This window comes from Ideonella azotifigens (genome assembly GCF_021043325.1).
Classification (GTDB): Bacteria; Pseudomonadota; Gammaproteobacteria; order Burkholderiales; family Burkholderiaceae_C; genus Ideonella; species Ideonella azotifigens.
This window is the reverse complement of the sequence record NZ_JAJNKD010000012.1, coordinates 111,632-168,028: the sequence shown is the minus strand read 5'-3', so window position 1 is coordinate 168,028 and position 56,397 is coordinate 111,632. Positions and strand designations below refer to the sequence as shown.

The following is a 56,397-nucleotide window of genomic DNA, read 5'->3' as shown; positions in this document are numbered from 1 at the left end:
GCTTCTACCGCACCGCACCCGGCCAGCGTCATCGGCACCGTGTTTCCCCGTCGCTGAAGCGTCCTATTCCGTCATCTGCACAGATCGCCGGCGGGGCGGTCCTCCTAGCATGAACTCACGCAAACGACGGGTCTGCCAGCGCAAAGCCAGCCACCCGCCGTCTGCCGGCCCATCCACCACAGGACCCGCGAGGTCCGCACGCTCAGGAGTCGACATGGCATTTCCCACCTCCGTCAACGACCAGATCACCGATTCGGTCACCCAGGCCAACACCAAGGTGCTGGGCGATGCGCCCGCCATCGCGATGGGCAACCTGTTCCAGGCCACCGCGCAGGCGCTGGCCAACGCCGCGCACAACGCGACCAACGCCCAGCAGCAGAGCTACGTGACGGCCCAGTCGGCCACCACGATGGGCGTGGCCACGCTGTATTCGATCGACACCGCCACCACCGGCGTCGCCACCAAAAGCATCCTGAGCACCGGCACCGGCGTCAAGGGCCTGGGTTCTTAACTTCTGAGGAATCGACATGGCCTTCCCTACCGCCGTCAACGACCAGATCACCGACTCCATCACCCAGGCCAACACCAAGGTCCTGGGTGACGCACCGGCGATCGCCATGGGCAACCTCTACCAGGCCACCGCGCAGGCGCTGGCCAACGCGGCGCACAACGCCACCAGCGCGCAGCAGCAGAGCTACGTGACGGCGCAGGCGGCCACCACCATGGGCGTGGCCACGCTGTACGCGATCGACACCGCCAGCACCGCCGTTGCCACCGAAACCATCCTGGGCAGCTGAGCCGCGCCACCAACCGTTAACGACAAGGAGCTGAGCACATGGCATTTCCCACCGCTGTCAACAGCCAGATCACCGACTCCGTGACGCAGGCCAATGTCCAGGTGCTCGGAACCTCGCCAGCCATCGCGATGGGCAACCTGTACCAGGCCACCGCCCAGGCGCTGGCCAACGCGGCGCACAACGCCACGATGGCCCAGCAGCAGATGTACGTCACCGCGCAGGCCGCGACCACGATGGGCGTCACGCTGCTGTATTCGCTGGACACCGGCGCCACCGGCGCAGCCACCAAGAAGATCCTCGGCTGAGCCGGGCGACGCGCGGGCTGCGCTGAGGCGCCCCGTGTTCCCTCGCTGTTTCCAACCGTTCAATCCCTCAACTGCAAGGAGCATTCACCATGGCATTTCCAACTGCCGTCAACAGCCAGATCACCGACTCCGTCTCGCAGGTCAACACCAAGGTGCTGGGCGACTCGCCCGCCATCGCGATGGGCAACCTGTTCGTGGCCACCAGCCAGGCGCTGTCCAACGCGGCGCACAACGCCACCAACAACCAGCAGCAGTCCTACGTGACCATGCAGGCCTCGACCACCCAAGGCGTGGCCACGCTGCTGGCGGTGGACACCGCGTCCACCGGTGTCGCCACGACCGAGATCCTCGGCCTGAAGTAAGGCCGGCAGCCCGGCCAGGTTCGCGCCCGGCCGGGCCCTGCAGCGGAGCCGCTGATTGGCACGCCCGTCGGCCGTCGTCAGCCTGAGTGGCGACATCGCTGCCGGCTCGCTGGCCGCCATCGGCCAGGCCCCGGCGCTGGCCATGGGCATGACCTATGTCGCGATGGCCGACAGCATCGGCCTGGCAATGGAAAACGCCGTGGCCAACCAGCAGCGCGGCCAGGTGCTGGCCGATGCCGCACTGGCCCAGGTCCTCGCATTGATCATCTACAAGGGAGCCGGTTCATGACCGACGACAGCAGCGTGAACAGCCAGATCGTCGACGCCGTCAGCAGCGTCGTCACGCTGGCCACTGGCCAGTCGCCCTCGCAGGCCCACGGCATGCTCGATGCCGTGCTGCTGGAAACGCTGGGCATGGCGATGTACAACGCCGTCAACCGCCAGCAGAGCGCCAGCATGATCGGCTCGGCAGCCGTCACCGCGGCCTGCGCCAAGATGCTCTCGGCGCCCTTCCCCAGCCCGCCACCGGTGCCCGCGCCGCCGCCCGGGCCACCACCGGTGGTCCTGCCACTGCCCAGCCCGCCACCCGAGCCGCCACCGCCTGCGGTGGTGATGGCCGCCGCGCTGGCCGAGGGCCAGACCGCGATCCAGGTGCTGCAGGCCCAGGCCACCAGCTCCTCGCAAGACGCCAGCACCGCGCAGGCCGACCTGCAGCAACTCGCCCAGGCCGCCGCTGCGCCAGTGCCGGCGCCTGCGCCCGCACCGTCGCCTGCCCCCGCGCCGTCGCCTGCACCGGCCCCCGCGCCGGCGCCACCCGCACCTGCGCCCGAACCCGCCCCGGCCCCGCCCCCAAGCGGCAGCTGAAGCCCGCTGAAGCGCCCCCGCCCACACAGGAGCAGCAATGGATCCGACAAAGGTCAACGCCCAGGTTATCGACGTCATCAACCAGGTCCAGCTGGCCACGATGAGCCCGCAGGTCGTGCTGACCAGCGGCGCCGGCAAGGCCTATCAGTCGGTGGCCCAGTCCACCGCCATCGCGGTGCAGGACGCGGCCGACGCGCTGCGCAACATCTCGACCATCGCGACCACCGCCGTCGGCGTGGCCATGGCCCAGTTGCTGGCCACCGGCGACACGAAGTACCAGACGGCCATCAGCGAAGCCCAGAAGCTGATGCAGAACGCCACCACCGACTTCAGCAACGTCGGCACGGCCGCGGCCAACGTGCTCAAGGGCTTCCCGGCGGGCTGAGCCAGCCGCAGGCACGCACAACGCAACAGGAGCCATCGCCATGTCCGTCTCCGTCGCCGGCCGGCCGGTCCAGCAGCCAGGCTCCTTGTCCGACCTGGGCCGCCTCGCACTGGCCTTTGTCGACGGTGGCCTGGAGTGGTTCGCCTGGGCCATGGCCAGCACCGCCGTGCGCTATGACTTCCCCGACGAAACCACCTTGCTGGCCCAGGTCCAGCTGGGCCTGCACGGCTCGCCGCTGGCGCTGCTGCCGGTGCTCACGCTGCTGGCCAGCCCGGTCAAGCTGATGTCGCTGGGCCTGGCCGACCTGCGCGTGCTGGCCAAGGCCGAAGGCGGCGACGATAACGCGCTGCTCGCCACTCAGATGCGCCGCGTCTGCACCGAACACCAGTTGCTGAACCAGGCCGAACTCACAGCGCCGCAGGCCTGGCTGGGCAAGCTGGGCGTGGCCAGCGCACCTGTCTTCCAGGCCATGGACTTCCTCGACCGCGTGGCCCTGGTGCGGCTGATGAACGACCCATTGCTGGCCGCAGGTGACAACGCCATCACCACCGAGGCCGCCGCATTCGCCGTACAGCAGGCCCGCACGCCGCTCGAATTTGCCGACTACCTCGGCTTCTACCAGGCGCTCGCCGCACAACCCGGCGCCCCGCAAAGCCCCGAGCTGCGGGCCACGCAAGCCGAGGATGCCAAGAACACGCTGCTGCCGCTGTTCTTCGGCGCGCTGGACTGCCCTCAGGTCAACGGCCTGCCCTCGCCAGCCGAAGTCGGCCAGGCGGTCGGTGCGTGGTTATCCAGCGGCAAGCAGGTCGGCTTCTCGCGCCTGTCCGAGGGCTTGATGCAGATCGTGCGCCACACCAGGTTCCAGGGCCAAACCGGCGACGCCGCCCGCCGCCTGGTGGACGCTTACCTCGCCTCCGCCCAATCCCTGCTGGCCGCCGCCCGCCCCCACCAGGCCCGCATGGGCCAGGACGGCCACACCTGCCTGTACCGCCTGGCCTCGGGCGAACAGCAGGCCGAGTTGCTGCTCAGCGGCAACGGTGTGATCTCGCTGCGCGAATTCGGCCTGCGCAGCCCGCCGGCCGCTCCCCGGCCACCACTGGCCCCCCTCGAACCGGAGAACCCGTGATGAACGACGACCCAACCCCCAGCCCCGCGCGCTCCCCGCTGGAAATGGCGATGCGCGCGGCCGAAGACGCGGTGCGCAACACGCAGCAGCAAGTGGACGCGGCCATCGCGGCGACGCATGCGGCGTTGCGCACGGCCCTGCAAGCCTCGGCGGATGCCAGAAGCATGGAAGAAGCCGCCGCACAGAAAGCCGTCGCCGAGGTAGATGCAGCCCTGCGCGCCAGCGAGGCGGGTGTATCCCAGGCCGTGCAGCACGCCATGCAAATTGTCAGCAAGCCCTGACCAGATCCGGCATTCGGGGGTAACCCTGCCAGGCACCGAAGGCGAGCGGAGAAGCCAAATGAAAATACTCAGGCAAAAAGACGGAAAAATCACCTTTTTCCTGGACGGTCCCGACTCGGGGGAAGAGGTGAATTTCGTGCGTGGGGCAGAACAAATGCCGAACAACACGTATGGCTTCGAAATCGAATTCTGCTCCCACGACAACCCAGTGTTCGCGTTCACTCACGTGAAAGTGATGAGTTTGGTGATCAATGGATTTGGCAAATGGTTGATCGAATCCGACTCCGGCAACGTGCTTGAACTCGTCACCGAGCCGCTGGTCTTTGCCGACCCGGCAGATGCCCATGCATTCAAAATCGATCTCGGCAAGCTGCTGTCAGAATCGGTTGACATCCAGCAGGAAGACATCAAATACATCACACTTGGAAGCTGGCGTGAGGACATCAGGAGCAAGCTTGAATTGCTCTCCAATGCCTACGCGACAGAAAATAAACTGCTGCCATCAAGCGACGCAAGCAGTGAGCTGAAATACAAGATGAGCCCGTGGGAGAAGGTGGTGCCGCAGATATCACCCGAAAATGTCGATGACGGCATCAACATTGCTGCCGCGAAAGCCCGCCTGGCACGCAATGCCAACGACAAATGGGACCCTTTTGTCTGCGACACCATTCTGTGCAGAAGCGAAAAGGACTGGGGCCGCGGCTATTCCTCTCAAGCCAATGTGCCGATGACACTGGCCGGCTACTTCCTCTACTCGATCAGCAAGACTCGCCAGGCCCGCGACCGGCACAATGCGCTTTTCACCCAGCCCATTCCGCCCGATGTCTCGGACGCGAAGATTCAAAGAGACTTCGACACCTGGTTCTGGCGCCGACTGATATGGGAGGTGTTCACCTGGATGGGCGACGCCATTTCCGGCGTCGGCGCCACCGATGTGGATAAATCGGAGTGGACCCTCGATAAGGCACGCAACATGGGTTTGCTGTATGTGATGGTGAGCAAGACCTTGACCGGCGCGCTGGGCGCCCTCAGCGAGCCCTATCAACTCAAGCTTCAATACCAAGCCTTCGAAAAACAGTCCACCCAGGTGCTTTCATTCGACAACCCCGAGCAGGAAACATCGGAACTGCCGGGCAGCGACACGAGTTGGCTGGAATATCACAGCTCCATGAAGGACTTGACCGGGCTCTGGTTCAAGGCGGCACTGGTATCGGTGATCAAGGACACGTTCGGCGACCCGCCGTCAAATGAATTCACCAGCACAGTGGCGTCCCACGTCAGGCAGCTGCCAGCCATCTGGGGATACTTCTTCAAGATTGCCGTCCAACGGGAGGACGAGTTTTATTCGAATGTTGCCCAAAAGCGGACCAACATTTTCAGCGACCTGAACAGGAATTGGTCACCCTTGATCGAAAGAATCAGAAGCGTCTGCGAGGCCCTCGCCAGCTTCCTGGAAAACTGGGGCAACGATTCGCTGACGCTCGAACAGCAAGCCTGGCTCACATTGCCGCCTCGCAAGGACCGGAAGTTTCTGCACTACGAATCGGCGCCGCCGTGGGAGGGGCGCTACGACACCATGTACCCACCGTTCAAGCGCTTCAAAGTGCCCACCTACCTCGTGGAGCACAGGTTCAACTGATTTCCCAGAAAGCACCATCATGCCCAGCCTGCGTCTAGCGACCTGGAATTCAAGCGGTGAAGCGGCCGGCCGCGGCGCCCAGTTGGCGGCCGCGGTCAACATGACCAATGGCACGGCGCCGCCAGTCGAACTGGTGGCCATCCAGGAAGCCCAGGTCGCGCTGGCGCCGGCCGGCACGATACGGGCGCGGCTGACAGGCGGTGCCCCGCCGTTTGCCACCTTTGCCGTGCCGCTGGACCACGTGCGTGAACTGGGGCCTGGCCAGCCTTTCGCCGTGGGCATCAACCGCGCCTACCTGGTGGCCTGGGACACTGCCGGCCCCGGCGCGCTGGCGCCGGCTGCGGCGGCTGCCCGCATCTCGCTGGCACCGGTGGCGATGCCGGCGCCCAACGGGGTGGAGACCTACATCACCGGGCTGCCGATCGGCCTGGGCCCGATGAACAACCTGCGCCAGGCGGCCCGCAACATCCGCGCGCCGGTGCGCAAGCAGTTCACGTTGACAGCCGGCATGCCGCCCGTGGCGCATACCGTTTATTTCTACACCTGGCATGCCGAGTTGCAGGCCAACTGGCTCGCCGCGAGCTGGGCCACCATCGGGCTCGGCGCCAATCCATTCGCCGGACCCGGCATGTACCCGGCTTTCGAGTTCTTCCAGAACTCGGACCAGTTCCAGGCCGACCTGGCTGCCACGGGCGCCAACGACGTGATCATCATTGCCGGCGACTTCAACATCACCGGCGCGGACCTGAACAACAACCCGGCCCTGTTCCCGAATTTCGTCGGTGCCTCTCACAACCTGAGCCATGTGCTGGCCTACAGCCCGAGCATGGCCCTGGGGTTGGCCCAGACCTGGAACGTGGTCACGCCCTACCCGCCACATTGCATCATCACTGTGGAAGTGCAGTGGTGAGATGGGAGCTCCAGATGAACATCACCGACCTCAGTGGCAACGCGCCCTGCACCGCCCTCGCGCCGTTTGCGCAGGCCACTTACAGCTTGCTCAACCTGCCGAACGGACCCGGCAGCATCCTGTGGACGCTGACGGGTGATCTTTCGTCCCTGCTCATCACCGGTACGAACAACACCGCGCAGCTGACACTGATCTCCCAGCAGCGATCACAGCAGCCCGGCGCCACCATGCTGACCGCCACCTTCACGCCCCAAGGCCAGGGCACGCCTGCGGTGGCCAGCATTGCCCTCACCGTGTTCGAACTCGTGCTGGCGCTGGCGCCTCCGGTGGCCGACGACACAAGCGGCAGCACGGGCTCCGAGAGCAGTTGCATCGGCGTCGGCGAAACCCGGGTGCTGAGCGCCTGCACACTGCCGGCCGGCGTCGTGCCAGCGCAGGCCGGCGACTGGCAATGGTCGGTCGGCGCCGACCTGCAGATCATGGGCGACGCCAGCGGCCCGGTGGTCAGCTTGGTTGCCAACAGCGCGAGCAACAACGCCGAGGTGACGGTGGCACTGGCTTTCGCCGGCGGCAACTGGCGGGCCAGCCGGCAGCTGATCCCCCTGGCCGTCCAGATCATGGGAGCGCAAGGCGGCTTGCCGATCAGCAGCATTCCGGTCGGGCAAACGGCAGGCTTCGCTGCAGCGGTCCAGCCCTCGGCGGATGACGCCCAGGTTTTCTGGACCGGGGGCGCCAACGTCTCGCTTGCAGCCCAGGACACCACGGTCACGGCACAAGGGGTGCAGCCCAGCGCGGTCGAAGGGGCCGATGGCCTTGCCGTGACCGTGCTGACAGGTGGCGCGCAAGCTCACGCGCTGATCCCGCTGACCGTGTATGCCACCGCCATCACCGGTGCTGGCGGCGCACCCGCGCCCACGCAGCTGCAGGCCAATGGCCGCCAGCGCTATGCCGTGAGCACGTCCCCGCCGCTGTCGGACATCAGCGTCAGCTGGTCGGTTCAAGGCCCCGCCGCGCTGACCGGCTCGACCACGCAGCGCGACGTTGAGCTGATCACCACCGGACCAAGCGAAAGCGCGGGCGACGTGGTGCTCAGCGTCTCGGTGCTGCCACCCGGCATGCCGCACGACCAGCCCACCGCCGTGCTGCGCATCACGTCCGGCACGCCGAGGCGCTGAAACGGTCCAGCCCGCAAGTTGATCCTCCCCGGGGCCCCTGGCCCTCCCGGCCTGCCCAGCGGCGCCAGGCCGGGCCTGTGTTCGCGCCGCGTTGCCATCGAAAGGTTTCCCCATGTCCAACTCTCTGAGCAACGTCTCCATCAAGGTCGCCGGCCTCGGCACGCTGATCGTCTACGGCGCCGAAGGCAGCGTCGACGGGCCGGTCCTGAAATGCGGTGGCGGCCAGACCGTGGATGGGCAGGATCCCCCGGAGCAGCAAGGCGTCTACGACATCAGTTCCAGCCAGCGGTCCTTCACCAATGTCACCTGCATCGACGCCTCCGCGCAGACGTGGACCTTCCAGCTGAGCAACGCCATCGCAGCGGAATAGCGCCACCGGTCACGCCGCGCCCAGATGCGCCCGCCGATGTTCGCGGGCGCTCTGGCCAATGGCGCGGCGGAAGCAGCGCTCGAAGTGGCTGAGGTCGGCAAAGCCAGCGCGCAGCGCCACCTCGGTGATGCGCAGCTGCGGCTCCAGCAGCAGCAACTGCTGCGCCACATGGATGCGGATGCTCAGCAGGAAGGACTTGAAGCTCAGGCCTAGCGTGCTGCGAAACAGGTAGCTCAGGTGCGAGGCGCTGACATGGGCCTGCTCGGCCAGCTCGCCCAGTGCAATCGGCTCGGCATGGTGCTCGGCGAGGAAGACCAGCGCGCGTCGCAGGCCGGCATGCACCGTGTCCAGCACCCGGGTCTGGCGCTCCAGCACCACCTGCACCCACTGCGCCGCCGTGCGCGGCGCGGCAGTGGGCCGTGAACTGGCAGTGGCAGGCGACGGCCGCAAGGCAGCTGCGGCCGGCTGGCCGCCAGCCTGCGCCGGCTGCGCTGCGGTCGGTTCCACCGGTTCCACCGGCACCGCCAAGCGGTGGCCGCCCGTCAACCAGGGCGCATGCTGCAGCACCTCGGCATGGCCAATGGCCGGACTGTCCGTCATCACCGCGAGGCGGGCAATGGTGCGCTCCAGTTCGGAGACGTTTTCCGGCCAGTCGTAGCCGCGGCAGGCCTGCAGCAGCTCGGCGCTGCAACGCTGGGGCGCGGAGAAGCCATGGCGCTCCAGCGTGGCGCTGATCAGCGCCTCCATGTCGTCCTCGCGCACGCGCAGCGGCGGCAGCTCGGCGCCGAGGAAGTCCAGCTCGGCCAGCAAGGCCCTGGAGAACCCGGCTTCAGCGCCCAGCCGCGACAGGTCCGCGGTGGCCGAGGCAATGATGCGTGCGCCGTTGGCCTCGGTAGCCTCGCCAAGATGGGTCGGGCAAAGGTGTTGCAGGTGGCGGTGCAGCTGGGTCTGCAGCCGCGGGCTCAGCTCGTCAATGCCGTTCAGGAACAGCGTGCCGCCCTGGGCGCTGGCCAGCCACTGGGCCGGCTCGCCTGCAGGGTCTGCGCAATGTACCTCGACCACCGGACCGGCACTGCGCCGGCTGCCCACATGGATGGCCGCGGCCGCCCAGGCCTTCTCGGTGCCGAACTCGCCGTGCAGCAGCACCGGCAGGTCACTGCCCGCCGCGCGTTCGATGAAGCATTCCAGCGCGTGCAGCGGCTGGCTGATGCCCACCAGCAGGCTGGCCCGGCGCAGCTGCCGGCGCGACCAGGCCTGAACCCGGTAGCGGTGCGCCAGGTAGGCACACCGCTTGGCAAAATGCGCCACCCCATCGGCATGCTGCGCGCCACCCTCGGCCTGCGCATGCCAGCCCAGCGTGAGCTCGCCGATCGGCATGCCGGCGTAGTGGGCGGTGAACGCGGTCTGCACGCCGGTCGCCGGCTGCGGATGACCTTCCAGCGGCAGCCAGCCCTGCTCCCAGGCCGCGTCGTGCCAGCGGGTGCCAATGCCACCCGCCGGTTCGCCGTGAAAGCTCAGCCGGCCCACACCGCTGACTTCCAGGCTGCCATGCTGCACCGGCAGCTGCGCCATCAAGGCGCAGGCCAGGCCGCTCAATACCGCGGGCAAGTCGCGATGCGGGCGATAGGCGCCACGGACCAGCGCGTCGACCTGCGCCGTCGAAACCATCGCTTGACCCGCCGTCGCTTGCACCGCCCGTTCTGATCCAGGCACCGTCGACCCAACGTGATGTTTTTGAGCTCTTCGAGAGATGCTCAGCCTCTCGGTCCGAAGAGCAAGGATCACAAGGGCTGGCCATAAAGGGCAGGCGCCTTGCAGCGCAACTTCCTGGACCCAGCATAGGTGACAGCGCGCACGGCCGGACCTGTCAGGCCTGACAGGCAGTCCCCTCAGCCTGGAGGACGTTTCCCCCCTCCGATTGACGATGGCTCAGCACATGAGCTGATGCGCCAAACAATGACAGCTGCTCAGCCCTGCAGCTGCAGCACCGACGGGGCATGTGCATGCCGTGCCGGCATCACCGGCAGGCTGCGCAGGCCGCGGTACAGCGCATCGGGAATCCAGTCGGGCTGCGCGGCCAGCAACTGCGGCGGCTCGGGCCAGCGCTGCAACATCTGCTGCAACACCACCTCGGCTTCCATCTGCGTGAGCGCCGCGCCAATGCAGACGTGCGGGCCGGTGCCAAACGCCAGCGACGCGCCCTGCTGGCGCGCCAGGTCCAACTGCTCGGCCTCGCTGAAACGGGCTTCGTCGCGATTCGCGCAGCCGATCATCGCCAGCACGAGCTCGCCGCGGCGGATGGTCTGGCCATGCCACTGCACATCGGCCACCGCGCGGCGGCCGGTGTATTGCACCGGGGTTTCCAGCCGCAGCACCTCGCGCACCGCGCGTGGAATCAGGTCAGGCTGCTCACGCAGCATGCGCCAGCGCAGCGGGTCGCAGGCCAGCGTCTGCACCAGGCTGCCAATCAGGTGGCGTGTGGTCTCGTGGCCGGCGAACAGCAGCATCACGCATTGCGCCAGCAGTTCGGCATCGCTGGTGATGCGGCCCTCGGCCTGGCCTTGCAGCAGGCGGTCCAGCAGGTCGGCCACCGGCCGGTCCGGTGTCTGCTGGCGTGCGCTCAGCACGACTTCGAAGCCGCGCGCCAGCCGCAGCATCGCGCGCTGGGCGCGGCGGGCCTGCAGTTCGCTGGGCTGGGCCGCGCCGATGAAGGCAGCCAGGTCGTCGGACGAGGCCACGCTGAAGAGTTCCGGGTCTTCGTCGGACAGGCCCAGCAGCAGCGCCATCACCCGTGCCGGTAGCGGCCGGGCCAGCAGCGCGATCAGGTCGGAGGACTGGCCCACAGCGGCTGCCGCATCGGCCTGGTCCAGCGCCTGTGCGACAAAGGCTTCGATCTCGCTGCGCAGCCCGCGCATGGCCGCCGGCGTGAAGCCCGGTTGCATCAGCTGGCGCAGGCGGCCGTGGTCGGGCGCGTCCACGAACAGCATGGCGCGCGCGAACAGCCGCTGGAACTCGCTCAGTTCGCCTCGCTCGCTGGCCTGCTGCGTGACCCAGCCGCCGGTGCGGCGGGCCGAGAAGCGGGCCGTGTCGCGCAGCAGCGCTTCGCAATCGGCATAGCGGGTGACCAACCAGGCGCCGTCGAACCAGGCTTCGCTCCACAGCAGCGGGCCGGCCTCGCGCCAGTGGCGGTACTGGTCATACGGCAGGGGCGGTGCGCTCAGGTCCTGGCGCCAAACGGCTTGCGGTCTCGTCAACATGACCTCGACGGTACACGATCCTCGGGAATACCCCGATCAACCCAATGCCGCGATCACGTCGGCCGGCGCCTGCACCAGCTCGATCAGCACGCCTTCGCCCGAGAGCGGGAACTCGTCATTGGCCTTGGGATGGATGAAGCAGATGTCGTGGCCGGCCGCGCCGGGGCGGATGCCGCCAGGCGCAAAGCGCACGCCATTGGCCGTCATCCACTCGACGGCCTTGGGCAGGTCGTCCACCCACAGGCCCACGTGGTTCAGCGGCGTGGTGTGCACGGCAGGCTTCTTGTCCGGGTCCAGCGGCTGCATCAGGTCCACTTCCACGGCCGTCGGCCCGCTGCCCAGCGTGCAGATGTCCTCGTCCACGTTCTCGCGCTCGGAAACAAACGTGCTCTTGACCTGCAGGCCCAGCATGTCGACCCACAGCGACTTGAGCCGCTGCTTGTCCGGCCCGCCAATGGCGATCTGCTGGATGCCCAGGATGCGGAAAGGTTTCGGGCTGCTCATGAGGTTTGCTCCATCGGAAACGAATACGGGGGTGGCGTGGCGGCGGCCAGGTCCAGGCGACCCAACAGCCATCCGGACTTCATGCCACTGAGCGTGGCCATGGACTGGCCCTTGATCCACGGCAGGCGGCCGGCGGTGCCGAAAAACGCATCTCGAAAGCCCGGGCCCAGGCGCTGATCGGACTGGAACAGCGGCGTGAGCCAGCGGCTGACGCTTTGGTAGAAGCGCAGGTGAGCGCGTCGTCGCCGGCTGTACTCGGCCAGCGAAACAGGTACACCATGGTCCGAAAGGCACTGCGACAGCACCCAGGCGTCGATCAAGGCCATGTTGGCGCCCTGGCCCAGCTGCGGGCTCATGCCGTGCGCGCAGTCGCCCAGCGCCACCACGCGGCCCTGGTGCCAGTGCTGCATGCGCACGTCGGCGTAGCGGGCCACGCGCAGCTGCGCGGGATCGGTCAAACCGGCCAGCAGCGGCGCGACCTCGGGCAGCAAGGACTGCATCTCGGCCCTCAGCGCCGACAGCGCCGCTGCATCCGGCTGCGCCTGCCAGCGCTTCAGCGCGTCGTCGCGCAGGCTCCAGAACAGGTTGACGCCGCCAGGCGCGTCCGGCACGCCATGCGGGCGGCCTACAGGCATCAGCCCCAGCATCTGCCGCGCGCCGCGAAAGCGCTGGCGCAGCAGCCGCAACGGCGCGCCTTCGGGCTGCGGCAGCACGCACCACACGGCGCCCCACGGGAACAGCGTTTCGCGCTGCGGCACCGTGAGCTGGCGGCGCAACTGCGAAAACGTGCCGTTGGCCAGCACCAACAGGTCGAAGCGGCCGAGTTCTCGCTCGCGCTGGCGCAGCGTCACACCCGCATCGTCCTGCGCGAACCCATCCACCGCCACGCCGCAGTGCCAATCGGCGCCGCTGGCCCGCAGCGCCTGCCAGAGCAAGCCCATCAAGGCGCCGCGCTGCGCGCCCAGGCCGTGCACCTCTGGACCCAGGCAGCGGTAGTCCATGTCCAGCACGCTGCGGCCAGTGGCGGTGTCGCCCACCAGCTGGTGGACCACGGCGCCGAGCGCAACCATTTCGTCCCGCAAGCCGAGCTGACCCAGCACCTGCAGACCGGTGGGTTGCAGCAGCACGCCTGCACCAATCGGCGCCGGCTCCGCCACTGCCTCGAAGACCTGCACCGCATGGCCGGCGCGGCGCAGCAACACCGCCGCCGCGCAACCGGCCACGCCAGCGCCGACGACCGCGACCTTCAGTTGGCCCGAGGACTTCAGCACTGCCTCACTCGAAGGCCAGGATGGACTGGTCCACCGCCAGGCTGTCGCCCTTCTTGGCGAGCACGTCCTTGACGATGCCGTCCTGCGTGGCAACCAGGATGTTCTCCATCTTCATCGCCTCGATCACCGCCAGCTTCTCGCCGGCCAGCACCTTCTGGCCGATGGCCACCGAGACCTCGGCCAGCAGGCCGGGCATGGGCGAGAGCAGGAACTTGGACAGGTCAGGCGGCGCCTTGTAGGGCATCAGCTTGAGCAGCTCGGCGGCACGCGGCAACAGCGCCAGCGCGTCAATGGCGGTGCCGTTGTGCGAGACACGCAGCGCCAGCGGCTGGCGCGCCGGGCTGCGCTCGATCTGTGCGCTGAAGGGCTTGCCGTCCACCGTGCCGACCATCAGCACGTCGCCGAGCTTGGTGTGGCTCTGGATCTGGAAGGTTTTGCCACCGACGGTCACGGCCAGCGTGCCCTTGGCCGCATCGAACTCGCCCAGCGCCACCGGGTGGTGCACATGTTGGCCTTGCTCGCCGAGCTGCACGATGACCAGCTCGTCAGCATGTGCCACGTCATGGCCCTGCAACTGGCCGGTGATGCCGGCTGCGCGCTCGCGGGCCTTGCGGCGCACGAAGGCCGCCAGCGCCACCAGGAACAGGGGCTCGTCGTGCGGCACGTCCTCGGCGCGGAAACCGTGGGCGTAGTGCTCGGCGATGAAGCCGGTGTTGAAGTCGCCGCTGACGAATTTCGGGTGCGCCAGCAGCGCGGCCTGGAACGGGATGTTGCTGGAGATGCCGCGGATCACGAACGCGTTCAGCGCCTCGCGCATCTTGGCAATCGCGTCATTGCGGTCCCGCCCGTGCACGATCAGCTTGGCGATCATCGAGTCATAGAACATCGGGATCTCGCCGCCTTCGTAGACGCCGGTGTCCACCCGAACACCGCCCCAGGTGTTCGTCGACAGGTTCTCGCCACCGAAGCCGCCCTCGTAGGCAGGGCCCTGCAGCGTCTGCACCGACTGTTCGAGTGCGGTGGCCGGCGGCTGGTACTTCACCAGCCGACCTGTGGACGGCAGGAAGTTGCGGAACGGATCTTCGGCATTGATGCGGCACTCGATGGCCCAGCCCTCGCGCTTGAGGTCCGCCTGCGTGAAGCCCAGCGGTTCGCCGGCCGCCACGCGGATCATCTGCTCCACCAGGTCCAGCCCGGTGATGCACTCGGTCACCGGGTGTTCCACCTGCAGCCGGGTGTTCATCTCCAGGAAGTAGAAGCTCTGGTCCTTGCCGACCACGAACTCCACCGTGCCGGCGCTCTGGTACTTCACCGCCTTGGCCAGTTGCACCGCCTGCGCACCCATGGCCTGGCGCGTCTCCTCACTGATGAAGGGCGACGGCGCCTCTTCGATCACCTTCTGATGCCGGCGCTGGATGGAACATTCGCGCTCCCACAGGAACACCGCGTTGCCCTGCGAATCGCCCAGCACCTGGATCTCGATGTGGCGCGGCTCCTCGACGAACTTCTCGATGAAGACGCGGTCGTCGCCGAAGCTGTTGCGGGCCTCGTTGCGGCAGGACGAGAAACCGTCGAAGGCTTCCTTGTCGTTGAAGGCCACGCGCAAGCCCTTGCCGCCGCCGCCGGCGCTGGCCTTGATCATCACCGGGTAGCCCACCCCCTTGGCAATCTCGACCGCCTGCTCGGGCGTGTCGATCGCTTCGTTCCAACCGGGGATGGTGCTGACGTTCGCTTCCTTCGCCAGCTTCTTCGAGGCGATCTTGTCGCCCATCGCGGCAATCGAATAATGCTTCGGCCCGATGAACACCAGGCCCTCTTCCTCGACCCGGCGCGCAAACGCCTCGTTCTCCGACAGAAAGCCGTAGCCCGGGTGGATGGCCTCGGCACCGGTGGCCTTGGCTGCGGCAATGATCTTGTCGGCCACGAGATAGGACTCGCGCGAAGGCGCCGGGCCCAGCAGCACGGCCTCGTCAGCCAGCGCCACGTGGCGAGCCTCCTTGTCCGCCTCGGAATACACCGCCACGGTGGCAATGCCCATCTTCTTCGCGGTCTTGATGACGCGGCAGGCGATCTCGCCCCGGTTCGCAATGAGGATCTTTTTAAACATCGCTCAACACCTTACGTATTCGCAGCAATTGCGAGTGTCCAGACACCCGACTTGGATGCCGGCTCAACAACACCCTCTGATCTCAAGGCAGTGCACGCCCACCTCATGTCGTACTGCCACGAAAAGAATAGATCTCCTGCTTCGCGAAGGTCGGATTCGTGATGCGTCCAGATGTCCCGCGCCACAGAGATCAGATGTGCTTCACCCCCGCTACGTTGCAAGGCATCAATCACCCATTGCTTTAGGACATCACGAGCTACGGTCATGTCGTCTCCTTCACAGAGGAATATTGCCGTGCTTGCGCCACGGGTTGTCGAGCTGCTTGTCCTTGAGCATGACCAGCGAGCGGCAGATGCGCTTGCGGGTCTCGTGCGGCTGGATCACGTCGTCGATGAAGCCGCGGCTGCCGGCCACGAAGGGGTTCGCGAAGCGGGCCTTGTATTCGGCTTCCTTGGCTGCGAGCTTGGCCGGGTCGCCCTTGTCTTCGCGGAAGATGATCTCGACGGCGCCTTTGGCACCCATCACCGCGATCTCGGCGTTCGGCCAGGCGAAGTTCACGTCGCCGCGCAGGTGCTTGGAGCTCATCACGTCATAGGCGCCGCCATAGGCCTTGCGGGTGATCACGGTGATCTTGGGCACCGTGCATTCGGCGTAGGCATACAGCAGCTTGGCGCCGTGCTTGATGATGCCGCCGTACTCCTGCGAGGTGCCGGGCATGAAGCCGGGCACGTCGACGAAGGTGACGACCGGTATCTGGAACGCATCGCAGAAGCGCACGAAGCGCGCGGCCTTGATGCTGCTCTTGATGTCCAGGCAGCCGGCCAGCACCTGCGGGTTGTTGGCCACGATGCCGACCGTTGCGCCTTCCATGCGCGCGAAGCCGATCACGATGTTGGCCGCGTAGTCGGGCTGCAGCTCGAAGAAGTCGCCGTCGTCCACCACCTTCAGGATCAGCTCCTTCATCTCATAGGGCTTGTTCGGGTTCTCGGGCACCAGCGTGTCCAGCGACAGGTCCATGCGCGTGCCGGGATCGCCGCTGGGGCGCACGGGCGGCTTCTCGCGGTTGGACAGCGGCAGGTAGTTGAAGAAGCGGCGCAGCATCAGCAGCGCTTCCACGTCGTTGTTGAAGGCCAGGTCGGCCACGCCGCTGCGGCCGGTGTGGGTGAGCGCGCCGCCCAGCTCCTCGGCCGTCACGCTTTCGTGCGTGACCGTCTTCACCACCTCGGGGCCGGTGACGAACATGTACGAGCTGTCCTTCACCATGAAGATGAAGTCAGTCATGGCCGGCGAATAGACCGCGCCGCCAGCGCAGGGCCCCATGATCATGCTGATCTGCGGCACCACGCCGGAGGCCATCACGTTGCGCTGGAACACGTCCGCATAACCGCCCAGCGAGGCCACGCCTTCCTGGATGCGCGCGCCGCCCGAGTCATTCAGCCCGATGACAGGCGCGCCGACCTTCATCGCCTGGTCCATCACCTTGCAGATCTTCTCGGCGTGCGCTTCAGAGAGTGCGCCGCCGAAGACGGTGAAGTCCTGGCTGAAGACAAACACAAGGCGACCGTTGATGGTGCCGTAGCCGGTCACCACGCCGTCGCCGGGGATCTTGTTGTCGGCCATGCCGAAGTCGGTGCAGCGGTGCTCGACGAACATGTCCCACTCTTCGAACGTGCCTTCGTCCAGCAGCAGCTCCAGGCGTTCGCGCGCCGTCAGCTTGCCCTTGCCATGCTGTGCGGCGATGCGCTTCTCGCCGCCACCCAAACGGGCCTTCTGGCGCTGGTCTTCCAGCCGTTGCTGAATGTCTTGCATGGGGTCGTCCTCTTGTCTCGTTCGGGTATCTGGAAAGATGGTGAGATCAGCGCGTGTCCAGCAGGTCCAGCAGGCGGCGCGCAGCCACCGAGGCAGCCACCTGGCCGGCGCGCACCGCAGCAGTCAGCGGTGCCAGTTGTTCTCGCACCCCAGGGTGGGCGCGGAAGCGGGCTTTCAGGCCGGCGTCCAGCCGCTCCCACATCCAGGACTCGTCCTGGCGCTGGCGGCGCGCCGCGATCTGGCCGGCCGCGGCGCGCAGCGTACGGAAGCGCTGCACGGTCTGCCAGAAAGTGTCCACGCCCTGGGCTTTCAGCGCACTGAGCTGGATCACGGTGGGCTGCCATTGCTCAATGGTGCCCCCAGGCCGGGACTGCGCTCCGGCCGCCCCCCAAGGGGGTGGAGGAAACTTGGGGCGGCCCGGCGTTTCCTCCGGCGCGCCCGGCGCCGGATGGGCCATGCCGTGGCCGTGGAACAGGCGCTGCGCCGAACTGATCTGCGCGCGGGCGCGGGTGGCCGCGGCTTCGTCCAGGTCGGCCTTGTTGATGACGACCAGGTCGGCGATTTCCATCACGCCTTTCTTGATCGCCTGCAGGTCGTCTCCGGCATTGGGCAGCTGCATCAGCACGAACATGTCGGTCATGCCGGCGACTGCTGTTTCGCTCTGGCCCACGCCCACGGTCTCGACGATCACCATGTCATAGCCCGCCGCCTCGCAGACCAGCATGGCCTCGCGCGTGCGCTCGGCCACGCCACCCAGCGTGCCGCTGCTGGGGCTGGGGCGGATGTAGGCAGACTCATTGACGCTGAGCTGCTCCATGCGCGTCTTGTCGCCCAGGATGGAGCCGCCGGAAACGCTGGAAGATGGGTCCACCGCCAGCACCGCCACGCGATGGCCCAGGGCAATCAGGTGCAGCCCCAGCGCCTCGATGAAAGTGCTCTTGCCGACACCCGGCACACCGGAGATGCCAAGCCGGAACGAGCGGCCGGTGTGCGGCAGCAAGGCGTTGAGCAATGCGTCCGCACGGAGCCGGTGGTCCGCGCGGGTGGACTCCAGCAGCGTGATGGTCTTGGCGATGGCGCGGCGCTGCTGGGCTGCATCGCCCGTGGTCACCTGCGCCAACAGCAGGGCATCGGCCGCCGGCAGCGATCCATCCCGTGGCGTCGCGCAATCCAGCGGCTGCGGCGGATCCGGCTCTGCCGGTCCGCTTGCAGCGCCCCCCTGGGGGGGAGCGCCGCAGGCGCTACGGGAGGGGGTCATGGTCTTGCCGAGCGCAGGTAGTACAGGTCCCACTCGCCTTCGGCCTGCAGCACGAAGCCGTGGCGCAGGTAGAAGCGGTTGGCGTCGCTGTGCTTGAGGGCGGTCACGCTGACGGCCTTGTGCTGCGCGTCTGCCTCGTTCAGCACCTGCGACAGCACCCAGGAACCGATGCCTTCGCCCTGCGCGCTGGGATGGATGTAGAGGTGGTCCAGCAGCCAGTCATGCTCGCGCGGCACGACGACGACAAAGCCAACCAGTTCGCCGCTGCGCAGGATGTGCCGCGTGTACGCCGGCAGGTAGCCGCGCGAGAGGCGCTCGCGGGCGCGCTGCGGGTCGAAACGGCCCACCTTGTCCAGGCTTTCGCGCATGGCGGCCAGGCGCAGCGACAGCAAGGCCTCGAAATCGCCTTCGCCAGCCGGGGCCAGTGACAGTGAGCCGGCGGGTGGAACAGGGGGGAGCGTCATACAGCAGTCCTTGGGGCGACGGCGGTCCGCGGAGTGCGGGCGCTGGCCGGCGGTCAGTCAATCAGTGTCGATCAAACCGCTCAGGCGGACTGTGCAGCGCGGATCTGCTCCAGCACGTCCTTGGCGCTGACGGGGATCGGCGTGCCTGGGCCGTAGATGCCCTTGACGCCGGCGTCGTAGAGGAAGCCGTAGTCCTGCGCGGGGATGACGCCGCCGACAAAAACGATGATGTCGTCCGCGCCCTGCTTCTTCAGCTCGGCCACGATGGCCGGCACCAGCGTCTTGTGCCCCGCCGCCAGCGTGGAGATGCCCACCGCATGCACGTCGTTCTCGATGGCCTGGCGGGCGCACTCTTCGGGCGTCTGGAACAGCGGGCCCATGTCCACGTCGAAGCCCAGGTCGGCAAACGCGGTGGCCACCACCTTGGCGCCGCGGTCGTGCCCGTCCTGGCCGAGCTTGGCGATCATCACGCGCGGCCGGCGACCGGCTTCTTCGGCAAACGCGGCAATCTCGTTCTGCAGCTTCTCCCAGCCTTCGGCCGAGTCATAGGCCGCGGCATAGACGCCGGTGACCTTCTGGATGTCGGCGCGGTGGCGGCCGTAGGCCTTCTCCAGCGCGTCGCTCACCTCGCCCACCGTGGCGCGCAGGCGCACCGCCTGGATGCTCAAGTCCAGCAGGTTGCCCTGCCCGCTTTCGGCGGCGGCAGTGAGCGCCGCCAGCGCGGCCTCAACCTTGGCGCTGTCGCGTGCAGCGCGCAGGTTCTTCAGGCGTTCGACCTGGGCCTCGCGCACCATGACGTTGTCGATGTCCAGGATCTCGATCGCGTCTTCCTTCGCGAGCTTGTACTTGTTGACGCCAACGATCACGTCCGCGCCGGAGTCGATGCGGGCCTGCTTCTCGGCCGCGGCGGCTTCGATCTTCAGCTTGGCCCAGCCGGAAGCGACGGCCTTGGTCATGCCACCCATGCCTTCGACTTCCTCGATGATGGCCCAGGCCTGGTCGGCCATGTCCTGGGTCAGTTTTTCCATCATGTAGCTGCCTGCCCAGGGGTCGACCACGCTGGTGATGTGCGTCTCTTCCTGGATGATGAGCTGGGTGTTGCGGGCGATGCGGGCACTGAATTCGGTGGGCAGCGCAATGGCTTCGTCCAGCGCGTTGGTGTGCAGGCTTTGCGTGCCGCCGAAGACGGCGGCCATGGCCTCGACTGTCGTGCGCACCACGTTGTTGTACGGGTCCTGCGCGGTCAGGCTCCAGCCTGAGGTCTGGCAGTGGGTGCGCAGCATCAGGCTCTTGGCCTTCTGGGCATTGAAGCCCTTCATGATGCGGCACCACAGCAGGCGCGCCGCACGCATCTTGGCGATCTCCAGGTAGAAGTTCATGCCGATGGCCCAGAAGAAGCTGAGCCGGCCGGCGAAGTCGTCCACGTCCATGCCCTTGGCAATGGCGGTCTTCACGTACTCCTTGCCGTCCGCCAGCGTGAAGGCCAATTCAAGTGCCTGATTCGCGCCGGCCTCCTGCATGTGGTAGCCGGAGATGCTGATCGAGTTGAACTTCGGCATGTTCTTCGCCGTGTACTCGATGATGTCGCCGATGATGCGCATGCTCGGCTCGGGCGGGTAGATGTAGGTGTTGCGCACCATGAACTCTTTCAGAATGTCGTTCTGAATGGTGCCGGAGAGCTGGTCCTGCGCCACGCCCTGTTCTTCGGCGGCCACCACGTAGCCGGCCAGCACCGGCAGCACCGCGCCATTCATCGTCATCGAGACGGACACCTTGTCCAGCGGGATCTGGTCAAACAGGATCTTCATGTCCTCGACCGAGTCGATCGCCACACCCGCCTTGCCGACGTCGCCGGTCACGCGCGGATGGTCGCTGTCATAGCCGCGGTGGGTGGCGAGGTCGAAGGCTACCGACACGCCCTGCCCGCCGGCGGCCAGCGCCTTGCGGTAGAAGGCATTGCTGGCCTCGGCGGTGGAGAAGCCGGCGTACTGGCGAATGGTCCACGGGCGCACTGCGTACATCGTGGCCTGAGGGCCGCGCAGGAAGGGCTCGAAGCCGGGCAGCGTGTCGGTGTAGGCCAGGCCTTGCAGGTCGGCCGCGGTGTAGAGCGGCTTGACGGTGATGCCGTCTGGCGTCTGCCAGTTCAAGGCCTCCACGTTGCCATTCGGCGCGGACTTGGCAGCGGCCTGCGCCCATTGCGACAGGCTGGCAGGCTTGAACTCGGGCGAAGAACTTGACGACATGCGGGCTCCAGACGGGGCCCGCCATGAGCGCAGATGAGCGCGGGTCCACGTTTTCCATCATACGTGATTCATAATTATGGATGCAATATTCAAGCAGGCGTGAGATTTGCGTACGCAACGCCGCCGGGCCCGCCTGGGTCCGCCGTGCGCCCTGACCTCTTTCCATCGCTGACCGATTCGACCGTGACCGCTGACGACACCGCCACCCTCTTCTCCCCGCGGGCCCTGTACCAGCAGGTGGCAGAAAAACTGCGCGAGCAGATCTTCAACCGCGAGTTGGAGCCCGGCAGCTGGATCGACGAACAGAAGCTGGCGGTCGACTACGGCATCAGCCGCACGCCGCTGCGCGAGGCACTGAAGGTGCTGGCGGTCGAAGGCCTGGTGACGATGAAGGTGCGGCGCGGCGCCTATGTCACCGAGATGTCGGTGGCCGATGTGAACCAGGTCTATCACCTGCTGGGCCTGCTGGAGAGCGACGCTGCAGCCCAGGTGGCGCGCAAGGCCAGCGACGCGCAACTCGCCGAGTTGCAGGCCCTGCACGACCGGCTGGAAAGCCAGACCGGCCAGCGCGACGCATTCTTCCGCACCAACGAGCAGTTCCACATGGCCTTGCTGGCCGCTGCGGGCAACCGCTGGACCATCCAGATCGTCGACGACCTGCGCAAGATGATGAAGCTCAACCGCCATCATTCGCTGTTCAAGCAGGGCCGCATCGAGGAGTCGCTGGCGGAGCACCGTGAAGTGGTGGCGGCACTGCAGCGGCGTGATGCGCCAGGCGCTGCGGCGCTGATGCAGCGCCATTTCTCCAACGGCCTGGCCGCCGCAACGGGAAACTGAGCCCCGGCGGCGGCCGGTGCTTCAAGGCTGCAGCGTGAACGTGATGCCGCAGGCCTGGCTGTTGCTGCTGTTGTAGCCGCTCAGCGTCAGCTGGTCACCGGCCTGCACCGCGCTGAGGATCTCGCCGGTGTTGGCGCAGCCCCAGAACGTGCCGTTCGCGTAACCCACCTCGCCCCAGCTGTAGTCGGTCTGGTTGGGGATCTTGTCGATGCCGGCGGCCAGCAGGTCCAGCTCGAACGGATGGCCGGCAATGGCGCCACTGGTCCAGCTGCCGCTGATCACATAGCCATTCGCCGCGTTGCAGCTCATCGAAGCCTGCTGGCGCCCGCTGCTGAGGATGGACGTGGCCACGCTGCACACCTCGCCCAGCGCATTCTTGTAGGTGCCGGCGACGAAGTTGTTGCCGTTGACCTTGATGGACTTGACCGACACCACGTCGACCTTGACCGGCTTGCCGGCATCGTTGGCCGTCACGGTCATCGTCAGGTCCCAATAGGCGAGCTTGCCGGTCGAGTCGGTGATGGGCACGCGGTAGGCGTGCATCACGTTGCCGGTGGGCAGCACCAGGCCACGCTCCAGGTAGACCTGCGGTGCCGTCTGCGCCATGGCGGGCAGACAGGCCAGCCCAGCCACTGCGAGGCCCAGCCATCGGCAGGCGGACTTCAATTGGAAACCGTTCATGAATTTTTCTCCCTTTGATGGAATGCCGGACCGGCGAACACCGGCCTCGGGCGCCGCCGCAAAGCGGCGCGGGGGGATTCTGTCAGCGGGCAGGACGCTGCCGGCACACCACCAGCCAACCCCCCTAAAGCTGAACACCAGGCCTGCCCCAGCGTGGCCGAACCCCGATCCCCCGCTATGCTGCCGCGCATGTCACGCCAACCTCAACGCTCATCCCTGCTCCTCGTGCTCGCCCTGGCCCTGCCTTGCGCAAGCGCCATCGCCGATTCCGCCTGCTGGCCCGAAGCCAAGCTGATCGGCACCAGCGCGACCGGCTACGTGCGCGCCCACAAGCTCTGGGCGCAAGGCCCGGACGCTGGCGCCAAGCCCGCCGCGCAGGACGCCGTGCCCACCTGGACCCGCGATGGCCAGCCGGCCAAGCCGCTGCGCTGCGAAGAGATCAAGACCTTCAACGGCGAATGCCAGGACGAATACGCCTACGTGCCGCTGTGGGGCAACCCGACCGCCCCTCGCGTCGAGACCCGCAACGCCAGCGGCGAGCCGGTCTGGCTGCAGGTCGACACCAGCGACGGCCAGAGCGGCACCCCGGTGATGGCCATGGGCCGCCGCGGCGAGCTGGTGAACCCCGAAGACGCGCCCTTGCTCGTCGCGCACAACCCCAAGGCCGAGCCGGTCAAGTCCACGCCCGCCAGCGAAAAGGCCGTGCTGGCCTTCATGCAGCAGCAGGACAAGAAAACCCCGCGCGCCAAGCTGCAAGCCACGCTGCGCGGGCAGGAGGCGTCGGACCACTGGTCGCGCGAAGTGCAGGTCCTGGCCTTTGCCAAGTTGCCGGACGGCCTGTGGATGCAACTCGCCGAGACCTGGGCCTGGTCCGCCAAGGGCAACGGCCTGGACCCCAAGCCCAGCCCCTTCCTGCGCACCGGCTGGCTGCGCCACCGGGACGCAGACGGCAAGCTGCTGGCCGTGGTGCAAACGCCCTGGTGCGACTGACGCCCGCCCATGCTCACGCCATCAATCGAACCAGCACAAGGAACCCACGATGGGCAAGACCCGGCTTGAAGCTTTCAGCGATGGCGTGATGGCCATCATCATCACCATCATGGTCCTGGAGCTGAAGGTGCCACACGGCGAAGACCTGGCTTCGCTGCTGCCGCTGGCGCCGGTGTTCCTCAGCTACGTGCTGAGCTTCATCTACGTCGGCATTTACTGGAACAACCATCACCACATGCTGCACGCGGCCAGGCACGTGAACGGCGGCGTGCTGTGGGCCAACCTGCACCTGCTGTTCTGGCTGTCGCTGCTGCCCTTTGTCACGGGCTGGCTGGGCGAGAACCACTTCGGCCCCCTGCCCTGCGCGGTCTACGGCTTCGTGCTGCTGATGTGCGCTGTCGCCTGGTACCTGCTGCAGCTTTGCATCATGTCGGTGGACGGCAACGAGTCCATGCTCAAGCGCGCGCTGGGCAGCGACTGGAAAGGCAAGTTCTCGCCCTTCCTCTACATCGCCGGCATCGCCTCCTCGTTCTGGATGACCTGGCTGGCACTGTCGTTCTACGTGCTGTCGGCGCTGATCTGGCTGGTGCCGGACAGGCGCATCGAGCGGGTGGTCAACAGCGCCGAGACCTGACCCTGGCGGCAGGGGCCAAGCGCCCGTGACCGGCACAACCAGCAGCTGGCAAGTTGCAAGACTCGATCTGGGCCTTGAACCCCGGCTTCATCCATCCATCGCTTTCTCGCCCAGCTCCTAGCATCCTCGGTACCCGACATTGCGCTGCGCTTTTCCCGCGCGGCTGCCTGCCATGAGTGCCGATCCGACCGCCCCCGCCAGCCCGACCACCTTTGCCAAGCCGCCCAAGCTGCGGCTGGGGGACGTGCTGGTGCAGCAGAAGCTGGTGTCCGAGGCCCAGGTGCAGCAGGCGCTGGAGGAAGGCAAGCAGACGGGCAAGCGCCTCGGTCGCCTGCTGATCGAGCGTGGGCTGGTGACGGAAGAGGCGGTGGTACAGGCCCTGGCCACTCAGCTGCGCATTCCGTTTGTCAACCTGAAGACCTTCCCGCTGCGCAGCGACACGGTGAAGCTGCTGCCCGAGTCCCCCGCCCGGCGCCACCGCGCCATCGTGCTGGAAGACAAGGGCGAGTTCTGCACCGTGGCCGTGGCGGACCCATTGGACCTGTTCGCCTATGACGAACTGGTGCGGCTGCTGCGCAAGCCGATCCAGATCGCGGTGGCGGCCGAGAGCCAGCTGCCGGCAGCATTCGACAAGCACTACCGCCGCAACGACGAGATCACCGGCCTGGCCAAGGCGCTGGAAAAGGACGTGGGCGATGCGGTGGACTTCGGCACGCTGCAGGCCAGCCTAGGCCAGGAAGCCGCGCCCGTGGTGCGGCTGCTGCAATCGCTGTTCGAGGACGCCGTGAACGTCGGCGCGTCCGACGTTCACCTGGAGCCGCAGGAGCGCGAGCTGCTGATCCGCAACCGCGTGGACGGCGTGTTGCAGACCCAGGCGCAGGCCGACAAGCGCATTGCCGCAGCCCTCACGCAGCGCCTGAAGCTGATGGCCTCGCTGGACATTTCCGAGAAGCGCCTGCCGCAGGACGGCCGCTTCTCGCTGCGCCTGAAGGACCGCACGCTGGACGTGCGCCTGTCCACGCTGCCCAGCCAGCATGGCGAATCGGTGGTGATGCGGCTGCTGGGCCAGGACAGCGCGGTGCGCCGGCTCGACAGCATCGGCATGCCTTCGGCGATGCTGCGACGCTTCACCGAGATCCTCGGCCGCGTCTCCGGCATGGTGCTGGTCACCGGCCCCACGGGTTCCGGCAAGACGACCACGCTGTACGCCGCACTGGCCGAGGTGGACGCCGAGCAGAACAAGATCATCACCGTCGAAGACCCGGTGGAATACCGGCTGCCGGGCCTGACCCAGGTGCAGGTCAACGACAAGATCGAGCTGACCTTCGCGCGTGTGCTGCGCGCCTGTTTGCGGCAGGACCCGGACGTGATCCTGGTCGGCGAAATGCGTGATCCGGAGACGGCCGAGATCGGCCTGCGCGCCGCAATGACCGGCCACATGGTGCTCTCCACGCTGCACACCAAGGACGCCATCAGCACGCCGTTCCGCCTGCTGGACATGGGCGTGCCGGCCTTCATGGTCGCCACCTCGCTGCAGGCCGTGATCGCCCAGCGCCTGGTGCGCGGCGTGTGCGAACACTGCGCCGAGCCACATGCCCTCACCCCGCAGCAGCAGGCCTGGCTGGACGCGGTGGCGGGCGAACGTGCGGCCGGCATCGCGCCCAAGCGCGGCCGCGGCTGCACCCAGTGCAACAGCACCGGCTACACCGGCCGCCACGGCGTCTACGAGATGCTGGAAATGGACGCCGACCTGACCCAGGCCGCCACCCAGGGCGACCCGACCGCCTTCCTCGCCGCCGCGCGCAAGCGCATGGCCGGCCGCAGCCTGGTGGACCACGCGCTGGAACTGCTGCGCCTGGGCCGCACCTCCATCACCGAGGCCCTGCGCATGGCCTCGGACGTGGACAACTCGGGCCACTGAAACCCATGGCCACCTATGCCTGGCGCGGCCGCAACAGCCGCGGCGAACTGATCACCGGCAACAGCGAGGCCGAGAGCGACAACATCGTCGCCGACCAGCTGCTGGCCAGCGGCGTCACGCCGATTGCCGTCACCCTCACCGAGCTGGCCGCCGCCGTCAGTGGCGAATCCACCGGCTCGCCCGCGCTGCAGGCCCTGCTGGGCAACAAGGTGACCGGCGAAGACACCCTCGTGCTGTCGCGCCAGCTCTACACGCTGCAGAAGGCCGGCGTGCCGCTGCTGCGCTCGCTCAACGGCCTGCAGGCCTCGTCCGACAAGCCGGCGCTGACCCGGCTGCTGGCCGACCTGCGCGCCAGCCTGGACCAGGGCCGCGAACTCTCGGCCGCGCTGGCCCGGCATCCGGACATCTTCAGCGCCTTCTATGTGGCCATGGTGCAGGTGGGAGAGATGACCGGCAAGCTGACCGAGGTCTTCCAGCGCCTGGCCGACCACATGGCATTCGAGCTGGACACCCGCGCCCGCATCAAGCAGGCGCTGCGCTACCCGATGATGGTCGGCATCGCCATCGTCGCGGCACTGGTGGTGATCAACATCTTCGTGCTGCCCACCTTCGCCACGATGTTCGCCGGCTTCAAGACCGAGCTGCCGCTGATGACGCGCGTGCTGCTGGGCGTGTCGTCCTTCACGGTGCACTGGTGGCCGCTGCTGCTGGCCGGCAGCGTCGGCGGTGTGATGCTGCTGCGACAGTGGCTCGCCACGCCGGAGGGTCGCTACCTCTGGGACCGGAAAAAACTGCGCCTGCCCATCATCGGCCCCATCGTGCTGAAGGCCACGCTGGCCCGCTTCGCCCGCAGCTTCGCAATGGCCTCCAAGAGCGGCGTGCCCATCAGCCAGGCCATGACGGTGGTGGCCCGCACGGTGGACAACGCCTGGATCGGCTCGCGTGTCGAGCAGATGCGCGACGGCGTGGAGCGCGGCGAAAGCATCTCGCGCTGCGCAGCCACCGCGGGCGTGTTCACCCCGGTGGTGCTGCAGATGATCGCCGTGGGCGAAGAAACCGGCGAGCTGGACACGCTGCTGGTCGAGATTGCCGACATGTACGAACGCGAGACCGACCACGCGATCAAGGGCCTGTCCTCGGCGATCGAGCCCATCCTGCTGCTGGTCATCGGTGCCATGGTGCTGGTGCTGGCGCTCGGCGTTTTCATGCCGCTCTGGGGCATGGGCCAGGCCGCCATGGGACATTCATCGTGAATGTAAGTGCGCCCTCAAGCCGGGCAAAGGCCCGCCGATAACAGGCTCACGCTGCCATCAACCCTGGGCGAGGTCGGCGATCCAAACCCTTTGCGGCCCGCCCGCCGCGCGACTCGAAAGGTCTCACTCATGCACACCCGCCATCGCACCCGCAACCTGCAACCGCTGCGCCTGAACGCCGGCTTCACGCTGATCGAACTGGTGATGGTCATCGTCATCCTGTCGGTGCTGGCCTCGGTCGCGATCCCGAAGTTCATAGACCTGGGCTCTGACGCCAAGGCCGCCGCGCTGTCAGGCGTGGCCGGCTCGCTGAGCTCGGCCTCGGCTGTGAACTACGCCAGCCGCAAGGCCAAGGCGACCAACGGCAACGCCGTGGCGAACTGCACCGACGTGGCCACCTCGATGCAAGGCAACACCCTCCCGACCGGCTACACCATCACCGCTGCTGCCGTGGCAGTGGACACCACGGTCAACTGCACGCTGACCCAGACCTCCACCAGCAACACCACGACCTTCCAGGCCATCGGCATCCTCTGATTGGTTCTGGCCTGAACGAAGCCCGCTGTTGACTGCCATGCGCCCTGCATCGCGCATCCGCAGCGCCGGCTTCACGCTGATCGAACTGGTGATGGTGATGGTGATCACCGCGGCCCTGGCCGTGGTGGCGCTGCCGAAGTTCCCCGACGTGGGCAACTGGCAGGTCATGGCCTATGCCGACAATGTGGCCAGTGCGCTGCAGAGCGCGCGCCGCGTGGCGCTCGCGCAGCGGCGGCCGGTGGTGGCCACGCTGACCTCGACCGGCGTGACCGTGGCCTACGTGGCTGGCGGCAGCATTGCCAGTCTCGCGTGCCCAGCTGCGTACAGCCCTTGCATGCTGGAGTCCGGCACCCGCAGCATCACCTTCAACGCCAGCAACAGCGGCGCCTCGGTGAGCTCCACCGGCGGCACGCTGACCATGACCTTCACGCTCGGCAGCGGCACCGCCCGCGTGCTGCAGATCGAGACCGAAACAGGCCTGGTTCGCGTGCTTTCTTGAGGCACTGCCGCAGCGGCTGCCGCCCTAGCATGCTGGCACCGTGCGCTTGCCTGCCCATTCCGCCCTCCGCCATGCCGACCGCCCCGGCCGCCTGCAGCTGCAGACGGGCCAGCGCGGGCTTTCGCTCATCGAGCTGGTGATGCTGATCATGGTGCTGGGCATTGCGCTCACCGCCATCCTGCAGGTCTTCATCCAGGCCACCCGCGCCAGTGCGGACCCGCAACTGCAGCGCCAGGCGCTGGCCGTGGCCGAGTCGCTGATGGAAGAGGTGCAGCTGATGCCCTTCACCTGGTGCGACCCGGACGACGCCAACGTCGACACCGCCACCAGCACTGCCGGCTGCGCCAGCGTGGTCGAGGTCATCGGCCCGGAAGGCGGCGAGCAGCGCTCGGGCACGCCACAGTTCGACAACGTCAACGACTACAACGGCCTCACGCTCAGCGGCATCACCGACATCAGCGGCAACGCCGTGCCCGGGCTGTCCACCTACACCGCGGCAGTGAAGGTGGCCAACGCCGCGCTGGGCAGCGTGGCCAGCAGCGAGGCGCTGCAGATCACCGTCACCGTCACTGGACCGAACGGCGTGCAGGTCACGCTGGACGGCTTCCGCACCCGCCACGCTCCCAATGCCGGCCTTTGAACAGTGCCCCCAGGTCCGAGCTGCGCTCGGCCCGCCCCCCGAGGGGGTCAAGGAAGCTTGGGGCGGCCCGGCGCTTCCTTGTGGCCGCACGATCCACCGTCATGCCCAACGTGGCTTTACGCTGATCGAAGCCGTGATGGTCATCGTGCTGAGCGGCATCATCGTCGGCATCGTTGCCAAGTTCATCGCGGTGCCGGTGCTGGGCTACCTCTCGGCGAATGCGCGCGCCAACCTGGCCGACACCGCCGATGGCGCGCTGCGCCGCATCGGCCGCGAGCTGCATGCCTCGCTGCCCAACAGCGTGCGCGTCAACAGCGCCGGCACCGAAGTCGAGCTGATCCCGGTGACGGCCGCCGCGCGCTTCATGACCGAAGGCAGCGGCGCGCTGGAGTTCGGCGTCACCGACACCGACTTCGACCTGATGGGCCCGCCCATCGCGCTGGCCGCCAACCAGTGGTTCGTGGTCTACAACCTCGGTGCCGGCATCACCGGCTCGGACGCCTACGCCGCGAGCAGCAGCGCCGCCGATCAGGCCGCGTCCAACCGCCGCAGCATCAGCTCGGGTGCCGGCTCGGTCTCGCATCTGACGATTGCCTCGGCGGCCGGCCTGCCGGTGTCCGACTATGCCGCGCCATTCCGCGGGTTCGTCGTCAACGCCCCGGTCACCTTCCGCTGCGATCTTTCCGCCGGCACGCTGACCCGCTACAGCGGCTACGGCTTCAACGCCGCCCAGCCGGACCCTCCCAGCGGCGGCAGCAGCGCGCTGCTGGCCAGCGGCGTCACCGCCTGCCAGTTCAGCATGGACGCGGTGGCCGTGGCCGCCCGCGCGGCGCTGGTCAGCCTGCGCCTGCAACTCAGCACGACCACGACGAGCGGGACCGAAACCGTCTCCCTGCACCATGCCGTCCACATCGACAACCTGCCCTGAGCGCGAAGCTGCGCAGCGCGGCTTCACGATGGTCACGATGATCTTCGTGCTGGTGATCCTCGCCGCGCTGGGCACGGCGCTGGCCGCGCTGAGCCAGCGCCAGGCCCTGGGCTCGGCCATGGACCTGAACAGCGCCCGGGCCATGCAGGCCGCGCGTGCCGGGCTGGAATGGGGCGCCTGGCAGGTCATGCGCAACCCGGCAGCGCCGGCCGCCGCCCCGGCCTGCCCGGCCACCACCAGCTTCGTGCCCGGCGGCACGCTCTCGGGCTTCACGGTCACCATCGTCTGCAGCCGCACGCCCACCAGCGGCACTGTGAGCGATGGCGCCACCAACCTGGCCTTCTACCAGCTCACCGCCACCGCCTGCAACCTGCCCAGCGGCGGCGCCTGCCCGGCCACCGGCACGCCGAATGCCGTCTACGTCGAGCGCCAGCTGAGCTGGATGCTGGCCCGGCCCTGAGGACAAGGCATGCCCATGACACCAGGCGGTTTCCTCTTCCTCGCGCGTTGTGGCGGGCTGGCGCGGTGGCTGGCGATGGCCTGGCTTTGCCTGGCGCTGATGCCTGCCCAGGCCGCCACCTACACCTTCAGGAGCGACACCTACAGCTGGGAATCGGCGGCCAACACCATCACCTGGGACAAGAGCTGCACCGGCTATCCCAACGACGACGACAAGGCCACGATCAGCTTCACCGGGGGATTCACTTTCCCCTTCGCCGGCAGCAGCTACGGCAGCGTGCGCGTGCTGGCCAACGGCATGCTGCAATTCGGCCCGGATGCCGGCCTGCACCGGACCTACACCAACACCACCTTGCCGGTGGCCGCGCCCGCCGCTTACGGTTCCGGCTGCGCCGCTGCCACCCCTACAGCGGTGCTGCTGGTCTACTGGACCGACCTGGACCCCGGCCGCTCCACCAGTGGCGGCGTGACCTGGGAGCTCAAGGGCAGCGCCCCCAACCGCCGGCTGGTGGTCAGCTGGAACAACGTCTACCAGTACAACACCACCACGCCCTACACCTTCCAGGCCGTGCTCTACGAAAGCGGCGAGTTCAAGTACCAGTACGGCAATGCCAACGCCTCGGGCTCGAACGCCACCATCGGCGTGGAAGTGAACAGCAGCGACTACACGCTGTACTCCTTCAACAGCGGCTACAACGCCAACGGCTCGGCCATCCGCTGGTTCCTGCCCTCGGGTACGCCCACCAAGCTGGCCGAGTACCGCATGGACGAAAGCGCCTGGAACGGCACCGCCGGCGAAGTGGCCGACAGCACCGGCCATGGCTACAACGGCGTGCGCGTGGGCAGCGCCACTGCCACCAGCTCGATCGCGCAGGTTTGCCGCTCGCTGGACGTGCCGGCCAACACCAGCAGCACGGTGAACGCGGTGGACACCGCGCTGGACGTGGACAGCGCGGTCGGTGCCAGCGGCAGCATCGCCTTCTGGCTGCGCGAGGACACCGCATGGAACAACGGCACCGCCGCGATGCTGATGGATGCGACCGCCTCCGCCAGCTACCCGTTCTACCTGATGCGCAACGGCACCGGCAGCCTGCGCTTCGCCGTGGCCGATGACGCCGGCACCGCGCTGGTGGCCACCACCGCCACCCGCACCACCGCGGCCAACACCTGGGTGCACGTGGTCATCACCTGGCGCCTGGCCAGCGGCACCAACCAGAGCACGCTGCGCATCTATGTCAACGGCACGCTGGGCGCCACCACCAACGGCACCACCAATGGCAGCCTCTCGACCACGCTGAACTCGCTGTTCATTGGCGACAACCGAAGCACCGCGCTGCCCGCTGGCGCCACCGCGAACTCGGCTGCCGGCCTGATCGACGAGGTGCAGGTCTACAACTACGAGCTGAGTGCAGCCGAGGTGCTGCTCACGATGAACGCCACACACGGCTGCCCGCCGCCGCTGGACCACATCGAGATCACCGCGGGCAGCAGCAGCGGCTCCACCTGCGCGCCGGCCAGCATCACGCTGCGTGCCTGCTCCAACACCAGTTGCAGCGCACTGCTGACCAGCTACACCGGCACCGTCAACCTCAGCAGCAGCAGCAACCGCGGCGACTGGTCGGCCGGCAGCACCAGCCCGCCACAAGGCACGCTGGCCAACGGCACGGCCAATGACGGCACCGCCAACTACATGTTCAGCACCGCGGATACCGGCCAGGCCACTCTGCAGTTCAGCCACTCGCTGGCGCAGGACGTGAGCCTGGGCGCGGTGGACAGCACCCTGCCGGCCACCGCCAACAGCGTGGGCCCCATCGCCTTCCGCGACAACGCCTTCGTCTTCGCCGAGGACCTGGCCAACAAGGTGGCCGGCAGCGACGTGGCCGTGGCCCGCCGGCCGCACGACATGACGCTGAGCCTGTTCAAGAAGGACCCCACCACCGGCAGCTGCGGCGTGGCCACCGACTTCAGCGGCAGCCGCAACCTCAAGCTCTGGCGCACCGACAGCGGCACCACCGGCAGCTGGACGGCGCCCAGCATCGTTTCGCCAGCCCTCAGCATCCCTGCCACCCAACCGGCGGCCAGCAACCTCGCACTGAACTTCACCAGCGGCGTGGCCAGCTTCAACCTGGGCAGCACCGACATCGGCCGCTACAGCCTCAACGTGCGCGACGACTCGCTGAGCCATGCCGCCACTGCCATCACCGGCGCCAGCAACATCCTCACCGTGCGGCCCTTCGTGATCCTGGTCTCGGGCCTGGACTACGGCAGCCTGCACAACCCCAATGGCGCCGCGCCAACCGATGCCGTCTTCGCCCCCGCAGGCGCCGCGTTCGCCGCCACCGTGGCCGCCTACGCCTGGGACGGCAGCATGACAGCCAACGGCACCGATGCCGGCAACACCGGCTCGCCCGCCAGCTCGGCCACCCAGGCCCAGCTCACCGCCGGCGGCCGCACCGCCAGCTTTGCCAGCCCGGTCACGCTCAGCCCGGCCGCTGCCAGCCAGACCCCCGCTGGCGGCACGCTGGGCAGCCTCGGCAACGGGGCGCTCGCCGCCGGCAACTTCAGCAGCGGCAGCGCCACCGCCAGCAACCTGCGCTACAGCGAGGTGGGCAGCTTCCTGCTCAACACCGTTGGCGTGGTCACCGGCTTCCTGGGCAGTGCGCTGAACCTCGATGCGGTGGTGGTCAACAACGCGGGCACGCAGAACGCCCGCATCGGCCGCTTCGTGCCCGCCGGCTTTGCCCTCAGCGGCGGCAGCTTGGGCTACCGGCCTGCCGCCGCCTGCAGCCCGGCCGCCGGCTTCAACTACCTGGACGAACCCTTCCGCCTGGGCTTCACCCTCACCGCGCAGAACGCCCAAGGCGCCACCACCGCCAACTACACCGGCAGCTTCGCCAGGCTGGACCCCGGCAGTGCCGGCAGCTGGAACCTGGCCGGCGTGGCCAGCGCCAGCGGTGGCGGCAACAGCGCCGCCTTCGCCACCACCGGCTCGCCAGCGCGCCTGAGCGTCTCGGCCGGCAGCGGCAGCTGGAGCAACGGCGTGGCCAGCAACGTGCAGCTGAGCGCCCAGGTCAGCCGCACCACACCGGCCGATGGCCCGTTCAGCGCCAGCTTCGGCATCGCCCCGGTCGACAGCGACGGCGTGAAGATGCTCGCCTACGACCTGGACACCAACCTGCCCGCTGACGGAACCAGCGACCACACGCAGCTGGCCAGCATCGTGCTGCGTCACGGCCGATTGAGGCTCCTCAATGCCATTGGCGCGGCAGACCGCGCACTCAGCATGCCGCTGCAGGCCCAGTACTGGAACGGCAGCGCCTGGGCACCGAACACGCTGGACAGCTGCACCAAAGTGCCGGCCACCGCGGTCAACTTCGGCAACTACCGCAAGACCCTCACCGCCGCCGACACCAACCTTGTCGCGACCAGCATCACGCTGTCTGCAGGCCAGGCCAGCCTGGTGCTCAACGCGCCCACGGCCACCCACCGCGGCAGCGTCGACGTGGCCTTGAGCCTGGGCAGCACAGCAGCAGACGTCTCCTGCCTGCAACCCTGGACGCCCGGCACCGGCGACGCCGCCAGCACAGGCGCGAGCCTCGCCTACCTGCGCGGTGCCTGGTGCGGCGCGGGCACCGACAAGGACCCCACCGCACGCGCCAGCTTCGGGCTGTATCGCGGCGCGGACCCGCTGATCTTCTCGCGGGAGAACTACTGAGCTGGCGCCGGTTTCGAAAGCCTCAGATGCCCGTCCGGCACCAGCATCAGCGCCGCCGAGGCGTACAGCGGGTGAAACTCCGGGACCATTTCGCCCTTGATGACCACCGGGTCGGTGGCGACCAGGGTCTTCGCTTCTTCGACGGTGGGCACGGCAAAGATGAACATGCCGCGCCAACCGTCGTCGCCGTCGAAGGGGCCGGCGATGGCGAGTTTGCCGGCGTCGGCCAGGCGCTTCATGTTGGCGAAGTGGCCTTTGAACATCTCGTCGCGTTCCGGGCCAGTTGGCACGCGGTTCGGGCCGGTCTTCAGGATCACGAGGACGTACTGGCGCATGCCATTGTCGTTGCCGCCGAGCTTGGCGGCGAGCACCGGGTCGTAGGCTGGCGGTGCAACGGCCGCGGCTGACTGTGCGTGCGCCGAGGCGCCAAGAGTCAGCGCGATGCTGCTGGCCGCCAACCGCAGGAACTTGAGCTTGGACATGGGTTTCCCCCGTGATCGGCAAGGGCTTGATGCTAGCCCCCAAGGCCCGGATCTGCCCGCGTTCGCGCCCCTTTTCAGGGCTTCGCTTTCGCGGCCGGTCCGCAAAATCCCGGGAAAGCAGTACCTCTCGTGCGGCGCCCTGGGCGCGCACTTCCTTCATGCAGTCAACCCGGTCCTCGTGATGCCTGCCTTCCGCGCCCTTTCGGTTTTTCGCCCCGCCCGCTTGCCTTCGACGGCCCGGCCGCGCGCGTCCGCGCGCTGGCTGGAATACGCGCTGCAAGCGGCCATCGTCGGCTGGCTGTGCCTGTGGATGATGCCAACGCCTGTGATGGCCGGGGAAGGCCCGGATGGCGGCGCCACGCAACCCCTTTCCACGGACGAGAGCACCTGAGATGAAGCTGCGCTGGCCCTGGCAACGCAACGCCCGCGGGAATCGGCAAGACCGGCTGGTGTTCTGCAGCACGCCTGAAGGCCTGGCCTGGCTGCGCGCAGAGCCGGCAGGCGGCCGGCTGCGCCTGGCTTCGCATGGCGAGCTGGCCCGCGACGGCCAGACCGACGCCGAATGGACCCGCGCGGTGCGCCAGCTGGGCTTGCCGAATGGCTCGCCGGCGACCGCCGTGCTGCCGCTGCAAGCCTACCAGCTGCTGCAGATCGAAGCCCCGGTGGTGCCGGCCGACGAACTGCGCGCAGCCGCCCGCTGGCGCGCCAAGGACATGGTCAACGGCCACATCGACGACGTGACGCTGGACGTCATGCGCCTGGGCCAGCCCGGCAGCCAGGTGCAGGGCCATGAGCAGATGTTCGTGGTGGCCGCGCCGAACAAGGAAGTGGCCGCCGCGGCTGCGCTGGCCACCGGCGCCGGCTGGCGCCTGGCCGTGGTGGACGTGGCCGACAACGCGCAGCGCAACCTGCAGCATGCCGCCGCCACCCAGATGGACTTGGCCGACCGCGCCACCGCCTGCCTGGCGGTGCACGACCACAAGACCTGCCTGCTGACGATCTGCGCCGGGGGCGAGCTGTATTACAGCCGCCGCCTGGAATGGGACCCGGCCCTGCTGGCCCGGGCGGAGCGCGCCGCGGCGCCCGCAGCCACCGCTGCACCGGCCTTGCCAGCGACACCCGACAGCACGGCCCATCACTACATGCTGGGCGATGCGCAAATGGTGGCCGCCGGCAGCGACATCGCAGCCGACCTCCCCCATGACGCCCCGCGCAGCTTCTCGTTCGACGACCCTTTGCTCAGCGCCGACGACGGCCTCGCCGCGTTCGCGCCGGCCGCCACCGCGGCCTACACGCCAGCCAGCGCCGCCATCGAATTCGCGGCCGACGACACGCCGCGCATGGTGATCGAGCTGCAGCGCTCGTTCGACGTGTGGGAACGCTCGTGGCCGCAGTTGCCGCTTTCGCTGCTGATGCTGCAGCCGCCCGGCGAAGCCACCCACGCGGCCAGCGTGGTCGCCGCCAGCTTCCTGCAGGAACAGCTGGGCCTGCGCGTGCTGCCGCTGGACCTGTCTGCCGGCCTGGACCTGGGCGAACGCCCGGCCGGCACGCTGCCGCCCTTGAGCTTGCTGGGCGCGCTGCTGCGCGACCGCCCGGAGGCCTGAGCCATGGTCCAGCAGATCAACCTCTACACCCCCATCCTGCTCAAGCCCAGGCTGCACTTCTCGGCCAGGGCCATGGCCCAGGCGCTGGGCGTGCTGGCCGTTTCACTGGCCGGCTTCTGCGGCTGGGTCGCCTGGCAGACCCAGGCCCGCGAGCACAGCTACGAAGAAAACCGCCGGTGGCTGAGCGCGGAACAACAGCAGCTGGACCAGGCCCTGAGCACGGCCCATGGCCGCAACGACCCGGCGCAGCTGGAGCGTGAACTGGCCCGCGTGCAGGCCGACACGCTGCTGCTGCGCCAACAGCTGGCCGCCACCGAAGGCACCTACCTGCGCCCCGGCCAGAGCCACTCTGCCGTGCTGGCCCTGATGGCCCGCACGGTGCCCGGCCCGGCCTGGATCACCCGGCTGCAGGTGGCCCCCAGCCAGCTGGAGATCAACGGCCTGACGCTGGACCCGAACGCGCTGCAGGGCTGGATTCGCCGCCTCTCGGCCGAGCCGCTGCTGGCCGGCCAGCCGCTGGCCCAGGTGCGGGTGGAGAAGCTGGCGAATGCGCCGACCGGCGCCACCGGCCTGCAGGCCGGCAACAGCCTGGACGCCGCCACCAACGCACTCGCGCCCCTGGGCGGCAGTGCCGACAGCCCACTGCGCAGCGAGCCGCTGCCCAGCGGCGGCCCGGGCTGGGCTTTCCGCCTGAACGCCTCGCACAACCCGGTGCAAGCCGGAACACCTGCCACCGGAGCCCAGCCATGAAGACGCCCAAGCGCCTGCAAAAGCTGGCCTCGCGCATCGACGCGATGAGCCTGCGCGAGCGGGCCTTCCTGTTCGGCTCGCTGGCAGTGGTGATGATGGCGATTGCCGACCAGGCCGTGATTGCGCCCAGCCTGCAGCAGCAGGCCGGCTGGCGCAGCCAGCTGCAGCGCACCCAGGCCGAGCTGGCCGTGCAGCGCGAGGAACTGGCCCGCCTGAGCCTGCCGCACCTGCCCGGCCAGTTGTCAGGCGCCACCGATGACGCCGGGCGCAAGCTGGCCCAGTTGCAGCGCGCACTGGCGGAAGCCCGCGCCGCGCAGGCCGGCCTCAGCGCCCAGTTGCAGCCGCCTGAAGGCGCCCACACCCGCGTGGCCCTGCCCGAGTTGCTGGCCGAAGTGCTGCAGCACCACCGCGGCGTGACGCTGGTGCGGCTGAACACCCGGCCGAGCAGCGATGGCGCCACCGCCAAACCCGGCGGCCGCAGCCTGGACGCCACCGCGCTGGTGATGGCCATGTCGCCCAGCGCCTCCGCCGCGCTGGCACCCACCGCCGCTGCGCCGCTGGCGCCTGCCGCCGCCCCTTCCGCGCCCGCAGGCCTGCCGGCCTGGCAGGGCGCCCAGCTGAGCGTGTCAGGCAGCTTTGCCGACCTGCGCGCTTTCCTGATCGAACTTGAACACGAACTGCCCGGCCTGCGCTGGGGCACCCTGATCCTGGACGCCGACACCAGCCCGCCGGTCATGTCCATCCAACTGTGGCTGGCCGGGAGCAACGCATGAGCCACACCAACGAACTGCAACGCCTGCGCCATGTGCATCCGCAACAGGGCCGCCGCGTGGTGCCCAAGCTGTCCAGCCGCTGGGCCTGGGGCTGGGCGATTGCGCTGTCGACGCTGGTGCTGCTGAATGCGCTGGCCAGCCAGCCGCTGCACGCCGAAGAGCTCACCGCCGAACGCGACCCGACCGCTGCGCCCGCCGCCGCCCGCGCACCGGCCGCCCCCGCTTCGGCCAGCACAGATGCCGGCCCCGCCAGCAGCGGCGACCTGCTCAGCGCCGCACTCGCCCAGCGCCTGGTGATCAACGACAAGCCCTTCCTGGTGGACCGCGGCTGGCTACGCGGCGTGGGCGACTACGTCGGCGAGGCCCGCATCGAGAAGATCGAGCCGACGGCGGTGTGGCTGCGCGAAGCCGGCGTGCTGCGCAAGCTGCCGCTGTACCCGCAGGTCCAGGTGCTGCCGGCTTCGCCGGTGAAGACCGCCTCGATCAATGGCCTCAAGGCTGGCCGCAAATCCGCCACCGGCGCGCAAAGCGCACCGGCCGCCGACCCCATGCAAACCCCGCCGGGCACCGCCCTGGAGGAGACCCGATGAAATCGCCCGCCCTGCCCTCGCCCCTGCACCCGGCCAAGGCCAGCCCGCCGCGGCTTGCCGCGCTGCCGCGCCTGCTGGGCCTGGCTGGCTTGATGGCCGAACTGCTGGCCTTTGGCGGCTGCGCCAGCGTGGCCACCGACGGGCCCACCGCCTTGCCACGCACCACCCCGCTCCAGGCGGTGCTGCAGAACCCGGCCAACGAAGCCGCCACCACGCCGCGCCCTGCCGCACCGGTGGCCGCGGCACCGGCGCCCGCCACGCCGGTGGCAGCGCCGCCCGTGGCCGCCGCCCCGAGCGAGCCGCGCTTCGACCTGATCGTCAACAACGCCCCGGCGCGCGACGTCTTCCTGGCCCTGGCCGCGGATGGGCGCTACAACATGCTGACGCACCCGGAGCTGGCCGGCAGCATCTCGGTGACGCTGCGCCGCGTGACCATGCGCGAGGCGCTGGAAGCGCTGCGCGATGTGTACGGCTATGACATCAAGGTCGATGGCCGGCGCATCACCGTCTACCCGCCGACCATGCAGTCGAGGGTGTTCGTCGTCAACTACCTGCCGACCCAGCGCAATGGCCGCAGCGAAGTGCGCGTCAGCTCGGGCAGCTCGACCGCGCAGAACAGCGGCAACAACAACAACAGCGGCGGCAACAGCGGCAATGCCAACGGCAACAACGGTTCGAACGGCAACGGCAGCAACAGCAGCACGCAGATGGAAAGCACGCAGCTGACGACCCAGTCGCACAGCGACCTGTGGGGCGAGCTGGGCGATGCCATCAAGACCATGATCGGCACGGCCGGCGGCCGCAGCGTGATCCTCAGCCCGCAGGCCGGCATGGTCGCGGTGCGGGCCATGCCCGACGAACTTCGCCAGGTCGAAACCATGCTGAGCGCCGCGCGCATGGCCATCGAACGCCAGGTCATGCTGGACGTGAAGATCGTCACCGTGGAGCTGCGCGAGGGCTACCAGAGCGGCATCGACTGGTCGGTGCTGCGCGGCCGCGGTGCGGCAGGCAACACCAGCGGCTACGGCGGCAACCCGCTGCTCGTCAACAACAACGGCCTGCCCACGCTGACCCAGGCCGCCGACCTGGCGACCGACGCGATGGCGCTGCCCGGCGCGGGTGGCGGGCTGTTCGGCCTGTCACTGGCAACCAACGGCTTTGCCGCGGTGCTGGGCTTCCTCGAAACCCATGGCGAGGTGCAGACCCTGTCCAGCCCGCGCCTGGCCACGCTGAACAACCAGAAGGCGGTGCTGAAGGTCGGCACGGACGATTTCTTCGTCACCGGCGTGTCCGGCGGCACGGTCACCACGTCCACCGGCACCAGCGCCGGCCAGACCACGCTGCCCACGCTGACGCTGACGCCCTTCTTCTCCGGCATTGCGCTGGACGTGACGCCGCAGATCGACGCCGGCAACATGATCACGCTGCACGTGCACCCCTCCGTCAGCAGCGTGGCCGAACGCTCCAAGCAGATCGACCTGGGCTCGCTGGGCGCCTACAAGCTGCCGCTGGCCTCCAGCAGCACCAACGAGACCGACACCGTGGTGCGCATTCCGGACGGCCAGATCGTCGCCATCGGCGGCCTGATGCAGATGGAGACCACGCGCCAGACCTCCGGCCTGCCGGGCAGCGCCGAAAATGCGCTGACCGCCACCGTGCTGGGCAACCGCAACAACGCTGGCAAGAAGAAGGAACTGGTGGTGCTGATCAAGCCCAGCATCATCCGCTCGGCCGACGACTGGGCCGAACACACGCAGGCCGCCTGGGCCGCGCTGGACAACCGCGAAGCGCCCAGCCGCGTGATCCGCCTGGACGGCCCGCCGGTGCCCGCCACCCCGGCGAGCAAGGTCGGCGCGGCCACCCCGGCCAGCGCAGCGCCCGCCTCCGTGCCCGCAAAAGCAGCCGTCACCCCCGGCGCGCTGGCCCTGAGCCTGGACGCCGACGCCCCGGCCGACGCAACGCCAGCAGAACCCGCCAGGACCGGCACCGGCAAGACCGCCACACGCCACCGCGCCACGGCCAAGCCAACGGTCAAGGACAGCGCGGCGCAGGTCGCCCGCGCCGGCTGAACCGACAAGCCCGCCAGCTAGCTTGCCGCCGCAGGCACAACGGCCAACAGGCCGTCGGCTGCCATCAGCTCGCTGAGCGAGGCTTCCTCCAGCGCGTACACGCCTCGCGCGGCCCGCCACACGAGCGACTTCTCCTGCAGCGCCAGCAAGGCCTGCTGCACACCGGGAACGTCTGCCTTGGCGTCTGCGGGCTGTCCTGTCGCTTGCAGCACGGCCTGGTAGGCGCCAATCGTGTTGGCCTCGAACGGCGCGTAGTCGGTGCCGCGCGCAGCCAGCACCCGCAGCACGGCCGATTGCAGCGGCGTCAGGCTGTGCACCACGCGCAGCAGTTCATGGCTGCTGGCCTCGATCTGCGCCTCCACGGCCTGGGTGAACTGTGCGGACACGTCTGCGGGCTGGAGATCAAAAGCAAAACGCAGCGTGTCTGCGGCTGCGCCCAGCAATTCCGGGCGGAAGGATGCCCGGCTGAACAATTCCAGCACTTTGGCAGCGTCGAGCTCGGCGGGCAGATCGGTACGTTCGCAGAACCACTGCACGTAGTCGGCACCGAGTGCCGGAAAGTTCACCAGTGGCGCGCCAAAGAAGGCCTGGTCACGGCTGTTGCGCAGCATGGCCAGCTTGTCTCGATTGGAACCAGTGGCCACGATGCGAAGACCGTGATGCCGGCTGCTGTTGAGTTCGTCGCGGGCCGCCTTGAGCGCGAACAGGGCATCGTTGCCTTTGTCGCTGGTGATGGCGTGCTGCGCCTCATCGATGATCAGCACGATGGTGCGCTTGCTCTCGTCGGACAGGGCCGCAAACGCGGCCGAGAGCGAAACGCCGTCACCCAGGCCGACGCGATCCAGCGAAAAGGAGACCCCGCCCACCGCCACCTTGTCCATGCCAGCGGCCTTGGCCAGTCGCTTGACGACACCGTCATGCTTGGCCAGCTCGGCCCTGACGGCATGCACGATCACATCGCCCGGGTCGGCCTTGCGGTCTTCCCACAGATCCGCATAGACGACCAGTGCACCCTTGGCTTCCAATTGAGGGCGCAGGTCCTCACGAAGGAAGGTGGACTTGCCCGTGCGGCGAGGCGCGGCCAGGAAGAGGCCTGAACTCGATGCCGACGTGGGTGACAAGAACATGACTTTGCCTGCCATGTCCGCGGCCAGTGCCGTACGGTGAAAGATTTCCATTTCGGGCCTCAGCTTTAGAGTCGATTATAGAGCTCTATAGAAAACTATAGGGCTCTACAGCACGTCACACTCCGCGCTGATCCAGGCCTCGAAGGCCTGCAGTGCCGCACTGCGCTTGCGCGAACCCAGCCGCGTGAGCCAGTAGCGGCCGCTGTCGATCTGCACGTCGAACAGGCGAACCAGGCGGCCGTTGCGCAGGTCGCGGATGAACAGGTCCACCGGCAGCAGCGCCACGCCAGCGCCCAGCGCCGCCGCTTCGGCGAGCGCCAGTGAAGCGTCGAACACCATGCCGCGCACGACCGGTGGCTCGACGCCTGCGGCACGGAACCAGGTTTGCCATTCATCGGCCCGGTAGGAACGCAGCAGGGTCTCGCGGCCCAGGTCGCGTGGCGTGCGGATGCGCGTGGCCAGGGCCGGTGCGCACACCGGCGCCAGCGGCGCGCGCATCAGCGGCAGCGCCTCGGTGCCATGCCAGTGGCCGTCGCCGAAGCGCACCGCGGCGTCCAGGCCCTCGGCGGCCAGGTCCACGCGGTTGTTGTGGGTGGACAGGCGCAGGTCGATGTACGGATGCGCCTGCTGGAAGCCCTGCAGCCGCGGCAGCAGCCAGCCAATGGCAAAGGTGGCCACCACGCCCAGCGCCAGCACCTCGCGCGGGCGAGCTTCGCGCAAGGTGGCCAGCGTGCCGCCAATGCGTTCGAAGGATTCGGCCAGCACCGGCAGCAAGGCCTGGCCTTCTTCGGTCAGTGCCAGCCCGCGCGGCAAGCGGCGAAACAGCGCCATGCCGAAGCGCGACTCCAGGTTCTTCACATGCTGGCTCACTGCGGTGGGCGTGAGGTTCAGCTCGCCGGCTGCGCGGGTGAAGCTCAGGTGGCGGGCAGACACCTCGAAGGCGCGCAAGGCGTTCAGCGGCAGGTCCATGAGAGAGTCCCAAGTTTTCCTTGGGTCAGAGCTGCAATATTCGCGATTGTGAGGTGGTGGCCCGGCCCCTATCGTCGCGTCCCATGCACTTCAACCCATTGAGCTCATTGCCCATGAAACGCCGCCACTGTCTGCAAGCCCTGGCCCTCGCCGCCTCCCCTCTGCTCGCCTCCGCGAAAACTTCAGCTTCCGCCACAACAGGTTCTCTCGACGACTGGGTCAGCTCGCGCTTCCAGGCCATCGAAAAAGCCAGCGGTGGCCACCTGGGCGTTTTCATCCAGGACACCGCCACCGACCGCAGATGGGGCCACCGGGCCGACGAACGCTTCCTGATGTGCAGCACCTTCAAGCTGCAGGCCACCGCCCGCGTGCTGGACCGCGTGGCCCGCGGCGAGGAGCGGCTGGACCGGGTGATCGCGTTTGGCAAGGCGGACCTCGCCGGCTACTCGCCCGTCACCGAGAAGGCCGTCGGCCGCGGCAGCATGACACTGGGCGAGCTGTGCCAGGCCACGATGACCCACAGCGACAACACCGCCGCCAATTTGATCCTGGCGAGCTACGGCGGCCCGGCCTCGCTGACGGCCTGGATGCGCAGCCTGGGCGACGACGTCACCCGCTCCGACCGCACCGAGCCCGCGCTGAACGAGTTCGACGCCACCGGCCAGTTCGACACCACCACGCCGCGCGCCGCCGCCGGCTCGCTGCGGGCGGTGACCCTGGGCAACGCATTGCCACCGCAGCAGCGAGAACTGCTGGTGGGATGGATGCGCGCCAACACCACTGGCGGCCACCGCCTGAAGGCCGGCCTGCCGGCAGGCTGGACGCTGGGCGACAAGACCGGCACCAGCGACGACTGCACCAACGACATCGCCGTCGTGTGGCCGACCGGCGGCCGTGCGCCCGTGGTGGTCACGAGCTACATCGGCCGCAGCCGCACCGAAAACAAGCTGCGCGAGCAATGCCTGGCGCAGGTGGCCGGCATGCTGCCCAAGCTGCTGGGCTGAAGCTTCAGGACCAGCGCAGCGCCAGCGCGCCCCGCCGCCGCACGAGCTGTTCGACGCGCACGGTCCACAAACGCTCGGCGCCCGGGAAAGCGGCGAGCTGGGGGCCGTCCAGAACCAGTGTGGTGTGGCCGCTGAGTTGCAGCAGTTCACCGGTCTCGAAGTCGATGAACAGCAGGCCGGCGCGCGGGTTCAGCAGCAGGTTGCCCAGGGTGTTGAAGAACAGGTTGCCGGCGAAATCCGGGATGGTCAGCAGGTTGCCCTCGACCTTGACAAAACCGGGCTTGCCGCCCCGGTGAGAGACGTCGACCGAAGGCCTGGGTCGCTGCTGGTCGCCAGGGAAATGGCTGGCGACGAAAAAGGTGTCTGCCGCGGCAATGCGGGCACGGGCCTCGTCGTCCAGCGCCTGCAGGTGCTGGGTGGCAGCGCCCGATGCTGAACCCGGCGCACGCGCAAAACGAAAGCCGCGCTGCTGGATGTACCGCGGGCAGTTGCCAAAAGACTCCCCGACCGCCAGCGAGAAGCCGCCCGCATGCAGTGCGGCCACGCGGCCGTTGACCCGGTTGCGGCGCCGGGTGTGCAGCTCGATGCCCAGCAGGCCCAGCGGCGCGCCGTCTTCCAGCGCCCCGCGTACCGGGTCACCCTCGGCCGGCAGCGCACCCAGGACCAGGCGCTGGGGCTGCGGCGAACGCAGGAAGCCGGGCTCGCCTTCGATCACGCCGGCCCAGGGACTGCCTTGCGCGTCCACCGCGCCCACCACGATGAACGGCAGCTGGGCGTAGAACTGCCGGTGCTGGTCCGGCATGAAGTCGCGGATCACGCGGGGGCCAACTTCGGCCATGCGTTCGGCCACGCCGACATGGGCTTGCAACGCCTGTTCGCCGCGGTGCCAGGGCGAGGTGGTGAGGGCGGTGTCCATGACGGTCCTCAGGCGGCGCGCAGGCCAGCGGCGGTGGCCGGCATCGGCACAAAGCCTGGCAAGGCTTCGATGCGGGCCAGCCAGGCGCGCACGTTCGGGTAGTCGGCCAGCGAGACATTGCCTTCTGGCGCGTGGGCGATGTAGCTGTAGTTGGCGATGTCGGCAATGCTGGGCCTGGCGCCGATCAGGAAGGGTCTGCCAGCCAGCTCGGCGTCCATGACCTTCAGCAAGCCGTGCGCGCGGGCAATGACTTCTTCCGGCCGGAAGCCGGCACCGAAGACTGTCACCAGCCGGGCCGCCGCCGGGCCGAAGGCCAGCAGACCGGCGGCCACCGACAGCCAGCGCTGCACCGCGGCTTCGCCCGCGGCGTCCGTCGGCAGCCAGTCGGCGTTGCCGTAGCGGCGCGCGAGGTAGACCAGGATGGCGTTCGAATCGGCCAGCACCAAGCCGTTGTCGTCGATCACCGGCACCTGGCCGAACGGGTTCAGCGCCAGGAACTCGGGCCGCTTGTGCTGGCCACCGCGCAGGTCCATCTCGATCAGCCCGACCGGCTGGTTCAGCAGCGACAGCGCCAGTTGCACCCGGTGGGCGTGGCCGGAGAGGGAGAAGGTGTAGAGCTTGATGGCGGACATGTTCGGGCTTTCGTGAAGGGATGACCGAACTGTCACTGATCTGGTCGCCGAACAGAATCCACGTGAATTCCAAGACTCTGTTTCGCTGACTGGAATAATCAGCCGGGTTGCAGCAAGGGATGCGCGCGCAGCCTGTCCATTGCCAAGTCCAGGAAGGCCCGTGCCTTCTGCGAAGCGTGCCGGCCTTCGCGGTGCACCAGGTGGATGGGCAGCGGCGGGCCTTCGAAAGCGCTCAGCACAATCTTCAGCCGGCCTTCGGCCACCGCCGCGGCCGCCTGGTAGGACATCAGCCGCGTGAGGCCGAAGCCACCCACGGCCGCGGCCAACGCCGATTCGTTGGTGGTGGTCGTCATGCGCGGCTGGACCTTGACCAGGCGCGACTCGCCGTTGTCGTGCAGCCGCCATTCGGAAGTGGACGCCGCGGTGGAGGCGACGATGCAATGCCGGGCCAGTTCGTCGGGCGTGGCGGGTGTGCCGTGCTGTTCCAGGTAGCCCGGCGCGGCGCAGATCACCCGCCGCACCTGGCCGACCTGTATCGCCTGCAGCGAAGAGTCGGCCAAGTTGCCGATGCGCACCGCCAGGTCAATGCCTTCGTCGACGATGTTGACGACGCGGTCCAGGAACCAGCACTCGGCATTGACCTCGGGGTAACGCTGGAGGTATTCGGTCACGATGGGCGTGACGTAGAGCGCGCCGAACATCACCGGTGCTGTGAGCATGAGCTTGCCGCGAGGCGTGGCGTGCATCCCGCTGACCGATTCATCGGCCTCGGCCAAGTCGGCCAGGATGCGCCGGCAGTCTTCCGCATAACGCGCGCCGGCATCGGTCACGCGCACGACCCGCGTGGTGCGGGTCAGGAGGCGAACACCGAGCAGGGTTTCCAGCTCGGTGACGGCGCGCGTGACCGCCGGCGGCGACAGCGCGAGCTTGCGCGCGGCGCCGGCCAGGCTGTGGGTGTCGACCACCGCGACGAACACGCTCATCAGGTGAACACGGTCCAATCATTCCTCCGAATGAAATGCTGCCTTTGAACCGATGAGGATTCTGCGCGAGGCAGGCCGCGCCGGCCCCGGCGCGGGAATAACAAAATCGGAGATTGATCATGAATCCATCAGGACCGTGAAGAAGCGTGTTCATAGACTCGTCACGGTCTCGAAGCTGTTCCTCCCTTGATCGGCGCGGCAACGAGCGTCCTCCTCTGTTGTTGTTTCCTTCTTGGAGCGAACCTTGCTCAAGCCCACCCTCATTCAACAGGCCGTGGCGGCCTTGTTGATCGCCGCTGCACTGCCGGTCATTGGCGCTTCTCAGCCCCTCCGGCGGGCCTACATCGTGCAGTTGACCGATGCGCCCGTTGCCAGTTTCAGCGCCAAGCAGCAAAGCCTGGCTGCGCCGAACAGCCGAGCAGCGACGCGACTGGACCTGCGCAGCAATGCCGTGGCCCAGTACCGCAGCCAACTGGCGAGTCGGCGACAGGAGGTGCTGGCCACCATCGGTCAGGCCCGTGCGTTGCGGGTTTACGAGTTCGCCCTGAATGGCATGGCACTGATGCTCACCGACGCAGAGGCCAAGCAGTTGACCAAGCAGCCCGGCGTGCGTGCCGTCAGCCCGGACCGTGCCCGCACGCTCAGCACCAACCGCACACCCGGCTTTCTGCAGCTGAGCACGTCCAAGGGCTTGTGGACGCAGCGAGACGCCGCCGGCCGTCCGGTGACTGGAGAAGACGTCATCATCGGCATGGTGGACTCCGGCATCTGGCCCGAAGACCTCTCGTTCACTGACCGAGTCGACGCAAACGGCCTGCCCGCCAGCGCGGGCACCCAGGTCTACGCAGCCCCGCCGGCGAAATGGCATGGCAGCTGCGACACAGGACCAGGATTCACGGCCAGCAATTGCAACCAGAAGCTGATCGGCGCCCGCATCTTCAAGGCAGGTTTCGATGCCGTCGGCGATCCATTGGTGCCCGACGAGTACGTTTCGGCGCGCGGCCTGAGCGGACACGGCAGCCACACGGCGTCCATCGCCGCTGGCAATTCAAAGGTCGAAACGCTGCAGGGCGATGCGGTGATCGGTGAGATCTCCGGCTTGGCGCCGCGCGCAAGGATCGCGGTCTACAAGGTTTGCTGGACCGGACAGGCCAACGGGAATGTCTGCTACGACAGCGACTCCGTGGCCGCGATCGATCAAGCCGTTCAAGACGGCGTGGACGTCATCAATTTCTCGATCAGCGGCTCCCAGACTTCGGTCGAGGACCCGGTCGAACAAGCTTTCCTGAACGCAGCCACTGCGGGCGTGTTCGTGGCCACCGCCGCAGGCAACAGCGGCGGCAACACGGTGAATCACCCCAGCCCCTGGGTCACAACCGCTGGTGCCTCGACCACCGACAAGAACTTCGAGGCGCGCCTGACGCTGGGCCAGGACGGCAAGGTCATCAGCGGACCCTCGATGGCCACCGCCACTGTCCAGGGCCAGCTGATCCGTGGCGCGGACGCAGCAGCCACGGCGCCGTTTGACGACACCAACATCCTCGCCCGGCTCTGCGCGGCCAACTCGCTCGATCCTGCCAAGGTGGCGGGCAAAGTCGTGGTCTGCGACCGGGGCAGCAACGGGCGTGTGGACAAGAGCGCGGAGGTGCTGCGCGCCGGAGGCGTCGGCATGGTGTTGCTCAACGTGGGCGACTACGCGGACAGCCTGTATGCCGACGTCCATGCGGTACCCACGGTGCATCTGCCGGTGGCTTCGCGCAAGGCCGTGCTCAAGGCCACGGCAAGTGGTTCCTCGGCTTCCATCGGCATGGCCACCAATCACAAGGTGACCGCACCCGTCGTGGCCAGCTTTTCCGGCCGCGGCCCGAATCTGGCGGACATCGAGATCCTCAAGCCTGACTTGTCAGCCCCAGGGGTGAACATCCTGGGGGCCGACTCCTACTCGGCAACGCAGGCCGAGCACGACGCCATCGTCAACGGCAGCCTGACCCCGCCTGCCTACTACGCCACCCATGACGGCACGTCCATGGCCAGCCCGCACGTGGCTGGCACGGCGGCGCTGCTCAGGCAGCTGCACCCGGGTTGGTCACCTGCCGCCATTCGCTCAGCGCTGATGACCACCACCAGCGCCGTGCTGCAGGCCGGTGGCAGCGCCGATGCAGACCGCATGGGCTACGGCAGCGGCGAAATCCGGCCGAAGGCTGCCGCCGCCGTCGAACTGGTGTACGACGCCAGCCGCAGCGACTACGACGCCTACCTGTGCGGCAAAGGCCTGGCGGACGCCGACACCTGCGCGAATGCAGGCTCGGTGAGCAGCCAGAACCTGAATCTGCCCTCCCTGACGGCAGTGGTGCCTGGTCAAACCAAGATCGAGCGCCGGCTGACCAACGTCTCGGAACATGCCGTCACCTACAGCGCGAAGGCGCAGCTCGTGGGCTTCGATGTCAAGGTCAAGCCAGCGCAGCTCACGCTGGCTCCGGGCGAGAGCGCGCCATTCACCGTGGTGCTGTCGCGCACCGATGCGCCTGAAGCGTCATGGCAGTTCGGCTCGCTGACTTGGAAATCAAGCCAGGGCGGCCAGCCCATCACAAGTCCGCTTTCGGCGCTGCAGCAGTCGTTCAAGATCGCAACCAATCTGAGCTCTCAGAGCGCCAGCTTCAAGACGGCACTGCCCTTCACCGCCGGCTACAGCGGGGCACTCGACACCCACAGCACGGGTTTGATCGCGGGCCAGGCCCTCGCAGGCACGGTGACTGCCCAGGACTTTTCCAGTTGCGTCAACATCCCGGTGGCCGCCGGCAGCATGGCCCTTCACCTGCAGATGTTTGACAGCGACACCAGCCACCCAGGCCAGGACAACCTCGCACTCAGCGTGACGGGGCCTGACGGCAACGGCTACTGGAGCGGTCAGCCAGGTGCCAATCAGGCCATTGACGTGGCGCAGCCTGCCCAAGGCACCTATCAGGCCTGTGTGCTGGCCCTCAGCCTGGTGGGCGATGCATCGAGCTACACGGTCTGGTCCTGGGACCTTCCTGGCAGCGGGTCGGCCGGCCTGCCGCTGAGCACCACCGCTCCCACCCAGGTGAAAGCCGGGCAGAACGGGAAGATCAAGCTGGCCTGGAGCGTGCCGGACGCGCAGCGCTACATGGGCGCAGTTCAGTTCCGTGATGGCAAGGGCAACACCCTGGCGACTACCAGCATTTCGGTGGACCCGCAGTCCGTCGGCACGGTGAACACGGTGCGCGGCAATGCCCGCCACCAAGACCCCGGCCTCCAGACGCGCTGATGCCCTGCCCAACCGACACAGAAAGTATCTCCATCATGTTGTCAAACGCAAAGTTCTCGTTGTCCGCTGCCTTCCGCGCGGCGGCCAGGTGCCTATCCTGGCTGATCGCACTGGGCGCTTTCGGCGCCGCGCAGGGCAGCAATGCCAGTGAAGTGGTGATCAAGCAGGCCGTGGCCAACGGCGGCAGCTACAGCCTGCCGTACTACATGCCGGCGGCGCAAACCTTCGTCGCCAACAGCACCCAGATCGATTCCATCTCGGTCAGTCTTTCCAACTCCAGCTTCTCATCCCTCGGGAACTCCAAGGACGAGAAGCATGTGACGATGGTGCTGTACAGGGGCGACACCATCAATGACGCCTCGAAAGCACTGCGGCAAGTGGTGGTCAACGTCGCCGGCAAGCTGGGTGACGCGCCAGGTGCTTCGGCGATGGTGGCCTATCACTTCTCTCCGCCTGTCGACGTGACGCCGGGTGAGACCTACACCTTCCAGGTGTTCGCGATGCAACCCCGGTTCTGGATCAACTCGTCCAACTCCAATCCCTACCCCGATGGGCATGCTTATCTGAGCGGCAACCCTAACGATGAATTGGTGTTCAAGGTCACCCGGCCAGACAGCAACGCCAGTTCGACGGTTGTCAGCAAGCGCAACAAGCCGCAGTGAGTCAGCGCAGCGAAGGCAACAACCACTCGATGTCTGCTGCGGTCGATGTGTGAGGCAAAACAAAGCGCCCATTCGAGGATTGCCCATTCAGGGCCCTTCCCAGTGGGTGCTCATCCAGCCAGGGAGAAAGCGCTCTCAATCGCATCTGCGCCTGGCCCGTTCGGCCTGCTGTCAAGTCCATCCAGGCGGCATCCATCAAGGCCATGGCGCGCCAGCGACCTGCAGGCGCGAGGCTCACCGCGTCTTCCAGATGTTTCAGCGCCTGCTCGGCATGGCCAAGCCTGAAAGCCAGCGCGGCCCGGGCGCGCGCCATGGCGGATTGCAACTCCCCGTTGATGAGCACGGCCGGCAGCTCGGCAAGCTGGGCAAGCCGTGCTTCGGCCGCCACGACGTCGCCGAATCGCAGTGACATTTCCAGCCGCCACAGCTGCCGATACCGCAGCCGCAAATGCGCCTGGCTGCGCTGCGCCATGGCCACGGTGCGCTTGAAAAGCGCGCCGGCAGCCTCTGCGCGGCCTGCACACATTTCGCGCCTGGCCCGCGCCGTCAGCCACTGTGACTTGGGCGGCAGTCCGGCGCGCTCACACAAGGGCGCCAGGCGCTCCAGGACACGATCAAGATCGCGCACCAGCCCCAGTTCGCCATAGACCTCTGCCGCCGCTTCCGCAATGCTGGCCGCCGCATGCGGCTGCTGCAGGCTGTCGAAGCCTTGTTCGGACTCTGCTGCCTGGCTGCGCGCCAGCGCAAGACAGCCCAGGCCCGCGTTGATCCGGGCCAGGTTCATCAGCGTCAGCGAGGCAGCGCTGCGAAGTCCGTGGGCGCGGTTCAGCAGCAAGACCTCGTCCAGCAGATTGCGCGCCTTGAGCAGGTGCCCCTGCTCCGCCTCGACGACGGCCAGATTGTCCTTCACCAGGCTCAGGTGCAAACGACTGCCGCCGACCGTGCTCAGTTCATGGTGGAGCGCATTCAGCGCCGCCTCGGCCCTGGGGACGTCACCTTGCAGGCGCAGCGCCATGGCCTGCCCCAACCGCGCCCGGACCAGAATGTCGGGGGCGCCGACGGCACTCGCTGACCTGATCGACTGCGCCAGATGATCGACGGCATTCGGGATCGCGCCCCGGGTCTCGCCCATCAACAGTGCGTGCCCGAGCGCCAGATGCACGATGGCCTGCAAGCGCTCGTCGCCGACCTCGCGGGCCTGGCTCAACAGGGCCGTGCCGACCTCCAGCGCCCGGGGATCTTCACCATTGGTGAGGCTGCGCAGGTATTCCAGTTGCGCCGCTGAATTCCGCGGCTCCAGTTCCAGCACCACCTCGAAGAACTTGGCAGCCGCACGGAATTGATACTGGGCGGCCAATTGCGTGCCGCGCCCGATGACTTGGTTGACGAAAGGATCTTGCGACTCGGGCACCAACGGCACCGCGCCCTGAGGGCACAGACCCTGCGCCACCTCCGCGGCCATGCGAAGCGCCATCTCACTGGGCTCATCGCCTCGCAAGGTGCCTGCCGGACCGGCCTCGACCTCCCCCGTGCACTGATACGCCAGCCACAAGGCATTGCCCTGCCATCGCAGCACGGATTGCAGCACGCAATCCGCGCCCAGGCGCTGCCGAAGTGCGTCCGCCTTTTCGCGTGAACCCATGTCGGCAGGCAATTGGCCAAGCTCGAACAACATCAGGTTCAGGTCCACCACCGCGAGCGCAACCCGGCCGCTCAGCGCATTGCAGACCAGCGCCGCCAGCCCCAGGCTGATCCAGTCGAACCGAGTTTCGCCCGTGCGATTTTCAATCGGAAGAACCGCAACCCGGCGCTGCTGCGTGGCGCTCGGCAGAGGCGCCGCGGCAGCAGGCAGCAGGCTCCCAACAAAGCGATAACCCACTTTGTGGATTGTCTTGATGAGGGCCTCTTCGCCCCCTTCGTCCCCAATGGCCTTGCGCGCCTGCATCACACTGCGTGCCAGCACGCCCTCGGACACCACGCGGCCATGCCACAAGTGGTTCAGCAACTCCTCCTTGCCCACCACCCGGCCGCAATGTTCGATCAGGTGCAGCAGCAAGTCGAAAACCTTTGGCGCGACGGCCTGGGTTTGTCCGTCAAGCCAAAGTTCGCGTCGAGGCACGCTCAGCTCGCAGCGCGCAAATCGCAGGGTGTCGGCAAGAGGCATGAAAGGGTCGGGGGCTCCGGAGCTGAAAAGCGGTGCAGGCGCGCGCCAGCAACTGGGCCTCACGCAAAACGCCTGCCAATGGTCGCCGATCCTTGTGCACTCCGAAACCAAGTAATCCACGAAGCAACGCACAACCCGCCCGTTGCGGGCTGCCATGCGGCGAGTTCAGCGGGGCGCCCGATCGGCCCGCGCCCTTGCCCATCGCCCATTGCCTATCGCCGATTCGCTACCACCTACTGCACGACAAGTTCGACGCGGCGGTTCCGGGCGCGCCCGTCTTCGGCCGTGTTGCTGGCCACCGGTGCCAGGTTGGCCACGCCCTTGGCGGCCAGGCGCTTGGCGTCCACCTTGTGCTGCGTGACCAGCGCCTGCACCACCGCTTGCGCGCGGGCCTGCGAGAGCGCGAGGTTGGCGTCCAGTGCGCCCTGGCTGTCGGTGTGGCCGACGATGTAGACCTTCAGTGCCGGCTGGGCCTGCAGCAGCTTGGCCATCTCGGCCAGTTGCGGCTGCGACTCTGGCTTGACTTCGGACTTGCCGGTGTCGAAGAACAGGCCATAGAGCGCGATCTTGCCGTCTGCCGCCAGACCTTGCTGCAGCGCCGCCGCGTTGACCTGCACCTGGCCAGTGGCCATCGCCTTGGGCTCGACGATCTGGATGAAGGTGGCCGTGGTGTTGGTCGTCTTGTTGACCGCAGTGGAGGTGTAGACCATCACGTGCACCTCCTGGCCGCCCTTGGACAGGGTGCCGTAGAGGAAGCGGCCGTCGAAGCTCAACGCGCCGTGCTCGATGCTGTAGGTCGAATCGTCTGCGCCAGCCACTTCACCTTCGGCCCATTGCACGCCGCCGTCGAAGTCGATGGTCTTGTCCATCGCGAAGTACAGGTCCTGGCAGGCCTGCTCGCAGCTGAACCTGGGCTTGAAGCCTGCCTCCAACAGCGCCTGCTGGTAGTTGCGATGCACCTCCAGCGGTGTCTTGCCCCGCGGCGCCAGGTAGAACAGGCGCGTCAGGCGGCCTTCCACCGGCACGGCCTGGCTCCAGCGGTCATGGGCCACGCCCATGCCAACCGGGAACTGCGTCTGCTCCCATTCCGCCGTCTTGGCGCCGAACAGCCATGAGCCGGTAAAGCGCTGGATCAGCGGATGATCCTTAGCACTGGGCGCGTCCACCTGAGGCTTGGCTGGCTTGGCCGCCTGGACCGGCGCGGGCGTGGCCAAGGCCAGCAGCAGCGGCGCGCAGGCCGCGGCGCGGGCCATGGCATGGCCAAAGGAACGGAGCGAGGCGAGCAGGTTCTTCATCATGGGCGCGAGGGTTCAGGGGAAACCGAACGCTACAACGTCGCCATCAACGACAAAGGCCCCGAAGGGCCTTTGTTTGTATCAAGGCGCGACGGGTGCGCCCAGGTTCAATGCAGCTTCAGTTCAACGCTCGCCGAGCGGCTTGACGGTGCGCGCGGCCGAGCCGACGAACAGCTGGCGCGGGCGGCCGATCTTGTACTCGGGGTCGCCGATCATTTCGTTCAGCTGGGCAATCCAGCCGACCGTGCGGGCCAGCGCGAAGATCGCGGTGAACAGCGGCACCGGAATGCCGATGGCGCGCTGCACGATGCCGGAGTAGAAGTCCACGTTCGGGTAGAGCTTGCGGGCGACGAAGTATTCGTCTTCCAGCGCGATTTTCTCAAGCGACATGGCCAGCTTGAACAGCGGGTCGTCGTGCAGGCCTAGCGCATCCAGCACTTCGTGGCAGGTCTCGCGCATCAGCTTGGCGCGCGGGTCGTAGTTCTTGTAGACGCGGTGGCCAAAGCCCATCAGCTTGACGCCGCTGTTCTTGTCCTTGACCTGCTTGATGAACTCGCCGATCTTCTCGACGCCGCCGTTCTTCTGGATGTCGCCAAGCATGTTCAGCGCCGCCTCGTTGGCACCGCCGTGCGCCGGGCCCCACAGGCAGGCCACGCCCGCAGCGATGGCGGCGAAGGGGTTGGTGCCAGACGAACCGCACAGACGCACTGTCGAGGTTGAAGCGTTCTGCTCGTGGTCGGCATGCAGCGTGAAGATGCGGTCCATCGCGCGCACCAGCACGTCGTTGGGCTTGTACTCCTCGCACGGCGTGGCGAACATCATGCGCATGAAGTTGCCAGCGTACGAGAGGTCGTTCTTCGGGTAGATGTAGGGCTGGCCGATGGTGTACTTGTAGGCCATTGCCACCAGCGTCGGCATCTTGGCGATCAGGCGGATCGCAGCGATGTCCCGGTGCTCGGGGTTATTGATGTCGGTGCTGTCGTGATAGAAGGCCGACAGCGCGCCGACCAGGCCGGTCATGACCGCCATCGGGTGCGCATCGCGGCGGAAGCCGCGCAGGAAGAACTGCATCTGCTCGTTGACCATCGTGTGATTGGTCACGCGGTGCTCGAACTCTTGCTTCTGCGAGGCGTTCGGCAGCTCTCCGTACAGCAGCAGGTAGCAGGTTTCCAGGTAGTCGCAATTGACTGCGAGCTGCTCGATCGGGTAGCCGCGATACAGCAGTTCGCCCTTGTCGCCATCGATGTAGGTGATGGTCGAGTTGCACGAAGCGGTCGACAGGAAGCCGGGGTCGTAGGTGAACTTGCCGGTCTGGCCGTAGAGCTTGCGGATGTCGATCACATCGGGCCCGATGGTGCCCTTGTAGATCGGCAGTTCCATGTTGGGGCTGCCATCGGAGAACGACAGCGTGGCTTTCACGTCGGAGGGGGTCATCTCAAGTTCCTTTCGCACGAATCCATCAAGCAGGCAGCCGCATGCGGGCCAGCACATCCCGAACTTCAGGGCAGTTCAGTTCGCCCTCGGGCTCTCGCCGCTTCAGCAGCAGGTCCAGCAGGTCGTTGTCTGACAGGTCCATCAGCGTTTGCAGCCCACGCAACATGAACGGCGTCATCGCAGTCTCGTGGCGTTGGAAGAAGCGCTCGACGAACAAGTCGTTTTCGAGCAAGCCGCGCCGGCAACGCCATTTCAGGCGGTTGATGTCGCCAGCGTCCAGCAGGTCGGTGGTGTCAGCAGTGTCCATGGCTTGGCTTGCTCGGGTCGGTCTGAGGGTAATTCCTCAGACCGCGCGCCGAACCATCAATTCCTTGATCTTGCCGATGGCCTTGGTGGGGTTCAGACCCTTGGGGCAGACATCGACGCAGTTCATGATGGTGTGGCAACGGAACAGGCGGTACGGGTCCTCGAGGTTGTCGAGGCGGCCCGCGGTGTCCTGGTCGCGGCTGTCGGCAATGAAGCGGTAGGCCTGCAGCAGGCCGGCCGGACCGACGAACTTGTCCGGGTTCCACCAGAAGCTCGGGCAGCTGGTCGAACAACTCGCGCACAGGATGCACTCGTACAGGCCGTCCAGCTCTTCGCGCTCTTCCGGGCTCTGCAGGCGTTCCTTCTCGGGCGGCCGCTCGTCGTTGACGAGGTAAGGCTTGATCGAGTTGTACTGCTTGAAGAACTGGGTCATGTCGACGATCAGGTCGCGGATGACCGGCAGGCCGGGCAGCGGACGCAGCGTGATCACGCCGGGCAGCGTGAGCATGTTGGTCAGGCAGGCCAGGCCGTTCTTGCCGTTGATGTTCATCGCGTCCGAACCGCAGACGCCTTCGCGGCAGGAGCGGCGGAACGAGATCGTCGGGTCGACGGCCTTCAGCTTGATCAGGGCGTCCAGCAGCATGCGTTCATGGCCATCGAGTTCGATCTCGATGGTCTGCATGTAGGGCTTGGCATCCTTGTCCGGGTCGTAGCGGTAGATCTGAAAAACGCGCTTCATTGGGAGGCTCTCGATTCTTTAGAAGGTACGGACCTTGGGCGGCACGGATTCGACCGTCAGCGGCTGCAGGTTCACCGGCTTGTAGTCCAGGCGGTTGCCTTCGGAATACCACAGCGTGTGCTTCATCCAGTTCTCGTCGTCGCGGTTCGGGAAGTCGTCATGCGCATGCGCGCCGCGGCTTTCCGGGCGGGCAGCCGCCGAGATCATCGTGGCCTGGGCGGCTTCGATCAGGTTGTCGACTTCCAGCGCCTCGATGCGCGCGGTGTTGAAGACCTTGGAGCTGTCCTTCAGGCCGATGTTCTTGACCCGCTCGGCGACTTCCCTGATCTTGACCACGCCTTCGTCCATGCTCTTCTGCGTGCGGAACACGCCAGCATGGCGCTGCATCGTG

55 protein-coding genes (1 of these 55 running past the window's edge) are annotated in these 56,397 nt (G+C 67.6%); 33 read left to right on the top strand and 22 right to left on the bottom strand.

The window, feature by feature from the left end; all coding sequences use genetic code 11:
* Positions 1-214: 214 nt before the first annotated feature.
* The 13 genes from LRH25_RS22655 (at position 215) to LRH25_RS22595 (ending at position 8,214) form a co-directional block, all read left to right on the top strand.
* The gene (locus tag LRH25_RS22655; RefSeq protein WP_141291250.1) at positions 215-511 is read left to right on the top strand and encodes a RebB family R body protein; all 297 of its coding nucleotides are present in this window, start codon (positions 215-217) and stop codon (positions 509-511) included.
* Positions 512-527: 16 nt separating this feature from the next.
* Complete coding sequence (locus tag LRH25_RS22650) at positions 528-797, top strand: RebB family R body protein (protein WP_141291252.1); 270 nt, start codon at positions 528-530, stop codon at positions 795-797.
* A gap of 38 nt (positions 798-835) precedes the next feature.
* Positions 836-1,102: a RebB family R body protein gene (locus tag LRH25_RS22645; protein ID WP_141291254.1), complete on the top strand. Its 267-nt coding sequence runs from the start codon at positions 836-838 to the stop codon at positions 1,100-1,102.
* 89 nt (positions 1,103-1,191) lie between these two features.
* On the top strand, positions 1,192-1,464 hold the full coding sequence (locus tag LRH25_RS22640; protein ID WP_141291256.1) for a RebB family R body protein: 273 nt from the start codon (positions 1,192-1,194) through the stop codon (positions 1,462-1,464).
* A gap of 55 nt (positions 1,465-1,519) precedes the next feature.
* Positions 1,520-1,753 carry a RebB family R body protein gene (locus LRH25_RS22635; protein WP_141291258.1) on the top strand — a complete coding sequence of 78 codons (234 nt, stop codon included), beginning with the start codon at positions 1,520-1,522 and terminating at the stop codon, positions 1,751-1,753.
* Positions 1,750-2,328, top strand: a complete 579-nt coding sequence (locus LRH25_RS22630) for a RebB family R body protein (RefSeq protein WP_231012285.1) — start codon at positions 1,750-1,752, stop codon at positions 2,326-2,328. The genes LRH25_RS22635 and LRH25_RS22630 overlap by 4 nt, the downstream gene beginning before the upstream one ends.
* A 37-nt stretch (positions 2,329-2,365) precedes the next feature.
* A complete protein-coding gene (locus LRH25_RS22625) occupies positions 2,366-2,713 on the top strand; it encodes a hypothetical protein (protein ID WP_141290176.1) in 348 nt (115 codons plus the stop codon).
* A gap of 40 nt (positions 2,714-2,753) precedes the next feature.
* Complete coding sequence (locus LRH25_RS22620) at positions 2,754-3,839, top strand: hypothetical protein (protein WP_141290175.1); 1,086 nt, start codon at positions 2,754-2,756, stop codon at positions 3,837-3,839.
* Positions 3,836-4,120: a hypothetical protein gene (locus tag LRH25_RS22615; RefSeq protein WP_141290174.1), complete on the top strand. Its 285-nt coding sequence runs from the start codon at positions 3,836-3,838 to the stop codon at positions 4,118-4,120. Before LRH25_RS22620 ends, LRH25_RS22615 begins: the two co-directional genes overlap by 4 nt.
* A gap of 58 nt (positions 4,121-4,178) precedes the next feature.
* Positions 4,179-5,759: a hypothetical protein gene (locus tag LRH25_RS22610; RefSeq protein ID WP_141290173.1), complete on the top strand. Its 1,581-nt coding sequence runs from the start codon at positions 4,179-4,181 to the stop codon at positions 5,757-5,759.
* Between the two features lie 19 nt (positions 5,760-5,778).
* Positions 5,779-6,669 carry a hypothetical protein gene (locus LRH25_RS22605; RefSeq protein ID WP_231012284.1) on the top strand — a complete coding sequence of 297 codons (891 nt, stop codon included), beginning with the start codon at positions 5,779-5,781 and terminating at the stop codon, positions 6,667-6,669.
* Between the two features lie 14 nt (positions 6,670-6,683).
* A complete protein-coding gene (locus LRH25_RS22600; RefSeq protein WP_141291076.1) occupies positions 6,684-7,844 on the top strand; it encodes a hypothetical protein in 1,161 nt (386 codons plus the stop codon).
* A 112-nt stretch (positions 7,845-7,956) separates the two neighbouring features.
* On the top strand, positions 7,957-8,214 hold the full coding sequence (locus tag LRH25_RS22595) for a hypothetical protein (protein WP_141291077.1): 258 nt from the start codon (positions 7,957-7,959) through the stop codon (positions 8,212-8,214).
* A gap of 9 nt (positions 8,215-8,223) precedes the next feature.
* Here LRH25_RS22595 and LRH25_RS22590 read toward each other — a convergent pair whose 3' ends face one another.
* From LRH25_RS22590 to scpA, 9 genes are all read right to left on the bottom strand, one after another.
* Entirely contained in the window at positions 8,224-9,882 is a 1,659-nt protein-coding gene (locus LRH25_RS22590; protein ID WP_231012283.1) for a helix-turn-helix domain-containing protein, read from the bottom strand.
* A gap of 299 nt (positions 9,883-10,181) precedes the next feature.
* The gene (locus LRH25_RS22585) at positions 10,182-11,471 is read right to left on the bottom strand and encodes a cytochrome P450 (RefSeq protein WP_231012282.1); all 1,290 of its coding nucleotides are present in this window, start codon (positions 11,469-11,471) and stop codon (positions 10,182-10,184) included.
* 36 nt (positions 11,472-11,507) lie between these two features.
* Positions 11,508-11,975 carry a VOC family protein gene (locus tag LRH25_RS22580; RefSeq protein WP_141291973.1) on the bottom strand — a complete coding sequence of 156 codons (468 nt, stop codon included), beginning with the start codon at positions 11,973-11,975 and terminating at the stop codon, positions 11,508-11,510.
* Positions 11,972-13,246 carry an FAD-dependent oxidoreductase gene (locus LRH25_RS22575; protein WP_231012280.1) on the bottom strand — a complete coding sequence of 425 codons (1,275 nt, stop codon included), beginning with the start codon at positions 13,244-13,246 and terminating at the stop codon, positions 11,972-11,974. Before LRH25_RS22575 ends, LRH25_RS22580 begins: the two co-directional genes overlap by 4 nt.
* Positions 13,247-13,250: 4 nt before the next feature.
* Positions 13,251-15,353 (bottom strand): acetyl-CoA carboxylase biotin carboxylase subunit, encoded by a 2,103-nt coding sequence (locus LRH25_RS22570; RefSeq protein ID WP_141286869.1) that lies wholly within the window; start codon positions 15,351-15,353, stop codon positions 13,251-13,253.
* 276 nt (positions 15,354-15,629) lie between these two features.
* Positions 15,630-17,162, bottom strand: coding sequence for an acyl-CoA carboxylase subunit beta (locus LRH25_RS22565; RefSeq protein ID WP_141286867.1), 1,533 nt, complete (start codon positions 17,160-17,162; stop codon positions 15,630-15,632).
* 46 nt (positions 17,163-17,208) lie between these two features.
* Positions 17,209-18,420 carry a methylmalonyl Co-A mutase-associated GTPase MeaB gene (meaB, locus tag LRH25_RS22560; protein WP_141286866.1) on the bottom strand — a complete coding sequence of 404 codons (1,212 nt, stop codon included), beginning with the start codon at positions 18,418-18,420 and terminating at the stop codon, positions 17,209-17,211.
* The gene (locus LRH25_RS22555) at positions 18,417-18,884 is read right to left on the bottom strand and encodes a GNAT family N-acetyltransferase (protein ID WP_141286865.1); all 468 of its coding nucleotides are present in this window, start codon (positions 18,882-18,884) and stop codon (positions 18,417-18,419) included. The genes meaB and LRH25_RS22555 overlap by 4 nt, the downstream gene beginning before the upstream one ends.
* A gap of 80 nt (positions 18,885-18,964) precedes the next feature.
* A complete protein-coding gene (scpA, locus tag LRH25_RS22550) occupies positions 18,965-21,127 on the bottom strand; it encodes a methylmalonyl-CoA mutase (protein WP_141286864.1) in 2,163 nt (720 codons plus the stop codon).
* Between the two features lie 183 nt (positions 21,128-21,310).
* Here scpA and LRH25_RS22545 point away from each other — a divergent pair, with 183 nt between their 5' ends.
* On the top strand, positions 21,311-21,964 hold the full coding sequence (locus tag LRH25_RS22545; RefSeq protein ID WP_231012279.1) for a GntR family transcriptional regulator: 654 nt from the start codon (positions 21,311-21,313) through the stop codon (positions 21,962-21,964).
* Between the two features lie 21 nt (positions 21,965-21,985).
* On the opposite strand, the gene LRH25_RS22540 is transcribed toward LRH25_RS22545, so the two are convergent.
* Entirely contained in the window at positions 21,986-22,645 is a 660-nt protein-coding gene (locus LRH25_RS22540) for a hypothetical protein (RefSeq protein WP_141286862.1), read from the bottom strand.
* Between the two features lie 189 nt (positions 22,646-22,834).
* Between LRH25_RS22540 and LRH25_RS22535 the strand changes: the two genes are divergently transcribed.
* The 10 genes from LRH25_RS22535 to LRH25_RS22490 all read left to right on the top strand — a co-directional run bounded on the left by LRH25_RS22535 (position 22,835) and on the right by LRH25_RS22490 (position 34,221).
* Complete coding sequence (locus tag LRH25_RS22535) at positions 22,835-23,635, top strand: hypothetical protein (protein WP_141286861.1); 801 nt, start codon at positions 22,835-22,837, stop codon at positions 23,633-23,635.
* A 49-nt stretch (positions 23,636-23,684) separates the two neighbouring features.
* The gene (locus LRH25_RS22530; RefSeq protein WP_141286860.1) at positions 23,685-24,269 is read left to right on the top strand and encodes a TMEM175 family protein; all 585 of its coding nucleotides are present in this window, start codon (positions 23,685-23,687) and stop codon (positions 24,267-24,269) included.
* 172 nt (positions 24,270-24,441) lie between these two features.
* Positions 24,442-26,190 (top strand): GspE/PulE family protein, encoded by a 1,749-nt coding sequence (locus tag LRH25_RS22525; RefSeq protein ID WP_231012278.1) that lies wholly within the window; start codon positions 24,442-24,444, stop codon positions 26,188-26,190.
* A gap of 5 nt (positions 26,191-26,195) precedes the next feature.
* Positions 26,196-27,443 carry a type II secretion system F family protein gene (locus LRH25_RS22520; RefSeq protein ID WP_141290006.1) on the top strand — a complete coding sequence of 416 codons (1,248 nt, stop codon included), beginning with the start codon at positions 26,196-26,198 and terminating at the stop codon, positions 27,441-27,443.
* A 129-nt stretch (positions 27,444-27,572) separates the two neighbouring features.
* Positions 27,573-27,980 carry a type II secretion system protein gene (locus LRH25_RS22515; RefSeq protein WP_141290005.1) on the top strand — a complete coding sequence of 136 codons (408 nt, stop codon included), beginning with the start codon at positions 27,573-27,575 and terminating at the stop codon, positions 27,978-27,980.
* Between the two features lie 37 nt (positions 27,981-28,017).
* Positions 28,018-28,479, top strand: a complete 462-nt coding sequence (locus LRH25_RS33195) for a prepilin-type N-terminal cleavage/methylation domain-containing protein (protein WP_141290004.1) — start codon at positions 28,018-28,020, stop codon at positions 28,477-28,479.
* A 46-nt stretch (positions 28,480-28,525) separates the two neighbouring features.
* Positions 28,526-29,119: a type II secretion system protein gene (locus LRH25_RS22505; protein ID WP_231012277.1), complete on the top strand. Its 594-nt coding sequence runs from the start codon at positions 28,526-28,528 to the stop codon at positions 29,117-29,119.
* A complete protein-coding gene (locus LRH25_RS22500; RefSeq protein WP_141290003.1) occupies positions 29,106-30,047 on the top strand; it encodes a type II secretion system protein in 942 nt (313 codons plus the stop codon). The genes LRH25_RS22505 and LRH25_RS22500 overlap by 14 nt, the downstream gene beginning before the upstream one ends.
* The gene (locus LRH25_RS22495; RefSeq protein WP_231012276.1) at positions 30,019-30,507 is read left to right on the top strand and encodes an agglutinin biogenesis protein MshP; all 489 of its coding nucleotides are present in this window, start codon (positions 30,019-30,021) and stop codon (positions 30,505-30,507) included. Before LRH25_RS22500 ends, LRH25_RS22495 begins: the two co-directional genes overlap by 29 nt.
* Before the next feature lie 9 nt (positions 30,508-30,516).
* Positions 30,517-34,221: an NIDO-like domain-containing protein gene (locus LRH25_RS22490; protein ID WP_231012275.1), complete on the top strand. Its 3,705-nt coding sequence runs from the start codon at positions 30,517-30,519 to the stop codon at positions 34,219-34,221.
* On the opposite strand, the gene LRH25_RS22485 is transcribed toward LRH25_RS22490, so the two are convergent.
* A complete protein-coding gene (locus LRH25_RS22485; RefSeq protein WP_231012274.1) occupies positions 34,215-34,679 on the bottom strand; it encodes a YciI family protein in 465 nt (154 codons plus the stop codon). The two genes, LRH25_RS22490 and LRH25_RS22485, sit on opposite strands and share 7 nt — an antisense overlap.
* On the opposite strand from LRH25_RS22485, the gene LRH25_RS22480 reads away from it, so the two are divergent.
* Genes LRH25_RS22480 through LRH25_RS22455 form a run of 6 tightly spaced genes read left to right on the top strand, consistent with a single transcriptional unit; the run spans position 34,663 to position 40,489 of the window.
* Positions 34,663-35,094, top strand: coding sequence for a hypothetical protein (locus LRH25_RS22480; protein ID WP_170201160.1), 432 nt, complete (start codon positions 34,663-34,665; stop codon positions 35,092-35,094). The genes LRH25_RS22485 and LRH25_RS22480 overlap by 17 nt on opposite strands.
* Position 35,095: 1 nt before the next feature.
* Positions 35,096-36,307, top strand: a complete 1,212-nt coding sequence (locus LRH25_RS22475; protein ID WP_231012272.1) for a hypothetical protein — start codon at positions 35,096-35,098, stop codon at positions 36,305-36,307.
* A gap of 3 nt (positions 36,308-36,310) precedes the next feature.
* Entirely contained in the window at positions 36,311-37,057 is a 747-nt protein-coding gene (locus LRH25_RS22470; protein WP_231012269.1) for a PilN domain-containing protein, read from the top strand.
* The gene (locus LRH25_RS22465; RefSeq protein ID WP_231012267.1) at positions 37,054-37,830 is read left to right on the top strand and encodes a hypothetical protein; all 777 of its coding nucleotides are present in this window, start codon (positions 37,054-37,056) and stop codon (positions 37,828-37,830) included. Before LRH25_RS22470 ends, LRH25_RS22465 begins: the two co-directional genes overlap by 4 nt.
* Positions 37,827-38,420, top strand: a complete 594-nt coding sequence (locus LRH25_RS22460) for a hypothetical protein (RefSeq protein WP_231012265.1) — start codon at positions 37,827-37,829, stop codon at positions 38,418-38,420. The genes LRH25_RS22465 and LRH25_RS22460 overlap by 4 nt, the downstream gene beginning before the upstream one ends.
* Positions 38,417-40,489, top strand: coding sequence for a secretin GspD/PilQ domain-containing protein (locus LRH25_RS22455; RefSeq protein ID WP_231012263.1), 2,073 nt, complete (start codon positions 38,417-38,419; stop codon positions 40,487-40,489). The genes LRH25_RS22460 and LRH25_RS22455 overlap by 4 nt, the downstream gene beginning before the upstream one ends.
* 17 nt (positions 40,490-40,506) lie before the next feature.
* On the opposite strand, the gene LRH25_RS22450 is transcribed toward LRH25_RS22455, so the two are convergent.
* Both LRH25_RS22450 and LRH25_RS22445 read right to left on the bottom strand, forming a co-directional pair.
* Positions 40,507-41,616 carry an AAA family ATPase gene (locus tag LRH25_RS22450; protein ID WP_231012262.1) on the bottom strand — a complete coding sequence of 370 codons (1,110 nt, stop codon included), beginning with the start codon at positions 41,614-41,616 and terminating at the stop codon, positions 40,507-40,509.
* 105 nt (positions 41,617-41,721) lie between these two features.
* Positions 41,722-42,585 (bottom strand): LysR family transcriptional regulator, encoded by an 864-nt coding sequence (locus tag LRH25_RS22445; RefSeq protein WP_231012257.1) that lies wholly within the window; start codon positions 42,583-42,585, stop codon positions 41,722-41,724.
* Between the two features lie 113 nt (positions 42,586-42,698).
* Here LRH25_RS22445 and bla point away from each other — a divergent pair, with 113 nt between their 5' ends.
* On the top strand, positions 42,699-43,589 hold the full coding sequence (gene bla / locus LRH25_RS22440; RefSeq protein ID WP_211361308.1) for a class A beta-lactamase: 891 nt from the start codon (positions 42,699-42,701) through the stop codon (positions 43,587-43,589).
* Positions 43,590-43,593: 4 nt separating this feature from the next.
* Here bla and LRH25_RS22435 read toward each other — a convergent pair whose 3' ends face one another.
* From LRH25_RS22435 to LRH25_RS22425, 3 genes are all read right to left on the bottom strand, one after another.
* Positions 43,594-44,505 (bottom strand): pyridoxamine 5'-phosphate oxidase family protein, encoded by a 912-nt coding sequence (locus LRH25_RS22435; protein ID WP_141285917.1) that lies wholly within the window; start codon positions 44,503-44,505, stop codon positions 43,594-43,596.
* 8 nt (positions 44,506-44,513) lie between these two features.
* Complete coding sequence (locus tag LRH25_RS22430; RefSeq protein ID WP_141285919.1) at positions 44,514-45,137, bottom strand: glutathione S-transferase family protein; 624 nt, start codon at positions 45,135-45,137, stop codon at positions 44,514-44,516.
* Between the two features lie 98 nt (positions 45,138-45,235).
* Positions 45,236-46,138, bottom strand: coding sequence for a LysR family transcriptional regulator (locus LRH25_RS22425; protein ID WP_141285921.1), 903 nt, complete (start codon positions 46,136-46,138; stop codon positions 45,236-45,238).
* Positions 46,139-46,364: 226 nt separating this feature from the next.
* Between LRH25_RS22425 and LRH25_RS33190 the strand changes: the two genes are divergently transcribed.
* Together LRH25_RS33190 and LRH25_RS22405 are read left to right on the top strand one after the other, a co-directional pair.
* Entirely contained in the window at positions 46,365-49,406 is a 3,042-nt protein-coding gene (locus tag LRH25_RS33190) for a S8 family peptidase (RefSeq protein WP_170200762.1), read from the top strand.
* Positions 49,406-50,068, top strand: coding sequence for a hypothetical protein (locus tag LRH25_RS22405; RefSeq protein WP_231012254.1), 663 nt, complete (start codon positions 49,406-49,408; stop codon positions 50,066-50,068). Before LRH25_RS33190 ends, LRH25_RS22405 begins: the two co-directional genes overlap by 1 nt.
* A gap of 1 nt (position 50,069) precedes the next feature.
* Here the strand turns inward: LRH25_RS22405 and LRH25_RS22400 are convergent, their stop codons facing one another.
* The 6 genes from LRH25_RS22400 to sdhA all read right to left on the bottom strand — a co-directional run.
* Positions 50,070-52,232 carry a winged helix-turn-helix domain-containing protein gene (locus LRH25_RS22400; RefSeq protein ID WP_170200763.1) on the bottom strand — a complete coding sequence of 721 codons (2,163 nt, stop codon included), beginning with the start codon at positions 52,230-52,232 and terminating at the stop codon, positions 50,070-50,072.
* A gap of 233 nt (positions 52,233-52,465) precedes the next feature.
* Positions 52,466-53,530: an OmpA family protein gene (locus LRH25_RS22395; protein ID WP_141285929.1), complete on the bottom strand. Its 1,065-nt coding sequence runs from the start codon at positions 53,528-53,530 to the stop codon at positions 52,466-52,468.
* A gap of 120 nt (positions 53,531-53,650) precedes the next feature.
* Positions 53,651-54,961 carry a citrate synthase gene (gltA, locus tag LRH25_RS22390; RefSeq protein WP_141285931.1) on the bottom strand — a complete coding sequence of 437 codons (1,311 nt, stop codon included), beginning with the start codon at positions 54,959-54,961 and terminating at the stop codon, positions 53,651-53,653.
* 25 nt (positions 54,962-54,986) lie between these two features.
* Entirely contained in the window at positions 54,987-55,268 is a 282-nt protein-coding gene (locus LRH25_RS22385; RefSeq protein WP_141285933.1) for an FAD assembly factor SdhE, read from the bottom strand.
* A gap of 36 nt (positions 55,269-55,304) precedes the next feature.
* Entirely contained in the window at positions 55,305-56,006 is a 702-nt protein-coding gene (locus tag LRH25_RS22380) for a succinate dehydrogenase iron-sulfur subunit (protein WP_141285935.1), read from the bottom strand.
* Between the two features lie 18 nt (positions 56,007-56,024).
* Positions 56,025-56,397, bottom strand: the final stretch of a protein-coding gene (gene sdhA / locus LRH25_RS22375) for a succinate dehydrogenase flavoprotein subunit (protein WP_141285937.1). 1,403 nt of this gene lie beyond the right edge of the window; the window shows 373 of its 1,776 coding nt (coding positions 1,404-1,776); the start codon falls outside the window, past its right edge — the gene reads right to left on this strand; it ends in the stop codon at positions 56,025-56,027.

Coding starts and splice junctions, on each gene's coding strand:
- LRH25_RS22655 (WP_141291250.1), top strand. CDS start 215: ATGGCATTTCCCACCTCCGTCAACGACCAGATCACCGATTCGGTCACC.
- LRH25_RS22650 (WP_141291252.1), top strand. CDS start 528: ATGGCCTTCCCTACCGCCGTCAACGACCAGATCACCGACTCCATCACC.
- LRH25_RS22645 (WP_141291254.1), top strand. CDS start 836: ATGGCATTTCCCACCGCTGTCAACAGCCAGATCACCGACTCCGTGACG.
- LRH25_RS22640 (WP_141291256.1), top strand. CDS start 1,192: ATGGCATTTCCAACTGCCGTCAACAGCCAGATCACCGACTCCGTCTCG.
- LRH25_RS22630 (WP_231012285.1), top strand. CDS start 1,750: ATGACCGACGACAGCAGCGTGAACAGCCAGATCGTCGACGCCGTCAGC.
- LRH25_RS22625 (WP_141290176.1), top strand. CDS start 2,366: ATGGATCCGACAAAGGTCAACGCCCAGGTTATCGACGTCATCAACCAG.
- LRH25_RS22620 (WP_141290175.1), top strand. CDS start 2,754: ATGTCCGTCTCCGTCGCCGGCCGGCCGGTCCAGCAGCCAGGCTCCTTG.
- LRH25_RS22610 (WP_141290173.1), top strand. CDS start 4,179: ATGAAAATACTCAGGCAAAAAGACGGAAAAATCACCTTTTTCCTGGAC.
- LRH25_RS22605 (WP_231012284.1), top strand. CDS start 5,779: ATGCCCAGCCTGCGTCTAGCGACCTGGAATTCAAGCGGTGAAGCGGCC.
- LRH25_RS22600 (WP_141291076.1), top strand. CDS start 6,684: ATGAACATCACCGACCTCAGTGGCAACGCGCCCTGCACCGCCCTCGCG.
- LRH25_RS22595 (WP_141291077.1), top strand. CDS start 7,957: ATGTCCAACTCTCTGAGCAACGTCTCCATCAAGGTCGCCGGCCTCGGC.
- LRH25_RS22590 (WP_231012283.1), bottom strand. CDS start 9,882: ATGGTTTCGACGGCGCAGGTCGACGCGCTGGTCCGTGGCGCCTATCGC.
- LRH25_RS22585 (WP_231012282.1), bottom strand. CDS start 11,471: ATGTTGACGAGACCGCAAGCCGTTTGGCGCCAGGACCTGAGCGCACCG.
- LRH25_RS22580 (WP_141291973.1), bottom strand. CDS start 11,975: ATGAGCAGCCCGAAACCTTTCCGCATCCTGGGCATCCAGCAGATCGCC.
- LRH25_RS22570 (WP_141286869.1), bottom strand. CDS start 15,353: ATGTTTAAAAAGATCCTCATTGCGAACCGGGGCGAGATCGCCTGCCGC.
- LRH25_RS22565 (WP_141286867.1), bottom strand. CDS start 17,162: ATGCAAGACATTCAGCAACGGCTGGAAGACCAGCGCCAGAAGGCCCGT.
- meaB (WP_141286866.1), bottom strand. CDS start 18,420: ATGACCCCCTCCCGTAGCGCCTGCGGCGCTCCCCCCCAGGGGGGCGCT.
- LRH25_RS22555 (WP_141286865.1), bottom strand. CDS start 18,884: ATGACGCTCCCCCCTGTTCCACCCGCCGGCTCACTGTCACTGGCCCCG.
- scpA (WP_141286864.1), bottom strand. CDS start 21,127: ATGTCGTCAAGTTCTTCGCCCGAGTTCAAGCCTGCCAGCCTGTCGCAA.
- LRH25_RS22540 (WP_141286862.1), bottom strand. CDS start 22,645: ATGAACGGTTTCCAATTGAAGTCCGCCTGCCGATGGCTGGGCCTCGCA.
- LRH25_RS22535 (WP_141286861.1), top strand. CDS start 22,835: ATGTCACGCCAACCTCAACGCTCATCCCTGCTCCTCGTGCTCGCCCTG.
- LRH25_RS22530 (WP_141286860.1), top strand. CDS start 23,685: ATGGGCAAGACCCGGCTTGAAGCTTTCAGCGATGGCGTGATGGCCATC.
- LRH25_RS22525 (WP_231012278.1), top strand. CDS start 24,442: ATGAGTGCCGATCCGACCGCCCCCGCCAGCCCGACCACCTTTGCCAAG.
- LRH25_RS22520 (WP_141290006.1), top strand. CDS start 26,196: ATGGCCACCTATGCCTGGCGCGGCCGCAACAGCCGCGGCGAACTGATC.
- LRH25_RS22515 (WP_141290005.1), top strand. CDS start 27,573: ATGCACACCCGCCATCGCACCCGCAACCTGCAACCGCTGCGCCTGAAC.
- LRH25_RS33195 (WP_141290004.1), top strand. CDS start 28,018: ATGCGCCCTGCATCGCGCATCCGCAGCGCCGGCTTCACGCTGATCGAA.
- LRH25_RS22500 (WP_141290003.1), top strand. CDS start 29,106: ATGCCGGCCTTTGAACAGTGCCCCCAGGTCCGAGCTGCGCTCGGCCCG.
- LRH25_RS22495 (WP_231012276.1), top strand. CDS start 30,019: ATGCCGTCCACATCGACAACCTGCCCTGAGCGCGAAGCTGCGCAGCGC.
- LRH25_RS22490 (WP_231012275.1), top strand. CDS start 30,517: ATGCCCATGACACCAGGCGGTTTCCTCTTCCTCGCGCGTTGTGGCGGG.
- LRH25_RS22480 (WP_170201160.1), top strand. CDS start 34,663: ATGCTGCTGGCCGCCAACCGCAGGAACTTGAGCTTGGACATGGGTTTC.
- LRH25_RS22475 (WP_231012272.1), top strand. CDS start 35,096: ATGAAGCTGCGCTGGCCCTGGCAACGCAACGCCCGCGGGAATCGGCAA.
- LRH25_RS22470 (WP_231012269.1), top strand. CDS start 36,311: ATGGTCCAGCAGATCAACCTCTACACCCCCATCCTGCTCAAGCCCAGG.
- LRH25_RS22465 (WP_231012267.1), top strand. CDS start 37,054: ATGAAGACGCCCAAGCGCCTGCAAAAGCTGGCCTCGCGCATCGACGCG.
- LRH25_RS22460 (WP_231012265.1), top strand. CDS start 37,827: ATGAGCCACACCAACGAACTGCAACGCCTGCGCCATGTGCATCCGCAA.
- LRH25_RS22455 (WP_231012263.1), top strand. CDS start 38,417: ATGAAATCGCCCGCCCTGCCCTCGCCCCTGCACCCGGCCAAGGCCAGC.
- LRH25_RS22450 (WP_231012262.1), bottom strand. CDS start 41,616: ATGTTCTTGTCACCCACGTCGGCATCGAGTTCAGGCCTCTTCCTGGCC.
- LRH25_RS22445 (WP_231012257.1), bottom strand. CDS start 42,585: ATGGACCTGCCGCTGAACGCCTTGCGCGCCTTCGAGGTGTCTGCCCGC.
- bla (WP_211361308.1), top strand. CDS start 42,699: ATGAAACGCCGCCACTGTCTGCAAGCCCTGGCCCTCGCCGCCTCCCCT.
- LRH25_RS22435 (WP_141285917.1), bottom strand. CDS start 44,505: ATGGACACCGCCCTCACCACCTCGCCCTGGCACCGCGGCGAACAGGCG.
- LRH25_RS22430 (WP_141285919.1), bottom strand. CDS start 45,137: ATGTCCGCCATCAAGCTCTACACCTTCTCCCTCTCCGGCCACGCCCAC.
- LRH25_RS22405 (WP_231012254.1), top strand. CDS start 49,406: ATGCCCTGCCCAACCGACACAGAAAGTATCTCCATCATGTTGTCAAAC.
- LRH25_RS22400 (WP_170200763.1), bottom strand. CDS start 52,232: ATGCCTCTTGCCGACACCCTGCGATTTGCGCGCTGCGAGCTGAGCGTG.
- LRH25_RS22395 (WP_141285929.1), bottom strand. CDS start 53,530: ATGATGAAGAACCTGCTCGCCTCGCTCCGTTCCTTTGGCCATGCCATG.
- gltA (WP_141285931.1), bottom strand. CDS start 54,961: ATGACCCCCTCCGACGTGAAAGCCACGCTGTCGTTCTCCGATGGCAGC.
- LRH25_RS22385 (WP_141285933.1), bottom strand. CDS start 55,268: ATGGACACTGCTGACACCACCGACCTGCTGGACGCTGGCGACATCAAC.
- LRH25_RS22380 (WP_141285935.1), bottom strand. CDS start 56,006: ATGAAGCGCGTTTTTCAGATCTACCGCTACGACCCGGACAAGGATGCC.